Origin of the sequence: Methylomonas methanica (genome assembly GCF_001644035.1) — a bacterium.
In the GTDB taxonomy this organism is placed as follows: Bacteria; Pseudomonadota; Gammaproteobacteria; order Methylococcales; family Methylomonadaceae; genus Methylomonas; species Methylomonas methanica_A.
Genome location: NZ_LUUG01000081.1, coordinates 1 through 53,329 on the forward strand (window position 1 = coordinate 1; position 53,329 = coordinate 53,329).

A 53,329-nucleotide genomic window follows, 5' to 3' on the forward strand; every position below is an offset into this window, starting at 1 on the left:
CCGAGACCCGACATTAAAACCAGCCGTCGCGCCAGCGACACATCACATTAGCCCTTCGACCAGCTCAGGGCGAACGGACCAGTTGTAAGCCGGTCAGCCCCAAAAAAGTTAGGAAGACCGCAGCTGACTATGCTTCACCCCATACCCAAAATAAATCAAAAACCCGATCAACAGCCAAACGAACAACCGAATCCAAGTATCAATCGGCAAACCCGCCATCAAACTCAAACACACCAAAATCCCGGCAATCGGCACATAAGGCACCGCCGGGCATTTGAAATGGCGTTCCATTTCCGGGTGGCTGTTCCGTAAGATCCAGACGCCGCCGCAGACCAGTACGAACGCAAACAAGGTGCCGATACTGACCAATTCGCCGAGTTTTTCGATGGGCATGAAGCCGGCTAGTAGAGACACGGCTACGCCAACCAGGATGGTGGATAAATGCGGGGTTTGATATTTGGGGTGGACTTGCGCGAATAATGGCGGAAGGAGTTGATCTTTCGCCATTGAGAAGAAGATCCGGCTTTGGCCCATCAGTAACACCAACATCACCGAGGTTAAGCCGGCGATGGCGGCGATTTTAATAATCGGCGAGAGCCAGTTCATACCCACATGATCGACCGCTAGCGCAATCGGTGCCGGGACGTTCAGTTCGGTGTAAGGAATGATGCCGGTCAATACCCCGGCCACCAGGATGTACAACAAGGTGCAGACGGCCAGCGAGGCGATGATGCCGATCGGTACGTCACGCTGAGGGTTAACGGCTTCCTGGGCGGCAGTGGAGACCGCGTCGAAGCCGATGTAGGCAAAGAAAATCACCCCAGCGCCGGTCAACACGCCGCCGAAACCAAAGGGTGTGAAATTCGCCCAGTTTTCGGTTTGGATATGTCCTGAGCCGGCGACAATGAACACTACAATTACCGACAGTTTGATCAAGACCATGACGAAATTGAAGATCGCCGACTGGCGGATACCGATCACCAACAAGCCGGTCAGCAATAAAATGATGGTCACGGCGGGTAAATTGATGAAGCCGGCCTCGGGGTTGGCCAAATAAGCCGTGGTGAGATAGGTGGGTAAATGTATCCCCAAATTTTCCAGAAAGCTGGTGAGGTAGCCGGCCCAGCCTATCGCTACCGTACTGCTGGCAAGCGCATATTCCAGGATCAAATCCCAGCCGATGATCCAGGCCATCAGTTCACCCATGGTCGCGTAGGCATAGCTGTAAGCGCTGCCGGACACCGGTATCATCGCCGCCAGTTCGCTGTAACACATCGCGGCCAGACCGCAGGCGATGCCGGCCAGGATAAAGGACACGACGATGGCCGGCCCGGCGTATTTGGCGGCGGCGATACCGGTCAAAACGAAGATGCCGGCGCCGATCACCGCGCCTATGCCCAGGATGGTCAAGTCTTTGGCGGTGAGGGTTTGCTTTAAGCCGTGCTGGACATCGGTCAAGGCTTCGACGGACTTACGTTGCAGTAATTGCTTGGGGATTTGCATGAAGTGGTCTCGATTATTTGGAAGGGGCCGGCTTTACTGAATCGGGTAGGTTTTGGGCGCCGTCAAAGCGGGTGCCGGTAGTCACCGCCTCGGTGAAAATCGCGTCGTGCAATTTGGTTTGCGAGAAATTGGCGTTGGTCAGATTAGCGCCGGTCAGGTTAGCGCCATCCATCTCGGCGGAATAAAGATCGGCGTTTTGCAGATTGGCATTATTCAGTTTGGCGTGTTTCAGCATCGCCCGGCCCAGTTGGGCGTTGCTGAGGTTGGCGCCGGTCAAATTGGCGCCTTTCAAGCTGGCCCTCATCAAACCCATCGATTGGTTTTTCATGTCGGCTGCCCATTGCACATTGCTGAGATTAGCATGGCTTAGATTGGCACCGTCCATGATAGCCACTACCCGGCTGCCGCTCATGTCGGCGTTGCTGAGGTCGGCGTGCATCAGGCTGACGCCGAATATGCTGGTGTTGGATAGATTAGCGGCGCTGAGCTTGATATTAGTCATCACCGTTAAATCCAGCGTCAGGCCTTGCAGATTGCTTTTATTCAGATTGGAACGTCTCAAATCGGCGCCCCACAAATCGGCGTTGCGAAAATCCAGATTGGACAGGTCCAGGTCGGTCAGATCCTTGCGGCGCAGGTCGGCGGGATGCTGCTTGTCCGCTTTGGCCAGCATTTGCTCGACTTGGGCGCGCGTGAGATCGGCGGCATAGGCTATGCTTTGACTCGCCAGAAATAGCGCTACAAATGTGTTGATCAATAAGTTTGTCATTAAAACCTCCGCAATATTGTCATTGTTGATTCGGATAATCCGCTGGTCAGGACCGTATTTTTGTTGATAGTAACAGGCTCACAGACAGACTCAACGAGAAAAATACGGCAGGGATTTGTACTTGGATTTTTCTGGGGATTAAGTGGGACATGGTCGGAGGATGGCTGTGTGTTACCGCGCGGACCCAGTTAAACGTAGCTTGCGCAATTGCTGTTACATTACAATGTGTTTGATAGCCCAGGTATTTTCGACTTTTCAGCGTTGCATTAATTGCCTTATAGAAAAATAACATGACAGAAACTTCGCTAACCGCGCTTGTCGTTGATTTGGATGGCACGCTGACACCCACCGATACCCTGGTCGAATCGGTATTACAGGTCTGCAAACGGCGGCCGCTGGTGGTATTTAAATTGCCGATTTGGTTGTTGAAGGGGCGGGCGGCTTTTAAAGATCGCGTGGCACAAGCATCGTCCCTAGATGTTGAGAGTTTGCCTTATCGAACCGATTTGCTTGAGTATCTGCGCGCGGAAAAACGCCGGGGCAGACAGTTGGTGCTGGCTACTGCGGCGCATACCGATATTGCCGATGCGGTTGCCAAGCATCTTGATTTGTTCGATAAGGTGCTGGGCAGCGATGAAAACCATAACCTAAAAGGCGTCAACAAGCTGGAGGCCATCCGCCAGACCGTGGGGCCTAACTTTGTCTATGCCGGTGACAGCAAAGCCGATTTGCCGATTTGGCAGGCCGCGCAGGCGGCGATACTGGTCAACACCTCAAAGTCCGTCGCGAAGTTGGTGCGGGCAAATACCCCGATAGAACAGGAGTTTACTGCCGGCGTTAATCAATTTCGCTTGTGGTTGCGCGCGTTGCGGGTTCATCAATGGATGAAGAATCTGTTGATATTCGTACCGCTGTTAACAGCCTTTTCGTTTGACGATTTGGATAAGCTGGGTACTGTTGTGCTGGGCTTTTTCGGGTTTTCCTTGGCCGCTTCCGCCACCTATATGGGTAACGATTTGTGGGATCTGGACAGCGACCGCAATCATCCACGCAAGAAATTCAGGCCGTTTGCCAGCGCCGAATTACCCATTTTGAAAGGCTTGGCAGGCGCTTGCGTACTGTTACTGATCGGCCTGGTTTTAGCGCTGAACGTATCGCAGACCTTTTTGGGCATGTTGCTGCTGTATCTATTCGTCACCACCACTTATACATGGCTGTTGAAGTCCTATGTATTGATCGACGTGATGGTGCTGTCGTTGCTGTATACGCTGAGGATTATAGCCGGCTCCGTGGCGGCGGCGGCAGCGACCAGTTCCTGGTTGTTGGCGTTTTCGGTGTTTATCTTTTTCAGTCTGGCTTTAGTCAAACGTTGTTCCGAACTGGTCGCTCTGCAACAAAAAGGCCGGGAAACCACGCATGGCCGCGATTACCGGGCAGTGGATTTGGTGGTGCTGTGGCCTTTAGGCGTCAGTTCCGCGTTGTGCGCCGTGGTGGTGTTTGGTTTGTTTATTACCTCGGCAGATACGCAGGCGCGTTACTTAAATCCGCAACTATTGTGGTTGGTGGCGATAGGCCTGATTTACTGGTTGGCGCGCTTGTGGATAAAAACCGCTCGCGGGGAAATGCACGATGACCCGCTGGTGTTTGCGGTTCGCGACTTCGGTAGCCGGATGACAGTTCTGTTGATGTTATTCGCCACGCTTGCCGCTCATTTTTTACCTTGGGAATAACTCATGCAAATTCTACTGATCGCCATTTTTAGCATCGTACTGTCTGTCGCCGCGCAATTCATGTTGAAACTTGGTATGTCCAGTTTGGATGTAAAACAGGCCATGGCTGGGCCGCTGACGCCGCGTCTGCCCTGGATAGTATTTACCAACAAATTTGTGTTTGCCGGTTTTACCTTGTACGGCGTCGGCGCCGTGGTCTGGTTGAAGGTGTTGGCATCATGGGATGTCAGTAAAGCCTATCCCCTGGTAGGCTTGGGCTTTGCGTTAACCGTGCTGATCGGCATGCTGCTCGGCGAGACTGTCACCGCTTTCCGCGTCTTGGGCATTTTGCTGATTTGCGAGGGCGTTTGGCTGGTGGCCAATTCCTGATCATCTACCGAAATAGCAAACAAGTATGACTTGGCAACTTAGAGCACTGTTACATCAATTATTAATTTTATCGGCGATATCGCTAATGGTGATGGTGCATTTGCACTACAGATCGCCAAGTTTTCCGTTTTCGCCGGATAGTGCCAGCTATATCGAACAAGCCAGAAATTTTCTCGATTCCGGCAGCTTGCTGATTACCCCGTATGGCTTGGCACCGGGCGATCAGGATCAGGTAGAAAACCGTTTGTTTCCCATCGGTTTTGCCGTGGTGCTGGCGGCTGTTTCCAGTTTTGGTATCGATGTGAAAGACGCGGCGATAGGTTTGGCGCATTTTTCCGCTATCACATTGCCGTGGTTATTGTTTTTTAGTTTTCGTCACAGCATCGGCCCCATCCTCGCCCTGTTATTAGCCGGACTGGCTGCGTTATCCCCCGGTGTGCTAAAGCACTCGCTGATGGGGCTTACCGATGTATTCGGTTTATGGTTAGCGGTGGCTGTAATTGGCTTGACGCTTAATTCGAGGTCTATATCCGGCTTTATCTTCGCCGGTTTGCTCGCGGGTGTGGCTTATGCGATCAGAAATGCCCATTTAGCATTGTTGGTCACCATTGTTTTATATTTTTGTTATGGCTGGTTAAGCAGCGCTGCGGGGGAGCGTCGCGCTGTTTTGCTACACGCTGCTGCGGCGATGTTCGGTATGGCCGTGGTGGTAGCGCCGCTGTTACTCAGAAATATAGTGATATTCGGCTCGCCGAATCCGTATTTGATGGGGCCAAGCACGATAGGTTTTGTCGAGAATCTGCGCACTTATATCGAGGCTTTGCTAAAGGATGGAACGGCTTGCAGCGAATGTGCCCGCTATGTGGCTTGGTCGCTGCCCGGTTTACTTGGCTTCGGGGTTTTGCTGATCGCCGCTGCCTACGCGATTTATAAATACCGCTGGTCCAATGTGTCGACTATCGGCAAAAAGGCCTTCGCTATTTCAACGATTTATCTGGCTATGGGATCTTGTCTGGTCGTCGCTGCCCGCACGCGCTATCAATGGGGGGAACTGATTAACCTGCGTCATACCCTGCAATATTCACCCTTTTTATTGGCCGGATTGTTTGTGCTGATGGCGAATCATGGCCGCGCTCGTGTTCGCGGTGGCTGGATGATTGCCAAATTGCTGATTTCTGTCTGTTTAGTCCTTTTTCACGTCAACTATGCCGTATTTTCGGAGAGTTTCCGCAACAGCGATAACGACTTCCCGAAGCTGGAGCAGGCGTTTGCAACCGGAAAAACCTACTTGTGTGACAAGCAGGCCGACACTTATCTGGTATCGAACTGGGCGCATGTGTTTCGTATAGAGTGCGGCGGGCGGGTCCGGCAGACCGAAGCGATTACGGGCTCGGCAGAAGTTAGTGAGATGCGAGCGTTCATGTCTGCCGGCGACGGTTATGTTTCTTTACTGGATGCGATAAACGATATACAACAACAAGCCGCAAGCAGATCAATACGTGTCGGTTTCTTTCCGGGCCGATTCGGTGTCGAGCCTGAAAATCTGCCTTTGTCAGCCATGGATGAGCAGCACATAGTGGGCAAAGGCTGGCATGTGCTTAGAAACGATCAGCAGGGACTGATTCTGGAATATCCAAAAATCGGCAGCCAACAAATGGGTTTGCAATGACTCGTTATCGCAAAAATGCGTTCAAGACTGCACTGGATTTTGACAATAAACAGCTGAACCTGTGTTTGGCGCAGATTACCGCGCAACATGCTTTACTTGCGATTGTTAGAACGGCATTGCCTGCCGATATTGCCCAGCACGCTATACATTGCGTCGCGTCCGGTGCGCAGATGCTGTTGTACTGCGATTCCGCCAGTTGGGCATCGCAAATCCGCTTTTTCAATCGGGCGATTGTAGACAAGCTGCATGAGGCCGGGCATCCCTATATCGTCCGGTTGCAGGTGCGCATCGTGCCGCCGATAGCCGAGCCGGTTCAGCCGAAACGTGTGCCGTGTTTGCCGTCAGTTGAAAATATCGGCTTGATTTGCGATCAAGCGCAACGGGGCGACGAGCTGGACTTACTGGGTGCTGCAATGGCACGCTTGGGGGAGACACTTAACAAGCGCTTGATGGAAGGCAGGTAGTCAGCTTGCTCGGTAAATTTAGGTGAGTCTCCCAAAAAACATACAGTCGCTTTGGTCGCAAATATATGATTTTAATACCAAACTTGAATAAGCCCAGAAGGACATCCTAAGGGATAGACCGGGGGAAATAGTGAGTGAGCCGCACTTGTACATTAGCGTTTTGAGATAAAGACGCCGATGATTTTAATCTCGCCGTTTGCGGGAGTCACCGGCCAACGCCGGTGACTGTGGACTGAAGCTTCAGACTCGTTATGGCTCCAAATATTCTTCGAAAGGCCGTATCGGCGATGAATTGCCTTGCGCGCCAACCGCTTCAATGGTCAGGAATTGATCTTTGCCCAGAACGCCGGCTAGAGGGTTGCCGCCACTTACTGCCTGCTCCGTGCCCACGTGACCATGAGGTATTTTGATTTCGGGGTGGTCGAAGGGGGCTTTTTCGTAGCGGACTCTGTCATCCGTCAGGGTTTTCAGGAAGGCGATGAGGTCAGCCCGGTTTTGTGCGTCCAATTGTAAATTGGGCTGCGGGAATACCCGAGTGACCTGTTTACTGTCGTAGGCAAAATTTCCGCCTCGTGAATAAAACTCTATCGCTTGTTCCAGCGTGGCCATGCTGCCGTTATGCATGTACGGTCCGGTTAACTCGATATTTCGTAGCGACGGTATTTTAAAAGTCGAATCGACGGCCGCAACCATTTTCTTGGTGTTGGGCTTGTTCAACTCCGCTAAAGCGGCGGCGGTCGTGGGCAAAAAGGCATTGCTGGCCGGTAGAAAGCAGTTTTCCGTACTTTGCGGCTGGGGCCGTATGCCGTCGGTAAGCGTAAACAAGCTCGGTAGCGAATAAGGCAGCTTAAGGTTCAGGGCAATGGCTTCCTGAAAATCGCAGGCGCGGACCTTGCTGACATCCTCTTCCAGCACGCCGGCGCTATTCCCCGCCAAATATTGTAAATATTGCCGACTGAACGATAACGGGTTGCCGAAGTCGTCCACGCCACCCACGCCAATGTCGGCCGCTGCCTCGGTTACCCCGGTGGAAGAGAAGCCGGTATCGAAAAAAGCGGTGACTGGCGCGTTTTGGATAAACAATGGAATGCGATTCACCACATTGGTTGATGCGCTGATGTAGAAGGCCGGCTCGCCAAACGCTTCAGGGTGGGTTCTGGCAATGGCCGCGTTGGCGTTGATCGATGCTGAGCTGAAGTTGGGGCCTAGATGGCAGAGTGCGCACTGATTTTTTCTGAATTGTTTTAAGCCGTTCAATTCCGAAGCGCTTAGCTCTATCGGTTGATTGCCGGCGTCGCGGGCGCTGTTGTCGAATGGCGATTCGTCCGAAATCAACGTGCTTTCATAGAGTTGGATGGCCAGGCCAAAAAACATCCCAAAGTTGGCTTCGGTCTGATTGTATGGCGCTAGCCCTTTGGGTACCGGAATTGGCGTGCTACCGCTGAACGACCAGTATTTGGGATTGAATGCCTGCATGATCAGCAGTTTATATGTGGTGTTCATGCCCGGTTTTGAATTGAGGCTGTAAGGTCCCAATACGCTATCTGCAGGGTGTACTTTCTGGTTTTGCAAAGGGCGGCGTAACAGCAGTTTTCTGCCGAGCTCCATCAAGGTCCGGTTGCGGCAGGCCATCTCGGTGGTGTTTTGCGGTGGAGCCACCGCTAATGATGCCAACGAGGAATTGATCAAATGCAGGCGTTGTTTGCTTAGCGTCGTGGCGTTCTGTTTTACCCAGACGCCGGCGTTGGGGTCGCGGTCGCCCCAGGGGCTGCTGCCGTTAAACACATTGTTGGCGCGACCGTCCCAAAAATTGCGATGATTAAACGCCGCATTGATCACGCTGGGCGCGTTGCGCGACGTCACTTTGCGGGTGCCGACGGCGCCGGCATGAAATAGGCTATCGGCGCTGCGGCTGCACGTGTCGTTAGGCGCGGTGAAACGGTCTACTGCTCTGAATTCCCCGCCGAAAGTACCGGACGAACCGACTACATTGTCGGTGTCGAAGAGGAGCGCGGAATGTTCCTGTAGTGGGTCTTCCCGTTGATGTAAAGGAAAGTCGGCGACGCTGAGGGTATGATTCGGTCCCAACGACGCACCCGTCACGGCATTGCTGAATTCTTGGTCGCTTAAAGGGCTGGATTGGCCGCCCGGAGCAAGCTGATTTTTTACCCTGCCGTCGGCGCCGGCGTGAAAGTGGCAGGACGCACAGGCCATGCCGTCGCTACCAACGTTAGTATCCCAGAAGAGCGCCTTGCCCAAGACAATGGCGGCATTCTTGTTGACGACAATAGGGTCCGGGCCGTCCAGTAATCCCGGGACGGGCGGAACGGGCAAATTCTTCAGGCTTATCGGCATGGGCCCTAGTGCCAATTCGACCGCGGCGGCACTGAAACTGAGCAGCGCAGTTCCTGCTAAGACAATCGCTAATAGGCTATGACGAAACAATGTCATGGTGAAACTCCACTGAGAAATGGTTAAGTGGCGAAAAAAATACTGCCCAAACAGCTTGCAACGGGCGAGCGTGAACGAAAAAAGGCCGATAAACCACAACGAGTAATTTATCGGCCATCCTTATTCCTTTGGCGAAGTCTCTCGCCAAATTCCCTATTTACACGAACACCGGCTTAAGGCTTTTACGTTTAAGCGCTTCCTTGTGTGTTGGTTAACGCTTAAGCGTTGCGTTTGCTTCGGCCTATACCCAAAAAGCCGGCCAGCGCGCTACCGAACAACCAAACAGCCGCAGGCACGGGCACCGCTGCAGGTGGGGCGTATGTAGACGCGGCGGCCGACGCGGAGATATTTAAGGAGATACCGGCGCTGGATCCGAGGACATCTGCGCCGCCGACGAACACTGCATACCAGCCGGCCTGCAAGTCGTTCAGTGTCAAGGTAGCGTATCTTTTGGTGTTGGCAAACGCAGGGTTACCGGTGACGCCTGTCGAGCCGGATACGCCGGTTTCATACAGGTCGTCAATACTGACATCGTGCGCGCCGGAGTCGATGACCCCACCGAAAGAGTTAACGTAGTTTTTGCTGGAAGAACTGACGTAGCCCAGCGTTTCGATAATGCCGTCCGCACCTGTTGCCCACATGATACCTGGGTCCCCGGCTTGGCCGACCGAGTTGAACTTATGGATTTGGCCGGTTAGCTCAGCCGGTGTATCGACGCCGACCGTTTCGCCCGAATAAGCCACATTGGTTCTGAAGATTGAAAATGCCGGAAAGTTTGCGGCGGACGAACGTGCGTCTACGGTCACGGATTGGGCTGATGAGCTTAGATAGAAGTTGGTAAATGCGCCTTGCATGCCCCAGCCATCGTTGGACAGAGCCGGATTGCCCGCGAAGCCCAGATTGCTGGAATTGAAACTGGGGTTCGAGATGCTAGTACCCAGCTCGAGAGTGTTATCGGCACCTGACCAAGCCGCCGCAGCAGGTTGAGCCATGGCAAGGGTTAACGCCGCGGAGGATAGGGTGATTTTGAAAATGTTTTGTAAATCGATGTTCATTTTGAGTGTCTCCAATATCCACCACATCGCGGTTTACGATTGTGGTAGATTTAAGTTGCTGTTTAGTTTGGATTCGTCTGATGTTTTTCGGGCCTGGCAGCCAAAAGTGGACGATTCCAAAGTTTTAAATATGCATTGCGAGGGGTGAGTCGATAGCTAATATCGGCTTACCTACTCGCTCTTAATTGCTCGGGTTTAAGCGGTGCGGCGTTTGCCGAATACACCCAATCCCGCTAATGCAGAACCGAACAACCAAACGGCCCCTGGTACCGGTACTGCACTAACGCCTTCTCCGGTTATGGTCAAAGGCAGGTTGGCTCCGGTTACGTAGTCGGTAGCGGTAAGAGTTATTTGATAGTCAAAATGATCCTGACCTGTGGCGCCAGTTACGGGGTTGAGGCCAGTTGCTCCAGTGATAACGTCGCCCTTGTTGAAACCCAGCACGGCTTCTTCAATGGTGAGAGAGTAATCTCCAAAAGCAATAATGTAATTGCCTACGTCCAAAGCAGTCGCCAGATAGGAGTCTCGGCTCAACAAGCTGCCGTCGGCCCATCCGCCGGTATTGCCAGGTATGGTGTACGCTGGACTGTCGTCGCCGCTGACTATTTCTGTATCTAGGGATACAGTGTCCTGAAAAATACGGAATTGGCTATCCGCCAGCGTCAGTTCGCCGTCGCCATTTAGATCGACATAGGCGCCGGGATGTGCTCCCCAGCCCGCTGCGTAGCCTTCATTCGCTAGTACATCAATTACAACATTGGCTGCCGATGACAGTGAGAACGAATAGAAATCGATAGTAGTGCCGGCGCCGTGAACCGGGTCGACGGTCTTATAGATGGTTCCGTTTACGACCTCGGCCTGTGCGCTGCTGAGGCCTAAAAGTGCAATAGCAAGCGTTACAGTCACCTTTTTTAAGGCCGGGGCATTTCTAGTGTTAACAGACATAATTCAATTCCTTTAAATAGAGTAAGACGTAGATTTTTACCGGTAGTCTCTACCGGCGACATTTAAGGTTTCGTATTTCCCTTTACGAGTTGTTGTCTAACGCACATGTGCCCACTGCTGCGATGCCAGGCTCTTACTGTTCGATCCTGTTCGTACGGTAAGGGCCTAGAGCTGGCCGGTTTACCAACGGCTTCCCTCGCAATTTGAACGGTCTTAAAACCGCTAAGTATTTCAATATTCCTGGATTGATCATGTCGAGCTATGTTTGCGGGAGAGCCAGTCCAAAGAGTTTCAAATACCGGGCTAGTTTGCACAGTGTGTTAAACAATGGGTTCAGACTAATCAGGTGATATAACAAACTATTCCTGACCAGTGAGCGAGTGCTATGGATTAGTTGTCGTCGTTTCCATATCTCGACCCGCTAATCCCTTCTCTTGACTGCTCAAAAGAGGTAGCTCGACTATCTGAATCAGATCCGCAGCTTTCCGGCCCCGCCTTGCGACGAGTGTGGCGATTTGTTGGCTGCGCCCAGGGGGGACACAGCATTAATAGCTCAGCAAAATATGCGCCAAAATAACGTTAAGTGTGGGTTGTCAGCTTTTTTGTACGAGTATTTATATATAAAACAAGGGGATAAATGGTTTGCTTTGAGATGGTGGGGCTGCAATAAGCGTGGCTGTTTTCCGGGGCTTCAGCTGGCTTTAATGCTAGGGGGTGAGTTATTTCACGTATTTTGAGCTATATCCCTTAGTTATAACAGGGATAGGATTTGTCATAGGGATGTGCAAATGAATTAGAGCTAGCCCAGAGAGTCGGCCATTTCTCGCACGGCCATGGTTGCTCATTTAGGGCTATATTAGGTGGAAAACTATTTAAAAATAGGCTGGAGGGAACGGGGAGGCTTGGGCCTCCGCCGTTTATTCCGGGTGTTTGGCGGGGTAGGTCTTAGCCTGTAGCTCTAGCCGAAGTTTGTGCTGAATGCATGAAGGATATCGGTGCTTCTTCGGCATTTTCGAAAGTCACCATTTCCCAGGCGTCTTTGTCATTCATTAGGCTTAGCAGCAACTTATTGTTCAGCGCATGGCCGGATTTGAAGCCCTGATATTCGCCGATTAGGCTGTAGCCCAGCAAATACAGGTCGCCGATCGCGTCGAGAATTTTGTGTTTCACGAATTCGTCCGCATAACGCAGGCCGTCTTCGTTCAGCACTTTATCGTCGTCCACCACAATGGCGTTATCCAAACTGCCGCCCAGCGCCAGATTGTTCTCGCGTAAAAATTCAATGTCCTTCATAAAGCCGAAGGTGCGGGCCCGGCTGACTTCCTTCACAAACGTAGTCGAAGAGAAATCCATCACCGCGGTTTTCAAGTGCTCGGAAAACGCCGGGTGTTCGAAATCGATGGTAAAGGTGACTTTAAAGCCATCGAACGGTTCGAATGCGGCCCATTTATCGCCGTCTTCCACGCGGATTGCGCGTTTGATACGGATATATTGTTTGGGTACGTCCTGCTCGACTACGCCCGCCGATTGCAATAAAAACACAAACGGTCCGGCGCTGCCGTCCATGATAGGGACTTCGGCGGCGCTGACATCGACAATCGCGTTGTCTATGCCCAAGCCGGCCAGGGCCGACAATAAATGTTCGACGGTGGAAACCTTGACGCCGTCGCGGACCAAAGTCGTGGACAACTTGGTTTCGCCGACATTTTCAGGGCGCGCGGCTATCATCACCGGAGTTTCCAAATCCACGCGGCGAAAACGGATGCCGGTATCGGGCTCGGAGGGGTGCAGGGTCAGATAGACCTTATCGCCGGTATGCAAACCGACGCCGGTGGCTCTGATGGTGTTTTTTAAAGTACGCTGTTTAATCATGAAATGCCGACAAATAGGTAAAACAAAGTCGGGGAGTCTATCACAGATTATGCGATAGCTCCCCCCGAACTTGGCTCAGCTGCCTCATAGACTTGCCGCAAGCGGCCCTTAGTCTGCTTGGCGTCTCAAGAAGGCCGGTACGTCCAAGTAATCCAGGTCCACATCGTTTCTAGGTTGCGCGCCAAAGCGAGATTCCCGAGCCGATTCTTGTTTTTGCTGGCGGACGATGGTGGGTTTGTCCAGTTGATCGTAATTGATCTCGCCGGCCGCGACTTTTTTCACCAAGCTGATTGGCGAAGCGGCTTGTTTGGCTTTTTCACCCATGCCGGTGGCGACCACGGTGACTTTAATTTCCTGACCCATCGCTGGATTAACCGCCATACCGATTTTCATGTCGGCGTCTTCTGAAGCGAACGCATGCATGATGCTGCCGATTTCGTCGAACTCGTTCAAGCCCAGGTCGCCGTTGGAGGTGACGTTAACCAGGATGCCGCGCGCGCCTTGCAGATTGTTGTCATCCAACAAAGGGCAGGCTATGGCTTTTTCCGCCGCCAAACGCGCGCGGTTTTCGCCGCTGGCCACGCCGGTACCCATGATCGCGCTGCCCATATTGGACATGACAGTTTTTACGTCGGCAAAGTCAACGTTCATCAGGCCAGGGTGAGTGATTAACTCGGTAATGCCTTGCACCGCATCGCGCAACACGTCGTTAGCCGCGCGGAACGCTTCCACCAGCGATTTATTGTTGCCCAAAGTCGGCAGCAATTTTTGGTTTGGAATGATGATCAATGAATCGACCAGTTTTTCCAGTTCGCGCAAACCGGCATCGGCCACGCCTTTTTTCTTGGAGCCTTCAAAATCAAAAGGTTTGGATACGACGGCTACGGTCAATACGCCCAGTTCTTTGGCGACTTCGGCGAACACAGCGATAGCACCGGTTCCGGTACCGCCGCCCATGCCGGCGGTCAGGAATACCATGTCGGCGCCGGCAATTACTTCGCGGATGCGGTCGCGATTTTCTTCCGCTGCGGCTCTGCCTACTTCAGGACGAGTGCCTGCTCCCAGGCCCTTGGTTAGTTCTACACCCAGTTGCACAATGGACTCTACGCTCATTTCCCGAAGGGCTTGGGCATCGGTGTTGGCGCAGATAAATTGCACGCCGTCGATACCATCTTCCACCATGTGATTAACCGCGTTGCCGCCACCGCCACCTACGCCGATGACCTTGATAACCGCGGTGCCGCTACTATCCAATAATTCATATTTCATTTTCACACCCTCCAGACAAAAAATTAAAAATTTCCTTGAAACCAGCTTTTGATTTTTGATAACAGATCCGCGCCATCATCGTTCATGCCTAACGCCCGGCCGTGATGATCCTTGCCGTACAGCAACAAACCCACCGCGGTCGAATAAATCGGGTTTTCCGCTACATCGGTCAATCCGGATACATGTAGCGGTACCCCCATGCGAACCGGCATATGGAATATTTCCTCCGCCAACTCGACCAATCCTCTTACTTGCGAACTGCCGCCGGTAATTACCATGCCGGCCGCAATTAAATCTTCATACCCACTTCTTCTTAACTCTGCTTGTACCAACAACATCAATTCTTCATAACGCGGCTCGACGATTTCCGCCAGATTTTGCGCGGAGATTTTGCGGGGTTCGCGGTCGCCGATGCTGGGCACGGCGATGGTTTGCTGCGGGTCGGCCAATTGCGTCAACGCGCAAGCATATTGGCGTTTGATTTCCTCCGCGTTTTTGGTCGGCGTCCGCAGTGCCACGGCGATGTCGTTGGTGACTTGATCGCCGGCGATGGGAATCACCGCCGTGTGCTTGATCGCGCCTTCCGAGAAAATCGCAATATCGGTGGTGCCGCCGCCAATGTCGATCAGACACACCCCCAAGTCTTTCTCGTCGTCGGTCAAGACTGCTGCGCACGAGGCCAGCTGCTCGAGCACGATGTCGTCCACATCCAGCCCGCATTTGCGGATGCATTTGACGATGTTTTGTTCGGCACTGACGCTGCTGGTGACCATATGCACCTTGGCTTCCAGACGAATACCGGACATGCCGATCGGCTCCTTGATGCCTTCCTGTTGGTCGATCACAAACTCCTGCGGCAAGATGTGCAGGATTTTCTGATCGGCCGGAATCGCCACCGCCCGCGCCGAATCGATCACTCTATCGATGTCGTGCTGGGTGACTTCCTTTTCCTTGATGGCGACAATGCCGTGCGAATTCAGGCTTTTGATATGGCTGCCGGCAATGCCTGCAAACACCGATTTGATCTGGCAGCCGGCCATCAATTCGGCTTCTTCTATCGCGCGCTGAATGGAATGCACGGTCGATTCCAGATTGACCACGATGCCTTTTTTCAGGCCCTTGGACGGTGCGGTGCCGATACCGATCACTTCGATTTCGTCGCCACCGCGGTATTCACCGACGATGGCAGCGACTTTCGACGTGCCTATATCCAGCCCCACTAATAAATTTCGATCTGTCTTTTTGGCCATTGTTTATGCTCGGTAAGCGTTTAAATCAGGTTTTTGTTTTTTTCCACGATTGCTTTCCAATCGATGTTGGTGACTTCCGGTTTCCAGGTCACCGCAAAGCCGTTCGGGTAACGGGTATCCACGCTCGCTATCATGGCCAGCTGTTCCTCACCCAATAAATCCATGGTTCTTAAAAAGCGCTGCATATTTTCCAGCGGCGCCTTTCTGCCCAAATGCATCTCCATGCCGCTGGCTAACTTAATCCGCCAGGCTCGTCGTTCGTTGACGTGAAACTCGGCTAGCTGCATCGATTTATCCTTCAAGACGATGTACACGCCTTTCATGATCTCCAGCAGCTTCTTTTCCTGGCCGTCCGGGCCGGTAATCAGCGGTAAATTTTTAAATTCGTCGATATTGTCCGGCACCAACAAATCGCCTTGCTTGTTCAATAATGCCGATTTGCCCCAGCGCACCACCGGCTTTTGCTCGGTAATCTTTATATGCACCGCATCCGGCCACACCCGCTTCACATCGACCTTGTCCACCAAGGGCAGCGCTTTAATCGCCTGATGAATCGCATCCATGTCGGCCTGGTAATAGCCTTGTTTCATTTGCGGCGCCAACACTTCTTTCAGTCTGTCCTTGCTGGTGTATTGGAACGCGCCTTCAATCTTTACGTAGCGGATCGGCTTGCTGCTCAGTGCGCTGGCGCCGAATTGCTGCCAAGCCCACCAAGCGCCACCGATCAACAGCGCGGAAATCAAGATGAATCTAAACCGGCTCACCTAGACCCGCCATGCTGGTTTCCAAAATGCGCCAGACCAATTCTTCGAAACTGATCCCCACTGCTTTGGCTGCCATAGGCACCAGACTGTGGTCGGTCATACCCGGAACGGTATTCACTTCGATCAATTGCGATTGGCCGTTAGCGTCGATAAATACATCCACCCGCGCCCAGCCTTTCACGCCCAACGCCTGGCAGGCTTGTACCGCCAAGGCTTGCAATTGTTGTTCACGCTCCGCGCTCAAGCCGCAAGGGCAATGGTATTTCGTGGTATTCGCCCGATACTTGGCGTCGAAATCGTAAAAGGTGTTCGGTGTTTCCAATCTGATCGCCGGCAGCGCTTCGCCGTCCAGCACACCGACGGTGTATTCCTGGCCTTGCACCCATTGTTCAGCGTAAACGTCGCATAGGTATTGCTTGGCCAATTGCAGCGCGGCGAGCAGTTCGTCGCGGTTGGTGGCTTTGCTCATACCGATGCTGGAGCCTTCCTGCGCCGGTTTGACGATCACCGGAAAACCCAGTTTGGCGATACAGGCGTCAATATCGGTTTCGCTTTTCAGCACGAACCACAGTGGCGTGCTCAAGCCCAAACCCTGCCAGCACAGCTTGGTGCGCAATTTGTCCATGCTCAATGCCGAGGCCATCACGCCGGAACCGGTATACGGCAAACCCATTACTTGCAATACCGCTTGTAACACGCCGTCTTCACCGCCGCGGCCGTGGATTACGTTGAATACTCTGTCAACTTTTACATCGGCTAAAGCCTGAATCGGGCTGCCGGTCACGTCTATCGCGACCGCATCGACGCCTTGCGCTTTCAAGGCTTGATACACCGCATTGCCGCTGTTCAAGGATATTTCGCGCTCGGCAGCGGAGCCGCCCAGCAGGACGGCGACTTTGCCGAAATCGGCGGCGTTTTTTATACGTAATGGCTTCATGCTTTTTCACCTACCCGGCAGACCTCAGTGTGCAGACTGATGCCGAATTGCGTTTGTACTTGAGTTTGAATATGTTCGATCAAGGCTTCTATATCTTCCGAGCTGGCGTTGCCGCGATTCTCGATAAAATTGGCGTGCTTTTCCGACACCACTGCACCGCCTATTGCAAAGCCCTTCAGGCCGCAGGCTTCGATCAAGCGTGCCGCGTAATCGCCGGGCGGATTCTTGAATACCGAACCGCAAGTCGGCTTGTTGGTCGGTTGCGAGGCGTTGCGTTTTTCCAGCAAGGCTTTGATATGTTGCTGGCTGGCTTCGCTATTGCCTTTGCTTAATTTCAGTTGAGCCGACAAGAACCATTCGTCGGCCAAACCTTTGACCGAGCGGTAGGCCACTTCGAATTCGTGGTGGTCCCGCTGGGTCACGTCACCGCGTGGGTTGATCATTTCCACTTTCTCGACGATGCTCCAGGTTTCGCCGCCAAAGGCGCCGGCATTCATTTTCAACGCACCGCCCATCGTGCCGGGGATGCCGGCTAAAAATTCCGCGCCGGTCAGGCCTAAATCCGCGCAAAATCGGGCGACGTGGGCGCAAGGTACGCCGGCTTCCACATAAACCCGCTCGGAATCGGCCAGATACATTTCTTTCAGGCGGCCGCGAGTGTTGATCACCGTGCCGCGAATGCCGCCGTCGCGTACCAGCAAATTGCTGCCCAAGCCCATCCAGTACAACGGTTCGCCGGCCGGCAGGCTGGCGATAAATTCGATCAGGTCCGCTTTGTTTTCCGGAATATACAAATGCTGCGCCGGACCGCCGACCCGCCAGCTGGTGTATTTCGCCAGCGGCTCGTTGTTTAATAAAGTGCCTCTCGCCACCATCACTTTAGGGCCTCGGCCAATTGTTGCGGCAATTCGGCGGCGATCTGGCCGACGTTGCCTGCGCCCATGGTCAATACCACGTCGTCTTTTTCGACGATGCCTGCCAAGATAGTCGCCAGGTCTTCGCGGTTTTGCACGAATACCGGATCAACCTGGCCGCGCACTCGAATCGAGCGGCTCAAGGCTTTGCCGTCCGCACCGGTAATCGGCGCTTCGCCGGCCGAATACACATCCAGCAAAATCAGCACATCGACGCTGGACAGCACTTCGACGAAGTCTTCGAACAGGTCGCGGGTGCGGGTATAACGATGCGGTTGAAACACTACGACTTTACGGCGGCTCGGCCAGGCTTGGCGCAAGGCTTCCAAGGTAGCCGCGAGTTCGCGGGGATGGTGGCCGTAGTCGTCGACCAGTGTCAGCTTTCCACCGTTAAAATCCACGTCGCCGTTGATCTGAAAACGTCTGCCCACGCCTTTGAATTCGGCCAGACTTTTGACTATGGCGGCATCGTCCACGCCCAATGCAGTGGCGATGGTGGTGGCGGCCAAGGCGTTTAGCATGTTGTGCCAGCCGGGTAGATTAAGCGTGACTTTTAGCGGCGGTTGTCCGCCCCAACGCAGCACGGTGAAATGGGTGCGCAAACCGTCCTGTTTGATGTCGATGGCGCGCACGTCGGCGTCTTCGTTGACACCGTAGGTTTTCACCGGTTTGGAAATGTTCGGCAATATCGCGCAGACGCCTGGATCGTCGCTGCATAAAACAGCCAGCCCATAAAAAGGTAATTGGTGCAAAAACTTGATGAAGGTGTCTTTCAAGCGGCTGTAGCTGCCGCCGTAGGTTTCCATATGGTCTTGATCGATGTTGGTGACAATGGCCATCATCGGTTGCAGGTACAAGAAAGACGCATCGCTTTCGTCCGCTTCGGCGACCAGGTATTTTCCCAAGCCCAATTTGGCATTAGCGCCGGCGCTGTTCAAACGGCCGCCAATCACAAACGTTGGATCCAGGCCGCCTTCGGCCAGCATCATCGTGGTCAGGCTGGTGGTGGTGGTCTTGCCGTGGGTGCCGGCGACGGCGATGCCGAATCTGAAGCGCATCAGTTCGGCCAGCATCTCCGCGCGCGGAATTACCGGGATGCGATTTTCGTAGGCGGTGACGATTTCCGGGTTGGTTCTATCGACAGCTGTGGAGGTAACGACCACATCGACATCGGCGACATTGTCCGCATGATGGCCGAAATAGACTTTGACGCCCATGGCTTGCAAACGGTCGGTAACCGCCGAGCCTCTAATATCCGAGCCGGAGACGGTATAGCCCAAGTTTGACAACACCTCGGCGATACCGCTCATGCCGGTGCCGCCGACACCGACGAAGTGGATTTTGTCGATGTCGCCCAGCGCCTGGTTTTCGATGTTGGGGCGGTTCATACGGCAGCCTCCGCAACGCAAATATCGGCCACAGTCTGAGTGGCGGCGAGTCTGGCCTTGGCTTTGGCGGCCCGGCTCATGGATGTTAATGATGTCATGGCTTGTTCTATGGTATTACGCAGATTTTCCGCGTTGAGTTCGGGTTGCGGCAGCAACAACGCCGCGCCGGCTTCGGTTAGATATTTGGCGTTGGCGGATTGGTGATCGTCGATGGCATTCAGCAATGGCACGAAAATCGCCGGCAAGCCGCAGGCCGCCACTTCGCTGACGGTCATCGCGCCGGCCCGGCAGATAATCAAATCGGCCCACTGGTAGGCGCCAGCCATATCTTCAATAAAGGCCAAGGCGTCGGCGTTCAGGCCCAACTTACGGTAGCGCTCGGCCACTTCAGCTTGCATGGCGCTGCCGGTCTGGTGTTTTACGTCCAGATTGTTCAATCCGGCCAATGCCTCCGGCACGGTGTCATTCAAGACTTTGGCGCCCTGGCTGCCGCCCAGGATCAAAATCTTTAAATTGCGGCCGGCTTGCGGATGCCATTCCGATTTTTCCGGCAGTCCGATGAACGCATCTCTTAACGGGTTGCCGGTACAAATTGCGTTTACCGACTTGGCGAAGCTATCCGGAAACGCTTCCAGCACTTTGCGGGCGGCGAGCGTTACCAGTAATCGGTTGGTGGTGCCGGGTACCCGGTTTTGTTCGTGAATTACCAGCGGTATACCTAGCCATTTCGCCATCAGGCCGCCCGGTCCGGCCACAAAGCCGCCCATGCCCAATACCACGTTGGGTTGGCGCTGCTTCAATATCCGTCGTGCTTGCAGGCAGGCTTGAAGCAATTTAAAACCCGCGCCGAGTTTGGACAGCAATCCCTTGCCACGCATACCAGCTACCGCCAGCCAGTCGATATCGATATTATTGGCAGGCACCACCCGGCTTTCCAGGCCTTTCTCGGTACCCAGCCAGCTGACTCGCCAGCCGCGTTCGCGCATTTCTTGCGCAACCGCCAGCGCTGGAAATACATGTCCGCCGGTGCCGCCCGCCATGATCACGATGCGGCCGCTCATCCGTGTTTCCCCTTTACATTGCTTTTGTTGTGTTCGGTCACTTCGTAGTGAATCCGAAACAGCACGGCCATTGCGCCGCACATCACGATCATACTGCCGCCGCCGTAGCTCATCAGTGGCAGGGTCAAGCCTTTGGTGGGTAGCATGCCCATATTGACGCCCATGTTCACGAAGGATTGGAAACCAAACCAGATACCCAGACCGTAAGCCGCTAGCGCGGAAAATTTCAGGCCGGCTTGCTCGGCTTGTTCGCCAATGGCAAAGGCGCGGACTACCAGGGCGGCGAATAGGCCGATGATCAGCAATACGCCGAGCAGGCCCAATTCTTCACCCAGTACCGAGAACAAAAAGTCGGTATGGGCTTCCGGTAGATAAAACAGTTTTTGCAGGCCGTTGCCCAGGCCAACGCCGAAAAACTCGCCGCGACCGAATGAAATCAAGGCCTGGGTTAGCTGAAAGCCGGTATCCCTGGCGTCGGCCCATGGGTCCATGAAGCTGGTCACCCGCGCCAATCGATATGGCGACTCGATAACCAATATCACCGCCAAGCCAGCGACCAGGCCCAATAAAATAATGAATTGAGAAATTCTGGCGCCGCCCAAAAACATCATCCCCATGGCGATAATCAGAATCACCACGGCCGAGCCGAAGTCCGGCTCGAGCAATAACAGTACGCAAGCCACCGAAAACAGCATTAACGGTTTAACCAAACCGAACGCGGACCGGCGCACATGGTCCGAATGGCGGGTGACGTAACCGGCCATGTAAATCACCGAAATGAATTTCACGACTTCCGATACCTGGATCCGCAGTCCCAGAATCGACAGCCAGCGGATACTACCGTTAACCTTGATACCAACACCGGGAATCAACACCACCAAAAGCAAGGCTAGGCCGGCGATAAATAGGGTTTGCCCCATTCGTTCCCAGCTTTGCATCGGTATGTTCAAAATGATGGCGGAAAAACCCAAGCCAAAAGCGATGTGAATCAGCTGTTTGAATGGGTAGTGCGAAATGTCGTCGGCCATTTTTACGCCCAAATGCAAAGAGGACGAGGTGACCAGCATGAAGCCGATGCCCAGCAAGCTGAAGCACGCCAACATCAGCACCGGGTCGATGTGCAAACGATTTTGCGCGCGTGGCTTGACTGTTGGCTTCAACATAAGGGCAGACTCATCACGGCTTCGGCGAATTTATTGCCGCGATCAACATAGCTGCGATACTGATCCAGACTGGCGCAGGCCGGCGACAGCAGCACGCTGTCGCCTTCGCTGGCCAAGCTGGCGGCTATGGTGACCGCTTCTTTCATATTGCCTGCGAAATGGACAGGTACACAGTTATTCAAAGCCTGTGCGATCAATGGAGCATCTTTGCCTATCAGTACCACCGCTTTGGTTTTCTCGGTGACGGCGGGTACCAGTTCGCTCATATCGGCGCCTTTGGTTTCGCCGCCGGCAATTAAAATCACTTTATGCTCGTAGCCGTTTAGCGCGGCGATACAGGCACCGATGTTGGTAGCTTTGGAATCGTTAACCCAATTAATGCCGCCTTTTTCCGCGACTTTTTGCATACGGTGCGGCAGGCCTTTGAATTTTCTGAGCGCATCGCACATTTTGGTGATGCTCAGGCCCGCGGCGGTGCCAAGAGCCAGGGCGGCCAGTGCATTGGCGATATTGTGGGTACCTTCCAGGCGCAGTTTGCCGGCTGCCATCAGAGCTTGTTCGCCTTGCATCAAGGTATCGGTTTCGCCGCGACGCAGATAAAAGTCGGCTGGAGTTTGGGTGGAAAAAGTCAATGTTTTTCGCGCGGGATCGCGCATGGCCATGACCATCGCGTCATCGGCGTTCAGAATCATTACGCCGTCGCCCCGGAACACGCGCTGTTTTTCCGCCGCATAGCCAGCCATGCCGTCGTGGCGATCAAGGTGGTCCGGGCTGACGTTTAATACCGTTGCAACACTGGCGTTCAACGCCGTGGTGCGTTCCAGCTGGAAGCTGGACAGTTCCAGAACGTAGAGTTCGGCGTCCTGTTGCAGCAAATCCAGCGCGGGTGTGCCTAGATTGCCGCCGATAGCGGTTTTTACGCCGGCGGCGTTAGCCATTTCGCCCAGCATGGTTGTGACGGTGCTTTTACCATTGGAGCCGGTGATGGCGATAATCGGTTTGTCGGTGGCGCAAGCGAACAGATCGATGTCGCTCAGCACGGTGACGCCTGCTTGCACGGCTTTTTGGATGGCGGCTTCGTGCAAGGACACGCCAGGGCTGACCAGTAAATGAGTGGCGACATCCAGCGCGGATTGGTCGAAACCGCCGGAAAACACCGGCACGTCCGGCATTTGTTCACGTAAATTATCAATCAGCGGCGGGTTTTTCCGGCTGTCGATCACCGCGAATTTAATCGGCGTCTTTTGTAAAAATTGCGCAGCCGAATAGCCGGTAGCGCCCAATCCTACGATCAATAGGCGAGCGCTATCCGGATTTAGTTTGAAATGGGTTTGCAGATTGCTGAGTAGGGCGGTGGTGTTCATGCTTATCTCAGTTTCAGGGTGGCCAGACCGATCAACACCAGGATGACCGAGATAATCCAGAACCGAACGATGATCCGCGGTTCCGGCCAGCCTTTTAATTCGTAATGATGGTGAATTGGCGCCATCAGAAACACGCGCTTTTTGCGGGTTTTGAACGAGGCTACCTGGATGATCACCGAAATGGTTTCCATCACAAAGATGCCGCCCATGATCACCAATACGATTTCCTGTCTAACCAGCACCGCGACGATGCCCAGCGCCGCGCCCAAGGCCAGCGCGCCGACGTCGCCCATGAACACCATGGCCGGATAGGTGTTAAACCACAAAAAGCCCAACCCGGAACCCACCAGGGCAGCGCAAAACACCACGAGTTCGCCGGCTTTAGGTATATGCGGGATAGCCAGATATTGCGAGAAATTAACGTGACCGGATAAATACGCAAAAATCGCCAAGGCGGCGGCGATCATCACGGTCGGCATGATGGCCAAGCCATCCAGACCGTCGGTCAGGTTGACCGCATTGCTGGAGCCGACGATGACGAAATAGGTCAGCACCACGTAGCCCCAACCTATGTCTAGTGTCACGTTCTTGAAAAACGGCACGATGAACTGAGTTTCCGCGGCAACCTGAGCAGTGTTGTACAAATATAAGGCGGCACCCAGCGCTACCAGCGATTGCCAGAAATATTTGGCGCGGGCTGACAGGCCGTCGCTATTACCGAGCAGGACTTTTTTATAGTCGTCGATAAAGCCGATCACACCGTGGGCCAACGTGACCAACAACACTACCCATATATAACGATTGCTCAGATCGGCGCAGAGCAGGGTACTGATCGCCACGGCGAACAGAATCATTGCGCCGCCCATGGTTGGCGTGCCGGATTTGGAGAAATGGCTTTGCGGACCGTCGTCGCGCACACTTTGGCCGATCTTTTTGCGGGTCAATTTTTCGATCATGGCCGGGCCGACCAGCAAGGAAATACTGAGTGCGGTTAATACGCCCAAAATGGCGCGAAAGGTCAGGTAATGCAGCACCCGGAAGCCGCTGTCGATATTGCTTAAAAAATCCGCGAGTAAAAGTAACATTAGGCTGCTCTGAAATTGTTGACCATCGCCGCCACCACGTTTTCCATTTTCTGGGCGCGCGAGCCTTTAACCAATACGGTTTCCTTACCTGTGACGGCTTGTGTCAGGGTGTCTATCAATTGTTCCTGATTGTCGAAAAACTGGCCGCCGTCGCCAAAGGCTTCAACGGCATGCTTCGCCAGTGCGCCGGTGGCGAACAAACGCTTCACCGATTTTGCCTTGATTAATTTGCCCATTTCCCTGTGTATCGCCGGGCTGTCCGGGCCTAGCTCGCCGAAGGCGCCCAAGACCAGCCAGGCTTCGCCGCCACAATTGGTCAGCACGTCCAGCGCGGCTTTCAGCGAGCTGGGGTTGGCGTTATAGGTGTCGTCGATGATGATGTTGCCCTTGCGGCCGAGTAAGGGTTGCATGCGGCCGGTGACGGGCTTGAGCTGTTCCAGGCCATGTTTAATGTCTTGAAGACTTATGCCGAATTGCATCGCAACTGTTGCCGCGGCCAACGCATTTTTCACATTATGGGCGCCGGCCAGATGCAGGCGGATTGGTAAAGAGTCAGTCGCCGTTTTTAATTCGAAACGGGTGGCAAAGCCTTGGGAATCCAGGGCTGTGTCGATATTTAACGCAGTAACGTCTGCTAAGGGATTCAAGCCGAACGTTACGTTACGGCGGCTGCCGGCCAGCTTTAGCAAGAAATCGTAAAAGGCGTCATCGCGATTTAATACCGCCACGCCGTTTTCACCGAGGCATTCGACGATTTCGCCCTTGGTTTTGGCGACGCCTTCAATGCTGCCGAAGCCTTCGATGTGAGCGGCGCCGATATTGGTGATGACGCTGACATCAGCTTGCGCATAGCGGCTGGTATAAGCAATTTCGCCGGGGTGGTTGGCGCCCATTTCAATTACCGCGTAGCGATGAGAGTCGTCCAGTTTCAGCAGTGTCAGCGGCACGCCGATGTCGTTGTTCAGATTGCCTTGAGTCGATAGCGTGTGGCCTTGGGTGGCGAAAATCGCCGCAATCATTTCCTTGACGGTGGTTTTGCCGTTGCTGCCGGTAACGCCGGCCACTTTGATCGACAACGTTTTGCGCCAGTATCCAGCCAGCTCCGCCAATGCCAAATGCGTATCGGCCACAATGATTTGCGGTAAAGCCGACTGTGCGGCGTGCTCGAGCAGCAGCGCTGCGGCACCAGCTTGCTCGGCTTTGTCGATAAAGCTGTGGCCGTCGAAATTCTTGCCGTTTATCGCGATGTATAGCGCGCCGGGTTGTAAGGTGCGGGTGTCGATACCGGTGGCGCGGATTTCTTTGTCGTCGCCGATCAGCTTGCCGTTGACGGCTTGGGCGATCTCGCTAAGTTGCAGTTTCATGGCTTGCTCCACGCCGCCAGTGCTTGCTTGACGACAGCGCTATCGCTGAACGGCTGCTTCACGCCGCCGATTTCTTGGTAGTCCTCGTGGCCCTTGCCGGCTATCACTACGCAATCGTCTGGGTCTGCTTGTCGTATCACTGTGTTTATGGCCGTGGTTCTATCGTTAATTACCGTTATTTTTTGGCTTTGGCAGCCGCTCAATATCTCTTTAATAATCGCTAATGGCGCTTCGCTGCGCGGATTGTCGTCCGTGACGATGACTTGATCAGCCCAGGTTTCGGCAATCCGGCCCATCAGCGGACGCTTGCCCTTATCGCGGTCGCCGCCGCAACCGAACACGACTCTTAGCCGGTTCGCGCCCTTTACTGCTTTCAGCACTTTTTCCAGTGCGTCCGGGCTGTGGGCATAATCCACAAATATCGTGGGTTTGCCGTTGCCGCCGAATTTTTCCATGCGGCCGGCAATGGCGTTTAATTTGGCCAGTTGTGCGACGGCGGCATCGAATTCGCTGCCGGTCGCCAATAGCACGCAAAGCACGGCCAGCACGTTGTCCAGGTTAAAGCCACCAACCAGCGATGTCTTTGCCCGACATCTTTGTTCGCCCCAGACGACGTCGAACTCGATGCCGGCGGCGCTGTGTTTTACCCGTTCGGCGCTTACGGCTTCCTTAGCAGTACTGTGCAGACCGGTCGCGCTGTAAGTCCAGCTTTGCACTGCGTCCGGTAGGCTTTGCAATACCTCGGCGCTACTAGCATCGTCCAGATTAACCACTGCAAATTGCAGGCCTGGCGTTTTAAATAAGGCCAGTTTGGCTTGTAGGTATTCCGCCATGCTGCCGTGATAGTCCAAATGGTCGCGGCTCAAATTGGTGAATACCGCGCCTTTGAAGTTAACCCCGTTAACTCGGCCCTGGTGTAAGCCGTGCGAGGACACTTCCATGGCCGCGTTGCGCTTATCCTGCTTTACAAATTCATTCAGCATCTGTTGTACGGCCAACGCATCCGGTGTCGTGTTGGCCGTCGGTTGCAAGTTGCCGACATCGCCCCAACCCAGAGTGCCGATCACGCCGCAAGCCGGCAAAGCCTGCGCGATTAATTGGCTACAGGTGGTCTTGCCGTTGGTGCCGGTCACACCGATCACATTCAATATTTGCGAGGGATTGCCGTAAAATCTTGCGGCAATCTCGCCCAGCTTTTGGGACAAATCGGTTATCGGCAAACTTGGTACTTTCAACTTATCAACATTGGCGCCGATTGGATCGTAAAGCACCGCTATCGCGCCGTTGGCAAACGCCTGTTCCGCATGAGCAATGCCATGCTGGACTGCGCCGTTTAACGCAATAAACGCCTCTCCAAACTGGACTTTTCGACTGTCCAAACACAAGCCGCTAATCTCCAAATCCGGCGGATTTACCAGCAGTCCGTTTAGCAATTCCGCCAACTTCATTGCTTACTCAACAATAAATGCATGTTGTCCATGCCGTCCGGTTCGACGCCGTAAACTCTTAATGCACCAGCCATTACTTTGGAAAAGGCTGGTGCCGCCACTAGGCCGCCGTAATATTGGCCGGTGGTGGGTTCGTCCACCACAATCGCGATAATGAAGCGCGGATTGCTGGCCGGCGCCATGCCCACAAACACCGATAAATATTTGTCTTCGCTATAACCGCCGGCCCCGGCTTTTTTCACGGTACCGGTTTTACCCGCTACCCGGTAACCCTCGACTCTGGCCTGGTATGCCGTGCCTTCCTTGCTGATAACGTGTTCCAGCATTTCCCGGACCTTTCTAGCTGTCTCGGGTTTGAAAATTCGTTGCGCGTCGGGATCTTCATCGCGCTTTAGTAAGGCGACGGAATGAATGATGCCGTCGTCCGCCAAAGCGGTATACGCTCTGGCCAATTGTAAAATCGAGGTGGAAACCCCGTACCCGAACGATAAAATCGCTTGGTCGAATTCGTGCCAGCCCTGGTAATCCAGCAAGGAGCCGCTGGCTTCCCCCGGAAAACCGACGCCGGCGGAGGTGCCGAAACCCAGTCTGCTGTAAACACCCCAGAAATACTCCGGCGGCATTGTCATCGCGATTTGCGTGACCGCGATATTGCTGGATTTTTGCAGCACATGGGTTAAATCCATGGTGCCGTAGTTATGCACGTCTTTAACCACGTTGCGACCCAAGTGATAGACGCCATGGGTTTCTATCATCACGTTGGGCTTTATATAGCCGCCATCCAATGCCGCCGCCACCACGAAGGGTTTGACCGTCGAGCCAGGCTCAAAACTGTCCACCATGGCCCGGTTGCGATACCGGTTACTGCTCAATTCTTTGCGATTATTGGGATTGAAAGCCGGTTGGCTGACAGTCGCCAAGACATCGCCGTTTTTGGCATCCAGGACCACCAGAGATGCCGAGTGCGCTTTGTTCTGGATCATCGCATTCTGCAATTCCCGGTAAGCCAGGTATTGCAGGCGCTCGTCGATAGTCAACACCAGGTCGCGGCCTGGGATGGCTTCTTCAATATTTTCCACGTCCTTGATGATCTGGCCTCTGCCGTCCTTGATTACCCGCTTTTTGCCGGGTTGGCCTCGTAGAATGTGTTCATAGCCGTGCTCTATGCCTTCCTGGCCGATGTCGTCGATATTGGTAAAACCCAATAAATGGCCCGATACCGCTCCGGCCGGGTAGTAACGCTTAAACTCCCGTTCGAAGTACACGCCGGTAATTTCCAGAGCTTTGACCTTTTCGGCTATATCCGGGTTGATCTGTCTGCGCAAATACACGAAACGCTTGTTGGCGTCTTTTTCCTTTTTTAACAGCGAGCGAAGTTCCTTTTCCGGAAAACCGAGGATTTTCGCCATCGGCGTCAATTTGTCCTGTTCCGCATCTCGCAGTTGGCGCGGATTGACCCAAATCGATTGCACCGGGGTGCTGATCGCCAATGGTTCGCCGTTCCTGTCCTTAATCTGCCCGCGATAAGCCGATACCGACACCACGCCGACGTGCTGCATATCGCCTTTGTCTTGTAGAAACTCCTTATCGAGAATTTGCAGGTAAACCGCGCGTCCAACCAAGGCCAACATGGCCAGCAACATTACCGACAGCAGCAATCTGCGCCGGATTACAAAATCTGTATTGTGGTGCGGTATCGTGCCCGCGCCGGTGGCAATTCGCATTTACGGCTTTATATAAATAATTTTGTCTTGGGCCGGCAAAGTCAGCATCAGCCGTGTTCTTGCTTCGATTTCAACCCGGTTTTCTTCGGTCAGCGTCGTCAATTCCAGTTGCAGCCGACCCCATTCCACTTCGTAATCGTCGAGCTCCTTTTCTTTTTTCTGAATGTCGATAAACAGCAGGCGCGATTGGTATTTGCTGTAAATCACGGCAATTCCGGAGATCATCAGCATTGCAACCAGTAATGTCAGCAGGATATTTTTTGCAATCGCCATCAACGTTTCTCCCCAACTCGCATTACCGCGCTACGCGCGCGTGGGTTTTGTTGCAATTCCTGGTGTTGCGCCCGTATCGACTTGCCTAGTTTGCGTAACTGGCCTTGTTCGATGTCCTGCTCTTTAATCGGTAACTTGCCTGGATTGGTTTTCGGGCCGGCTTGGTCGCGAATGAAGCGTTTGACGATGCGGTCTTCCAATGAATGGAAGGCGATCACGACTAAACGTCCGCCCGGTGCCAATACGTCCACGGCTTGTTTCAATCCTGTTTTAATCTGTTCGAGTTCTTGATTAATCTCTATCCTGATCGCCTGGAAGCTGCGAGTTGCAGGATGTTTGTGCTTGTCGCGAAACGGCACGCTGTTTTCGATCAGTTTTGCCAGCTGTAAGGTCGTTTGCAGCGGTTGCTGCTGGCGTTGGGTCACAACAGCGTTGGCAATTCTTCTGGCGAAGCGTTCTTCGCCATATTCAAACAGCACGCGGACCAATTCTTTTTCCTCGACTCGCGCTAAATATTCTGCGGCCGAAAGGCCGTGATTGCTATCCATGCGCATGTCCAAAGGACCGTCGCGCAAAAAACTGAAACCGCGTTCGGCGTTGTCTAGCTGCGGGGACGATACGCCTAAATCCATTAGAACCCCGTTCACTTTGCTGGTATAGCCACGCTGTTCAATAATGGCGCTGAGGTCGGCAAAGCTGGCATGATGCAAGCTAAAACGGCTGTCTTCCGATAGATGTTTGGCTTGGTCGCTAGCGATGGCGTCCATATCCCGGTCAAGAGCCAATAATCTGCCGGAGCTACTCAGTAACTTCAGAATGCCGCTGCTGTGTCCACCACGCCCGAAGGTGCAGTCCAGATAAATGCCGTCCGGTTTTATGTTGAGCTGCTGTAAGGCCTCTTCGTACAAAACCGTTTGGTGGGCGGACATCTCCGTCAAAACGACAGCGAGCCAAGTTCTTCAAGGCCCTCTGTATCGTTACCGTCCATCCATTCCTGTTCTTTGGCCTTCCAGGCTGCTTCGTTCCATATTTCAAATTTGTTGAGCTGACCAACTAGCATGATGTGTTTTTCCATGCCGGCAAACTCTCTGAGAGTTTCCGGCAGCAGCAGGCGACCTTGGCTGTCCATTTCGCATTCTGAGGCGTTGCCGATCACAAAGCGCCGCAGTTTGCCGGCCATTTTGTTTAACGTCGGCAACTTACTGATGGTTTGTTCGAGCTTTTCCCATTCCGGTAACGGGTATAACCATAGGCAGCCCGGTTCGCCGACACATTTGTCGTCAACCGCAACAGTCACAACCATTTGGCGGTCGCAGGATTCCTGTAACTCCTCCCGATAGCGGGTAGGAATTGCAATGCGCCCTTTCGCATCCAAACTGATTGAACTTATGCCTCGAAACAAGATGAACCTCAAAAATTCCAAAAAAATCCATTTCTAACCACTTTACATCACTTTTGCACCACTATAGTTTTCAAAGGGTGCTTAGTCAAGGGGGATTTAGATTAAATTCTTTCTTTTTCTACAAGGACTTACGCAGGATTGAGGTGTCTTAGGCGGTAGGTGTGAGGGTTTTGAGTAAAAATGATTTGTATCAAAAAGTTAATGATGGTTTTTGATGTGGATTGCAATTATTAAGTGCTAATTCTCACTTTTTGAAGGCGGTTTGCTGTAATGAGTTGCTCGGATGGCTTGCGGTAAAGCTGGTTTTGCTTGGCAAAAGATTGGTGATCTGCGGGTTATGGATCGTAGTTATAGAGCTACTTGGATTAATGTCTTTGAATAGTATGGCAAAGCTTACAGGCTTTCCGGCTTTTGATCGCGCGTCAGCAGGTTTTGGACGGCTTGTTTGGGTGGGAGGTGTTCGAACAGGACCTTGTAGACTTGTTCGGTAATTGGCATTTCGACGCCGTATTTTTGCGATAGGCGGTGCGCTTCTCGAGCGGCCGAAACGCCTTCTACTTCCTGATTGATTTCGCTTAAAGCGTATTTTTGGTCCTTGCCTTGGCCTAATGCCAAGCCAAAGCGGCGGTTTCTGGATTGGTTGTCGGTGCAAGTCAAAATCAGGTCGCCGAGTCCGGCTAACCCCATGAATGTGTCGGCTTGGCCGCCAAGTTTAATGCCGAGTCGCATGATTTCGGTTAGGCCGCGAGTGATCAGTGCAGCCCGGGTATTGGCGCCAAAGCCAAGGCCGTCGGCTATGCCGGCAGCTATTGCCAGAACATTTTTGCAGGCCCCGCCTACCTGAACGCCAATAATATCGTTGCTGGTGTAGATCCTAAATCGTTGGTTGTGCAATCTTTCGCTGAGTTGGGCGGCGAAGCTTTCCGAGGTTGAGGCGATGGTGAGTGCGGTCGGTAGGTCGGCGGCTACTTCTTGGGCAAACGTAGGGCCGGAGAGTGCGGCGCTTTCGATATTCGCGCCCAGTACTTGTGCCGCTACTTCGCTTAACAAGGCACCGTCTTGGCAATCGAAACCCTTAGTGGCCCAGGCAATTCGCGAGCTTGCGCTGAGCATTGGTTTGATTTGCGCCAATGAGTCCCTAAAGGCATGGCTGGGGACTGAAATAAGCAATACAGAGCTGAAAGCCACGGCTTCCGTAAGATTGTCGGTGAATTGCAGATTTTCTGGAAAATGGACGCCCGGTAAATAGCGTTTATTTTCGCCGGTTTGCTTTAGTGCGGCTATGTGTGTTGGATTATGGCCCCATAAAAGGGTATCGCAGCCATTTCTGGCTGCCTGCACCGCTAAAGCGGTTCCCCATGAGCCGGCGCCAAGAATACTGATTGATGGTGGCATCCAGCTTAATTTAGCGTTTTTGCTTCAGGTTCCTGTTCAGCTTGTGCTTGTTGCAGGTGCTGCATGTACAAGGCGTCGAAATTGACCGGGGCCAAGATTAACTGTGGAAAGCCGCCTTTATTGACAAGGTCGGAAATCACTTCTCTCGCATAGGGGAACAAGACATTGGGGCAAAAACTGCCTAGCATTGGCCCCATTTCTTGTTCGCTGAAACCGGCTATCGAAAAAATCCCGGATTGATTTACTTCAACTAAATAGGCTGTACTATCGGCTATTTTTACGGTGACAGTTAATGTCAGGGATACTTCGTACATCGAGTTTTCGATGGGTTGAACGTGTGTGCCGAGATTAAGATCCAGCGCCGGCTCCCATTTTTGGGTGAATATCTTTGGAGCGTTGGGGGTTTCAAAAGAGATGTCTTTGGTATAGATCTTTTGAATTGCGAATTGCTTTTCGCTGGATGCGTTGATTTCGGCCATGATGATTATTTGTTGGGGTTGGTTGATTAATCTTTAGTTTTTACTGCTGACTTTGATGGGGAGTTTGTTGTCTTCCCAGGATTGCATGCCGCCAGTCATATTAAATACATTCTCAAATCCGGCCTTGGTCAGCGTTTTGCAAGCGGCTACCGAGCGGGCTCCGGTCTGGCAGGTAACGATCATAGGATGATTTTTATGCTTTTCCAAAGAGCCAATTTGTTCTTCTACTTTGCTCAATGGAATATTGATCGCATTTTCGATGTGGCTTTTGACGAATTCGTTGGTTTCGCGGACGTCAAGCACAACGACATCGTCGCTATTCATTTTGGTCACGGCTATCAATGGAGAAATGCTTTCGTACTTATTGAATGAGTTCGCGAGCAAATCCTGGATTAACAAGAAAATAACGCATACCAGCGAGAATGCTAGCAAATAGTGATTGGTGGCAAATTCTATATATTGGTCCATCGCGTTGGTTTATTTTAGTGGTTATGGAATGCTGTTTACGTGCCGCAAAAAACGCTGCGCATCATTTGAATAAGGTGTATTACACGCTCATCGTCGATAAAGTAGTAAACCCGATTGGCTTCTTTTTTGTAATCGAGAATGCCTTTTGTCTCGCAGTATTGCCAGATGCTGGGAAATATTGCTTTGGCTTGTACCTACTTGCTCAACGATGTCTTGTACGCTGATCGAGTTATTACCGAGCACGCACAGGATTTTTAGGCGCAACGGATGAGACATTGCTTTCAAACAGCGCGCCGCCCGATTAATATCGTTGTCGTCATAGAGGATGGTATCGTTTTTGTCTTCCATTTAATAACGATGATCGTGGCAAAAGTTAAGAACAGTGAGCGAACAATGGCACTTTTCGAACTATGACGACATCCTTGTGCTGGTATAATGCCGCTACGGTGCAAGTGAGTTTAATTGCTTGCGCTAACGCAATAAAAGGTGAGCAAATCTAACAGAGTGGGCTTTATTGTTCAATACCCTCGGCTAGAGGCTTATAAAAAATAGCTCGGGGCTGCGCGGGTGGGCTCGCTTTTTGATGAGGCCAAATTTTATCTTCCTTAACGCCTACAAATTTAATGTTTGGAGTCTGTAACAAATGGCCCGCCTATCAAAACCGTTACTGTTGCTACCCGTGGAAATGACTGGACGGTCATTGTTGGTTGCCTAGTCGATGCGTGTCGGCAGCTACTTTTTGCTCACTTGGATTGCAATTGTCTGGGCTTTGCCCGCTAAGGGCGATGCCGTAAAAGCCCGCAGTTTGCTAGAGGTGCAATCGCAAATTCAGCAAGTTGGCGATGATGTGAAAAGCCTGGGCGCTGAAAGGTCTCGATTGTTAGAGCAGTTGCAAAAACTGGAGCGGCAATATGGGGAGCTTGCGAATAGTCTGCGAGCCATCAAGGCTGAAATCAGGCAGCAAGAACAGGCATTGCAGGAAGTTCGTAATAAAAGCGTTGCCACCCAAAAAGACATGCGTAGTCAGGAGAGGGAGCTTGAGGGGCTGATCAAGTCGGTTTATGCGATGGGCGGCGATAAGGAAGGCTTGAAGGTTATTCTCAACCAACACAATCCGGCGGTATCAAGCCGAATGTTGGTTTACTACGATTACATCAGTAAGGCCCGATTACAAAAGCTTCAGGCCATGGCCGAGGATTTCAAGGTTTTGCGGCAGTTGGAAGCGCAAAAAGACACGGAAACTCAGCTGTTGCAAGTGTCTCTCGAAAAGAAACAACAAGAAACCGAGGCGATGCAGGCGCTGAAAAAACAGCGAGAAACATTGCTTGCCGACATTCGGCAAGACTATGCATCGAAAAGTGTTCAGCTGGCTGGGTTGATGCATGACGAGAAAAAATTGCAGGCCTTGGTAGCATCATTACAGAAAACTGATGATAATGAAGCTCATGAGTCTGCGGTTGAGCCGGAGCGCGTGCTTGAGAAACGCGAAAAGCCTGCCGAACAACCCGAACCGCCTAAAAAATCCGAAGCCAACCCGGTTCGCGAACCGGTGGGCCTATCTTTTGCCGAGTTGCAAGGAAAGCTGCCTTGGCCGGTGCAAGGTGCGATAACTGATCGTTTCGGAAGTCGCCGCTACGAGACGACCTGGGACGGTGTGGTGATTAGCGCACGCGAAGGTGCCGATATTCATGCGGTTAACGCCGGTAGAGTCGTTTACGCCGATTGGTTGCGGGGTTATGGTTTGATGATCATTGTCGATCATGGTAAAGGTTATATGAGTTTGTATGCATTCAATCAAAGTTTGCATAAAAGCGTGGGAGAGCATGTTAGAGCCGGCGAGACACTGGCTTCGGTTGGACGTAGCGGTGGGCGTGCGGATGCGGCGTTGTACTTCGGCATCAGGAAAAAAGGTCGGCCCATTGATCCCGAACAATGGTGCCGTAAGTCGGCCAAGGGTTAATCATTTACAGGAACAGGTTGTTGGAGTTTTAAAACACATGCTAAAAAACAGAAATATTTTGATTTTATTGGTCGGTTTTATTTTGGGTGCGACGCTGAGTTTGTGTAGCAGCGTCCTGGCGGAAAAGGAAACGCCTGTTTCGACAAAGGTGGATGATTTACAGGCCTTGCCTTTTGATGAGTTGCGGACGTTTACCGAGATATTCGGGCGTATCAAACAGGATTATGTCGAGCCCGTATCCGACAAAAAGCTGTTGGAAGATGCGATTCGCGGCATGTTGTCCGGACTGGATCCGCATTCGGCTTATCTGGCTAGCGAAGAATACAAAGAGTTGCAAGAAGGCACGACTGGCCAGTTCGGTGGTTTGGGAATTGAAGTGGGCATGGAAAACGGCTTCGTAAAAGTCGTATCGCCGATTGACGATACGCCCGCACAACGCGCCGGCATCAAAGCGGGCGATTTGATCGTGCGTCTTGATGACAAGCCGGTCAAGGGTATGACGTTGGCCGATGCGGTAAAAATTATGCGTGGTGAGCCCGGTAGTGACATTGTGCTGACCGTCGTTCGCGAAGGCGAAGAGGCGCCGCTGAAATTTACTTTGACCCGTGACATCATCAAAGTCAAAAGCGTTAAAAACAAACTGCTGGAAAAAAATTACGGTTACCTGAGAATCAGTAGCTTCCAATCCGGTACTGGTCAAGGCTTGCTGGATGCGGTTGACGAACTGAAAAAAGAAAACGAAGGTCCGTTGAAAGGCATTGTGTTGGATTTGCGTAACAATCCTGGCGGTGTATTGAATGCTGCTGTCGATGTGAGTGATGCGTTCATTGAATCCGGCTTAATCGTCTACACCGAAGGCAGAATCAAAAACTCAGAAATGCGTTTTAGTGCAACGCCAGACGATATTATTAACGGCGCGCCGATTGTGGTATTGATTAATGGCGGTTCGGCCTCGGCATCGGAAATTGTTGCCGGTGCGTTGCAAGATCACAAACGAGCCATCATCATGGGTGAGAAGTCTTTCGGTAAGGGCTCGGTGCAAACCATTCTGCCAACCAGTAACGGTGCAGCGGTCAAGCTGACTACGGCTCGCTACTTTACGCCTTCCGGTCGCTCCATTCAGGCTCAGGGTATCGAGCCCGATGTGACTTTAGCGAGAGTGAAACTGGAGTCATTGGATAAAGCCAAGATCGAGTCGATTAAAGAAGCTGATCTGACTCATCACTTGACTAACGGTAACGCCAAGCCAGAGAAAAAATCCGAAGAAGAGGATAAGGACGATGCGAAAGATCAGTCTGAAAAGGACGGAGATACCAACGAATCTTCAGAGGCGGAAATTCGCGATTATCCTTTGCATGAAGCGTTGAATCTGCTGAAAGGTATCAGCATCATGAGAAAGTAACCTAAAAGTATTAGGCAAAGAAAAACCCGCTTGACGATATCCGTCAAGCGGGTTTTTTATTGTTTGGCGTTTGAAATTTTCGGGTGTTTCGCTATGTTCTGGCTTAGTTTGTCGATGCCTGATAGCGTACCGAGAAATTGTTCATGGCTGCGAGAGCTTCTTGGATATGGTTTGGGTCGGTAAACTCAAACGCATTGACGCCCACTCGCGCCAAATAAAATACTTGGTCAGGCAGATAATCACCAACAGCTCTAATTTCCCCTTGATAAGCGTCGCGGCTTCGTAACAAGCGGGCTTGCGAAAAAAGCCTGCCGTCGCCGAATATCGGAAAATTAAGCTCGATTACGGCAATTTTGCTCAGATCGTCAGCAAGCTGTTCAATTTGGTCGCTGGGGTTGAGGCGCACGCCAGCTTGGCTGGAACGTTTGAGCAATTGTTCTTTATCGGCGAGCCAGCGGGCTAATGTTACGGTGATGTCGCCGATTTCCGGCAGCGGGCTGTCGTCGGTAATAAAAGTCCAGGTATTTTCTACCAACTGTCGATCTTTAATGATTTGCATAAACTCTTTCTTTAAATGGTTCCAGGCCAACGCGTTTGACGGTTTCTAAGAAGGTTTCGTCTTCAAGGCGTTGTTTGACATAGACGTCTAAAATAGTAGTGATGGTGGCGGTAATTTGGTCCTTGGGAACCGACGGGCCTAAGCGTTCGCCTATTGCTGCTTCGTTTTCCGATGAGCCGCCCAAGGTGATTTGATACCATTCCTCGCCATGCTTATCGACTCCGAGAATGCCGATATGGCCGACACTTTGATGGGCGCAGCCGTTCATGCAGCCGGACATATTGATTTTAATGTCGCCGATGTCGTGGATGTAATCCAGGTCATCCAGTGCTTCGTTTATTTCTTTCGCTACGCCGATCGATCCGGCATTGGCGAGCGAGCAAAAATCCAGGCCGGGGCAGCAAATCATGTCGGTGACGGTGCCAATATTGGGCGTAGCCAATTTGATTGCGTCTAGCTGTTGCCACACCGTAAACAGATCTGCTTGTTTCACATCGGCCAACACCAAATTTTGCCGATGTGTGCTTCTGATTTCGCCAAAGCTGTATTGGTCAGCCAGATCGGCCACTGCTTCCAGTTGCTTATCGGTCATATCGCCGGGTGGCGAATCAGGTGCTTTTAACGACAAATAAACGCCGCGATAGCCGGCGATTTTATGCTCGACAGTATTGTATTTAACCCATTTTGCAAAGCCAGCGTCAGCAGATAAATGTGTGTCGAAGGAGCTGTCATTGCATGCGGACGAATCGTAAGCCGGTGGGGCAAACTGCGCTTTCATCTCTTCTATGCGCTCATTGGTCAGCAGCATTTCATCCTTAATGCGCAGCCATTCCTTTTCGACCATGGCGGTAAATTTCTCCAGGCCGGTTTCCTTCACCAAGATTTTGATGCGCGCTTTATATTTGTTGTCGCGTCTGCCGAACAAGTTGTAGACCCGCAAAATCGCTTCCAAATACGACAGCAGATGTTGTTTTTCCAGGAAGGGTCTAACAGTTTGACCAATGATGGGCGTTCTGCCCAAGCCGCCGCCGGCCAGGATTCTAAAACCGATTTCGCCCGCTTCGTTTTTTACCAGATACACACCAATGTCGTGGAACTGCACGGCTGCGCGGTCATGCGTGGCGCCGCTAACGGCGATCTTGAATTTGCGAGGTAAAAAGGCAAATTCCGGATGCAGTGTCGTCCATTGGCGAATAATCTCGCAATAGGGGCGCGGATCTTCAATTTCGTCTTTGCAAATGCCGGCTAGGTGGTCGGACGAGGTGTTTCTCAGGCAGTTGCCGCTGGTTTGTATCGCATGCATTTGCACCGTTGCCAGTTCGGCAAGCAAATCGGGTACCCGGCTAAGCTCCGGCCAGTTATATTGCACGTTTTGCCGAGTTGTGAAATGACAATAGCCATGATCGTAGTCACGGGCTACCGATGCCAGCTTACGTAATTGCTTGGAGGAGAGTAGCCCGTAAGGCACTGCGACACGGAGCATGGGTGCATGGGTTTGCACATACAAGCCGTTCATCAGACGTAAGGCTCTGAATTGGTCCGGGCCGAGTTCGCCGCTTAAAAAACGTTGGGTTTGACCGCGGAACTCATTAACGCGCTCTTCGATAAGTATTTGATCTTGCTTGTTATATTGATACATTTAAAGGCGATGCTTGGTTTACATACTATTTTGCTAGGTATCTGAATAATATACTGGCCGGGATTAAATGACAAAGAATATTGTATGGTGATAACATGCCCGGTTAGTTTTTTCCGCTTTCAATAATGACTAAAACATAGAGGATAAAGGGGGCTATCTTGTTGCGCTTACTGTTAATTTTGGCCGGCTTGCTGTTTTTGCCGGAAATCGCCATGGCTGAAGAGTTTCACAACCTCGGCTTAACCGGAACCGAGCGGGGGATATACACCGTTCTGATTTTCTTGGTGGCCTATGGATTTGTGATGGCCGAAGAATTTACGCATTTGCGTAAATCCAAACCGGTTATTTTTGCTGCGGCCGTTATCTGGGGGCATGTGGCAATATTGGCTCAGGAAGCCGGTGTTTCCGGTGAAGAGCTGCATAAGGCTTTTGAGCATGACTTAAAAGAATATGCCGAATTGATGTTGTTTTTGCTGGTGGCAATGACCTATATCAATTCCATGGCGGAGCGTAATGTGTTCGAAGCGTTGCGTTCTTGGTTGATTAGAAAGCAGTTTGGCTATAAACAGCTATTTTGGATCACCGGTATCATTACATTTTTTCTGTCGGCGGTTGCCGATAACCTGACTTCCGCATTGTTGGTCGGCGCGGTGGTGATGGCGGTTGGTGCGGACAACGAGAAATTCGTGTCGGTCGGTTTTGTTAACTTGGTGATCGCGGCCAATGCGGGTGGGGCATTTTGCCCGTTCGGAGATATTACCACCCTGATGGTTTGGCAAGCGGGTTATGCTGAATTCTTCGATTTTTTCAAGCTGTTTATACCTTCGGTTGTGAACTTCGTGGTGCCTGCTTTTTTCATGGCGCAAGCGGTTCCAGACGGTCAGCCCTTGGCAACCAACGAAGTGGCCGTGCAGTTGAAACCCGGTGGCTGGGTGGTTTGCGGTTTGTTTGGCGTGACTATCGGTTTGGCTGTTAGCTTCAAGCAATTGCTGCATTTGCCGCCATTCATGGGCATGATGTTCGGTATGTCAATATTGATGCTGTTCACCTACTACTTAAAAGTCCGCTTCCCTTCAGAGGAGGGTGGTCCACACATCGACGTATTTGATCGTGTTAAAGAAGCAGAGTGGGATACGTTGTTGTTCTTCTTTGGCGTGGTCTTCGCGGTGGGTGGCTTGGGTTATATCGGTTATCTGGAGTTGTTATCCGGCGCAATGTATGACGGTTTGGGTCAAACCACCGCCAACATCCTGGTCGGTATTATTTCAGCGGTGGTCGATAACATTCCGGTGATGTTCGCGGTACTGAACATGAATCTGGATATGGATCTGTATCAATGGTTGCTGGTTACCTTGACTGCCGGTGTGGGTGGTTCATTGTTCTCTGTAGGTTCTGCTGCGGGTGTGGCTTTAATGGGGCAATCCAATCACAAATACACTTTCTTCAGTCACTTGAAATGGACGCCGGTTATCGCTGCGGGTTATGCGGCGAGTATCGTTACCCATTACTTAATCAACGGTTAATTCGCCGATTTTGATAAAACTGCAATAAAATCAGGGAAAGCGCGTGACAAAGACTGTCAAAGTTGGCGTAGCGCTTTCTCTATTCACACTCAGCGCATTGCGCTGAGTGTGTTTTTCTCACCTTTTCCGCCGGTATTTCTCTCTCTTGTGTAAACGACCTTGTCGGTCTGGCTGATGAGCAGGTTTCTCTATCCATCGTCGGCTATTTCAGTTTGGTGGGCGTAGCTTACTCGTTTGAAGTATTATTGCTGCATGACCACACCAACGCATGGCAACCCTTCTTTGGCTGACAAGCCGTCGCTGGAAACCCAGTCTGTAACCGCGACCAACCCCGCCGCGCGCCGCAAACGTTCCGCGCTGGAGGTGATGCGTGAGCTTAAGCAGCCCAAGGTCGCTGTTATGCTGGCGCTGGGCTTTGCCTCGGGCCTGCCCTTCCTGCTGACAGCCAACACTTTCGGTTACTGGCTGCGGGACGATGGCACTAGCCTGGCCGCCATTGGGTTCATCTCCTGGGTTGGCTTTGCCTACGCTTTCAAAGTCTACTGGTCGCCGCTGGTGGACCATATCGATGTGCCGCTGCTGGGCCGTTTGGGGCGGCGTCGTGGTTGGATGCTACTGTGCCAGATTCTGGTTACGATCGGGTTGCTGGGTATGGCTACTGTCGGGACGGCGGGCGGGCTGGCGGCCATTGGTGCTTTCGCCTTGTTGACGGCCTTCGCATCAGCCACTCAGGACATCGCCATCGACGCTTGGCGCATCGAATCCGCTTCCGACACCGACGAAGTAGGTTTGATGACTTCGGCGGCGCAGGTCGGATACCGTGTCGCCCTGATCATTACCGACGCCTTGATCATCGCGGCGGCGGCCCGTATCGGGTGGAGCATGTCCTACGCTGCCATGGCGGTGTTGATGGCGCTTTGCATCATAGCAACCTTGTTCGCCTCTGAACCAGCCCGCGCCGAGGTGGTGCGGTACCATAAGTCTCCGTTATGGACCTTGCGCGGCCTCGCCGACGCGGTCATCGGTCCGTTCATCGACTTCTTCGCCAACCACAAGGTGACCGGACTGCTTATGCTGCTGATGGTGGCGCTCTATCGCCTGCCCGACTTCGTGATGGGGCCAATGTACAACCCGTACTATCACGACCTGGGGCTATCCAAGGATACGGTTGCCTGGGTGCGCGGCTCATTCGGGCTGGTTGCCACTTTTTTCGGTATTGCCGCTGCAGGTCTCAGTGCGGTTCGACTCGGTCTATTGCAAACACTGATCGCGGGGCTTGTGTTCGAGGGGTGTGGCACGGCGGCATTCGCCTTGCTTAGCGTCAGCGCTGACACGACAATTTTCGCAGCAGTCATGACCCTCGACGCTTTTGCCCAGTCTTTCGCTGGTGTGGCCCTGGTAATCTATATGTCGAGACTGACCAGCCTGGGCTACACTGCCACTCAGTACGCGATGCTGTCGTCAATCTACGCCTTGCTTGGCAAATTTCTGAAAGGATTCTCCGGGATTGCGGTTGAAACGCTCACGCCGATCTACGGGCTGCTCGGCGCCTATGCTACCGCGTTTGTGGCCACTGGCCTGACTGCGGTTCCGCCCCTGCTGTTATTGCTGCTGCTTTGGCGTGTGCAGAATATTAAGCGATAGCTCTAATCTTTACCTATTCTGAGCTCATTGGTCTAGCGGCAGTGATTTTATTGGTGTTGTTGATGAGGATGACCGATCATAGTGATACTGTCGAATGCTAAGTGAATAGCCAAAGTTGTTGCAGATCGCCTTACGAGATCGTATCATAAGCAGTTCTCTATCAAGTATGTAGCCCGGAACGGGTATGTGAGCGCTATGAAACCAGAAATACATCCAGAATATAAACAAATTACCGTAACTTGCGGGTGCGGCAATACTTTTCAAACCGGTTCTGTGCTGGCTTCTGATTTACACATTGAGGTGTGTTCTTCTTGCCATCCGTTTTATACCGGTAAACAACGCGTCGTTGATACGTCGGGTCGTGTTGATAAATTCCGTAAAAAATTCGGGAAATAAAGATTTTTCGAGAAGTTTTGTTCGGCCGTCGATCAATTGGCGGCCAGATTCTTCCTAGTTATACAACGCCTTTCAAAATAACGCTTCTTCCGCAAAAATCTCATCCTCTGCGGGTTCTTCAGATTTTGGTGTCGATTTTGCCGTCGGTACCGTTTCTTCGCTGAAATATTCCCAAATACCTCCTCTCGCTTCCTGATCCAGCAACAGCCCGTCCGCCGGATTGATGTAGGCTTGGATTATCCCGCTTGGCTGCGTTAATGGCTTTTCCGGGAAGTTTTGCTGTACGGCCTTCATGAATTTAATCCACATCGGTAAGGCCGCTTTGCCGCCAGTCTCGCCGTGACCAAGCGGTAACGAATTATCGAAGCCTATCCATGCAGAGGCCACTATATCCGTAGCAAAACCGTTAAACCAAGCGTCTCTTTGTTCATTCGTGGTGCCTGTTTTGCCGGCCAAATCGTTACGGCCCAATTGTTTGGCCTGGGTTGCCGTGCCGCGTTGTACAACATCTCGCAGCAAGCTGTTTGCCAGGAAATTGATTTTTGCTGAAATAGCGCGTGGCGCGCGGTTCGGCGGAGGCGGATCTTGGTCGAGGCAATCGGCGCATGCCAGTGGCGGGTTTGCCTGAAACAACAAGTTGCCTTTGTGATCTTCAATGCGCTCGATGAGATAGGGTTTTACCAAATATCCGCCGTTGGCAAATACCGCATAGGCGGATGCCATGCGCAAGGGAGAGGCATAGCCGCTACCCAAGGCCAGGGACAGCGTGCCGGGTAATTGTTCTTTATCGAAACCGAAGCGCATGGCCGTGTCTATTGCCTGGGATACGCCGATTTCCTGCAGCAAGCGCACTGAGACCAGATTGATCGATTCGCGTAGCGCAACTCTTAACGACGTCGGGCCCAGAAAACGGCGGCTATAGTTTTCCGGGCGCCAATCGTTTTCTTGCGAGGGATCCTCGATCACGATGGGTGCGTCATTAATGATGCTGGCTGCGGTGAAGCCCTTTTCCAATGCAGCTGTATAAATAACAGGTTTGAATCCCGAGCCAGGTTGGCGTTTGGATTGCGTAGCCCTGTTGTATTTGCTGTGATAAAAATCAAAGCCGCCGCATAACGCCAAAATCGCGCCATTGTTGGGATTAAGCGCTACAAAAGCAGCTTCCGCATTCGGAATTTGCGTGAGTGCCCATTCATCTTTTGCTAGTTGTCTAACCCAGATGATGTCGTTCGGTTTAAGAAAAGCCTTGCCGGTGCCGATATTTTTTTCAGGGTAAGGTTTTGCCCATTCAATATTTTTCCAGGTGATGTTGATCTGCGAGTTGTCATACAGTTTTGCGGTCACACCGGAATCGGCTACTGCTGTTATTAGGGCTTGCCGGGTATCTCCAACAACACTGTCGGTAAGTTGAATGCCATTTTTTTGCACATTCTTGTGGGGAAAGCCGCGATAGCCGTGGCGCTCGTCATATTCGTGCAGTGTTTTTTGCAAAGCGTCTTCTGCTGCTAACTGAAATTGGCTAGGGACGGTGGTGAAAATTTTCAAACCCAAGGTATAGGCTGTCTCGCCGTATTTGGACATGACTTCTTGCCTAACCATTTCCGCTATGTATGGCGCCTGTAGCTCGACATTTATCGGCTGAATCTCCGCGTTATCGACTGCTTGCACGGCAATTTCGTAGTCGTGTTGGCTTATGTAGTTTAAATCCAGCATTCGGCGCAATACGTAATTCCGCCGTTCTATGGCGCGCTGAGGATTGGCTATCGGATTGTAAATGGATGGCGCTTTCGGCAGGCCGGCAATCATCGCTTGCTGGTGAAGGGTGAGCTCGGAAATATCTTTACCGTAATAGGTTTGCGCGGCTGCTGCTACGCCATAGGCACGTTGGCCCATGTAAATTTTGTTTAAATAAAGATCCATAATCTGATCTTTGGAATATTGCCGCTCAATTTTCAGTGCAAGAATGATTTCCTTGAGCTTGCGCAAGTAGGTTCTTTCATTGCTAAGCAGGAAATTACGGGCGACTTGCATCGTGATGGTACTGCCGCCTTGCCGCTTCTTGCCGGTAAGGGCTAACTGGCTCACCGCGCGCAACAGGCCTTTGAAATCGACGCCGTTATGTTTATAAAAACGATCATCTTCCGCCGCGATGAAAGCCTTGATCAATTGCGGTGGCACTTGCGCGATGTCGGTCGGGATTCTGCGCTTCTCGCCAAACTGAGCTATCAGCAGGTTATCTTGGCTGTAGATATTCAATGGCATTTGATATTGAACGTGTTGTAACTGGTCTATATCCGGCAGTTCCTTGTCGAGTTCGAGCAGGAAAAAATAAACAGCAATTAGAAATGTGCCGATAAAAGCCAACGAGCAGAAGGTCAGCCACTTAAAAAGTGTCTTGATCAGGGATTTGGGTTTGGGGGCTTTCTTAATGGGCACTGAAATTCAAACGCACTGCTAAAATACAAATTGCCGGTCAAAATAAACCCTTTTGATATCAGGAACAACCTAAAGTTACTTGTAAAGTGGTTTATCTAAGAGGATGAAAATAAAAAAATCTACTATACTTCAGGCCCATGTGGGTTCTGCAAGCCTCGTCTGAGCATGCTTGAGCCAAATTCAATCATATTCGATCTAAAAAGGGTTCATTCATGAGCTGGTTGAGCAGGAATCCGTCGGCTGTGCTGGGTGTGGATATTAGTACAGCTGCGGTTAAATTGTTGGAATTGAGCCGGGTCGGTGCTCGTTACCGGGTAGAAAGTTACTCGGTGGCCCCGTTACCTCAGGATGCCATAGTCGATAAGAACATCACCAATATAGAGCAAATCGGCGCGGTAATAAAAGCGGCGGTAAAGCAATCCGGTACTCGGGCAAAGCAGGCGAGCGTCGCGGTTGCGGGTTCATCGGTGATGACCAAGATTATTTCGATGCCTGCCTCTTTGTCCGATAGGGACATGGAGGAGCAGATCATGGTCGAGGCCGATCAGTACATTCCTTATTCGCTGGACGAAGTCAATCTCGATTTCGAAGTTCAGGGCATCACCAAAAATAATCCGGATATGGTCGATGTGTTGCTGGCGGCTTCTCGGCGGGAAAATATCGAGGACAGGGTTGCCGCGCTGGCCTATGCTGGCTTGAAAGCCGTTGTCGTCGATGTGGAAGCTTTTGCGATGGAAAATGCGTTTTCCTTGTTGGCGGATCAGTTGCCGGAAGGTGCCGGCAATATGACTGTCGCCATTGCCGACATTGGGGCAACCATGACATCGCTGAACATTCTGCATGAAGGTAAAACTGTTTATACCCGGGAGCAGGGCTTTGGCGGAAAACAGCTAACCGAAGAGATTCAGCGTCGCTACGGCCTGTCTTATGAAGAAGCCGGTTTGGCCAAGAAGCACGGCGGCTTGCCGGACAATTACGTAACCGATGTGCTGGAACCCTTCAAAAAAGCCATGTTGCAGCAAATCGCCAGATCGTTGCAATTCTTCGTTTCCTCTAGCGCCAATCGCGGCGTCGATGCGTTGGTACTGGCCGGTGGTTGCGCATCAATCGCGGGTTTGGACAAATTGGTGGAACGTGATCTGGGCATCCCGTCTTACATTGCCAATCCGTTCATCAACATGGCGCTTTCTAATCGGGTCAAACCGCAAAGTCTGAGTAACGATACTCCAGCGATGATGATAGCGTGCGGTTTAGCGTTAAGGAGTTTCGATTAATGGCAAGAATTAATTTACTCCCCTGGCGAGAAGAGCTGCGTAAAAAAAAGCAGCAGGATTTTGTGGCGGGTATCGGTGCCGGTATTTTGGTGACAGCACTGATTTTGGTCGTAGTCTTTATGTATATCGAAGGGATCAAAGAATATCAGACCCGCAGAAACACGCTTTTGCAAAACGAAATAGCCATCTTGGATAAGCGAATTCAAGAAATCAAGGAAATTGAAGACAAGAAAAATAGGTTGCTGACCAAAATTGAAGTAATCCAAAAGTTGCAGGAAAGCCGGCCGGAGGTAGTGCATTTATTCGATGAATTGGCCAAAACCACGCCTGATGGTATTTACCTGACGAAATTTGCCCAAGCCGGGTCGGTTTTGACTTTGGACGGGAAGGCGGAATCGAATGCGCGAGTGTCTGCATACATGCGGGCTATCGATAACTCGCCTTGGATGAATACCTCTGTGCTTACTGTAATCAAAGGTGAAGGCAAGAAAGACGGCCAGATGAACGACTTCACGATGACTGCCAAGCAAGGTAAGAAGACCGATAAGCCACAACCAGGAGTCGTCAAATGAATTTGTCTGAAATAAATTGGGACATCAATTCGGCGGGTAGCTGGCCGACGCCGCTAAAAATCATTGTCATACTTATTTTTTCGGTTTTAACAGCGGCGGCTGGCGTTTACTTTGTTACGGTGCCGCAGCTGGATGAATTAGATGTGCTTGAAAAACAAGAGGAGAGTTTGAAAAGTGCGTTTGAAGTTAAGCAGAAAAAGGCTGTCAACCTCCAGGATTACCGCGACCAGCTGGATCAAATCGAAGCGTCGCTAGGCGAGATGCTGAAGCAAATGCCCACCAAAGCTGAAGTGGCTAGCTTGTTGGTTGATATTTCCCAAACCGGTTTGGCAAGTGGCCTGGAGTTTAAATTGTTTCAACCCAGCACCGAAATTAACAGAGAGTTTTATTCTGAATTGCCAATTGGCATCCATGTTGTCGGGAAGTATGAAGAATTGGGATTGTTTGTCAGTGGTTTGGCTTCGCTACCTAGGATTGTGACGGTGCACGATGTGGTGATGACGCCGATGGGTAAAGAAGGCAAAGATGGTATGAGCATGACTGCAACCATAAAAACCTATAACGAGGGTGAAGCAGCGCAAGCTGCTGGCGGACCGGCGGCCAAGAAAAGGAGAGGGCAATGAGGTGCGCTGGTGTGAAAGTGTTTTCGATCCTGTCTGCATTGACTGTGCTTTTGGTCGGTATGACGGGTTGCGGCAGCGACGATGTCAGCGATCTGACCAAGTACATTCAAGACGTAAAAGCTCGTCCCAAGGCAGCTATCGAACCCTTGCCTGAAATTAAAGTGGTTGAGTCGTTTATATTCAAACCCGATGGTTTACGGGACCCGTTTAGGTCAATTGAAAGAAAGGATGACGACAGCAATATCGATGTCTCCGGTATAAACGGTATAAAGCCTGATATAGAACGCCGGAAGGAAGAGTTGGAAGCGTATCCGCTGGACAGTCTGCGCATGGTTGGAACTTTGCGCAATGACAAAGGCTATTGGGGTTTGGTAAGAGCTAGGGATGGGACTATCCACCGAGTCCAGGTGGGGCACCATATGGGCCAAAATTACGGCAAGATACTGCGTATTCTTGACGACAAAATAGAGCTAATGGAAATCGTACCTGATAAGCCGGGCACTTGGCGCGAACAACAGTCTTCACTAGCATTGGCCGATGAAAAAGGGTTATAGAAATGAGTACTAAACAAAATAAAAACGGATGGAAAGCGGCCGGCTTCGGTTTCTGGTGTTCAGTGTTGCTGGGTTGTTTTATGCACGTTGCCCTGGTGCGCGCCGATGACGGAGCAATAAACAACTTAGAGTTTTCCACCTTGGCCGGAAACCAAGTGCAAGTGCAATTGGAAATGGATGGGCCGATAGTGACGCCAAAAATTTTTCAGACCGATAACCCTTCGAGAATTGCTTTGGACTTTGCCGGCGTAAAAAGTAATTTGGCAAAAAAGAGCTTTCCTATCAATCAAGGTGCCGCAGGTACTGTGTATGTGGTGGAGGCGTCGGGGCGTACGCGGGTTATTATTAACTTGATAGAAAAAGTACCTTACGAAACCAAAATCGAGGGCAATAAGTTTTATGTGGTGTTGAAGTCTAGCGGAACCGTCGCGGCGGTAAACCGAGCAGTACAGCAAGCACCCGCGGCCAAGGACTCGGTGATTAGTAAGTTTTTACCGGAACAAAACATAAAAAGTATTGATTTTCGACGCGGCCCCAACGGTGAGGGACGCTTGTTGCTGGGTTTATCAGCGGCGAATACGGTCGTGGATGCGAAGCAAAATGCCGGTAAAGTGGTATTAAGCTTTCTAAATACCAGGTTGCCGGAATCTTTAGTCAAAAGTTTCGACGTGTCGGACTTTGCGACACCTGTGCAAAAAATCGAAGCCTCTCCAAGAGGCGATAGCGTCAACATCGTCATAACACCTAACAACGGTAATTACGATTACTCGTCCTATCAGTCCGATAACTTGTTGACTGTTGAGTTTCGGCCTCTGACACCGGCGGAAAAGGAAGCGCAGCAAAAAGAAAAATTCCCGTATATCGGCAACAAATTGTCATTGAATTTTCAAGACATTGAAGTGCGCTCGGTCCTGCAAATTCTAGCCGACTTTACCGAGCTCAATATCATTGCCGCCGATTCGGTGGCGGGCAACGTTACGCTCAGATTGAACGATGTACCTTGGGACCAGGCTTTGGAATTGATTTTAAAATCCAAAGGTTTGGCAAAAAGACAGAATGGTAATGTGGTGATGGTGGCCCCGGTTGCCGAGATCATGAAAATAGAGCAGGAAGAACTGGATTCGAAAAAAATATTCGAAGAGTTGGAGCCGTTAAAAACCGAAAATATTCAGATCAATTACGCGAAAGCGGGGGAAATTTGCGGTGTATTGATGGGGGTAGGTAATAACTCGCAAGGCGGCCAATCAGGAGCGGGGGCGAGCAGTGGCGGCGGTGGTTGCGGAGGTGGCGGTGGCTCCGTTGCATCGCAACAGGCCGGAGTCGGGCAGAATAGTCAAGGTGGTGGGTCAGCAAGTATGCGGTTGCTATCGCCACGCGGTACGGCGATTGTCGATGCCAGGACTAATACCCTGATTGTCAAGGATACGGCAAAGGCCATGGAAGATGTACGCAGAATGATCAAGCTATTGGACGTGCCTGTACGCCAAGTATTGATCGAATCGCGGATCGTAATAGCGGATACCTCGTTTGCGCAGAATTTAGGTACCAAGTTTGGTGTGGCGCATAAAACTGACATAAATAGCGGAACGCAATACGGAATGACGGCCAGTGGCGCCGAAACCAGCGAAAATTCGCAAATTCTGTCGGATTTGGGATCCGCATTGGCGGCCTCCAGCGGCGGAGCCTTAGCCTTAACCCTGGCGCGCGGCGCGGATTATCTTTTGAATCTTGAGATCAGTGCACTGCAGGATGATGGTAAAGGCGAGTTGGTATCCAATCCGCGGGTAATGACTAGCGACATGGTGCAAGCCTCTATCAAACAAGGTGTGCAGATTCCTTATCAGACCCAAAGTCAGTCGACTGGCCCGGTAACGGAATTGGTCGATGCGGTGCTGGAGTTGAATGTTACGCCGCAGATTACCCCGAGCGGTAGCGTAATCATGTTGCTCGACATTAAAAAAGATTCGCCGGGAACACCGTTGGCAACAGGTGGTAATGCCACGGTACCAATCGATACCCGGCAGTTGAAAACCAAAGTTCAAGTTGAAGATGGCGAAACCGTGGTGTTGGGTGGTATTTACGAGTCAACCGTTCAGGAATCGTTTAATACCGTGCCATGGGTGTCGGATTTGCCGGTGATTGGCTGGATGTTCAAGAAAAGTGTAAAAAACGATACCAAAAAAGAGTTATTGGTGTTTATCACGCCTAAAGTGGTGAAAGAGTCTATGACGGCAAAGTGAGTCGTCGTTTCACCGATTGGCAAAAAGGGGCTTCATGCCCCTTTTTTTGTGGCTTACCGCGATGGGGCGGCTACCTTGCGTTCGTTCTTTTAAGGCGTCGGCTATGCTATATTCGGCGTTCACTACCCAATCGTTACGAATATGACGACAAACAATATTTTAACTCTAGTTCTTTGGGCGCTGTTGTTGCAGGCCTGCGGCCAAACCGGCCCTTTATATATGCCGGATAGCCCGCCGCCAATTTACGTACCCAAACAAGATAAATAAGCCATGGATTTTTTTAATTATCGGCAACACGAGCTGTTTGCCGAAAGCATTCCTGTTGACGAAATTGCCGAAAACTACGGCACCCCCTGTTACGTCTACTCCCGAGCGACCTTGGAGAGGCATTGGCAAGCCTTCGATCAAGGCTTTGCCGGTCACCCACACCTTATTTGTTATGCTGTAAAAGCAAATTCAAATATTGCTATTCTCAACCTGTTGGCGCGACTTGGGTCTGGGTTCGACATCGTGTCGCTTGGTGAGCTGCAGCGCGTGTTAACTGCGGGCGGCAGTCCGGACAAAATTGTGTTTTCCGGGGTCGGTAAACGCGAAGATGAAATCCTGGCGGCGCTGAAAATAGGTATACGCTGTTTTAACGTGGAAGTCAGCGGCGAACTTGATCGTATCAACCGATTGGCCGGTGAGTTGGGCGTTGTCGCTCCCGTGTCCTTTCGGGTCAACCCGGATGTTGATGCCAAGACGCATCCTTATATTTCCACCGGTTTGAAAGAGAATAAATTCGGGATCGATATCAAGCAAGCCATTCATGAATACCGGCGTGCTGCACAGATGCCTAATATCGAAATAGTCGGTATCGATTGTCATATTGGCTCCCAATTGACGGAAACGGTACCGTTTCTGGATGCGTTGGATAGGGTGTTGGCATTGGTCGATGAACTGCAAGAGGAAGGTATTGAATTGCACCACCTCGATTTAGGCGGTGGCCTGGGTATTTGTTATCGCGATGAGCATCCCCCGCAACCTTCTGAGTATATTTCAGCTTTGCTGCAACGTTTGGCGGGGCGGAGTTTTGAAATTCTATTGGAGCCGGGGCGTGCAATCGTTGGCAATGCCGGAATATTGCTAACCAGAGTGGAATACCTTAAGCCAACAGACAATAAAAACTTTGCCATTGTTGACGCGGCAATGAATGATCTAGTCAGGCCGGCTTTATACGGGGCATGGCAGGAAATTATTCCAGCTAATGGGGATAGTGATCAGGCCGAGTTGGATTGGGATATTGTCGGTCCAGTTTGCGAAACGGGTGACTTTCTAGGTAAAGCTCGGTCATTAAAGCTGAAACAAGGCGATTTATTGGCGGTTCGCTCAGCGGGCGCCTACGGATTTACGATGAGTTCAAACTATAACTCGAGGCCGCGCGCGGCGGAAGTAATGGTGGATGGCGATAAAACGTATATTATTCGAGCCCGAGAAACTCTGGAGCAGTTGTGGGTTGGCGAGCAGGTTTTGCCTGAGTGGTTATGATGATTAATTTCACCAAAATGCAGGGGTTGGGCAATGATTTTGTCGTGATCGACGCTATAAACCAGCAAATACAATTGACTACCGAACAGATTCGATTTTTGGCGGATCGCCATTTTGGCGTGGGCTGCGATCAATTGTTATTGGTGGAAAAGCCGATTAGCGCCAATGCGGAATTTAAATACCGAATCTTTAATGCTGACGGTAGCGAGGTTGCGCAGTGCGGGAACGGTGCGCGTTGCTTTGCGCGCTTTGTGCGCGACAAAGGCTTAAGCAATAAAGACGAAATTATTGTTGATACTGACGCGAGACAACTGACTCTTCGATTCGGTGCGGGAGGTTTGATCACCGTTGAAATGGGCGTCCCCGCACTTGAGCCAAAGCAAATACCGCTGAAGGTTTCCGAGCGGTCCAAGTTATATACAGTGAAGTTGGCGGAAATTGAAGTCGAATTCGCAGCGGTATCTATGGGCAATCCTCATGCGGTTATCCGGGTCGATGATGTGGCAAATGCACCTGTTTCATCTGTCGGGGCACAACTAGAGCGTCATGAGATGTTTCCAGAGCGAGCTAATATTGGTTTTATGCAAATTGTTAATCGCCGGCAAATCAAATTGCGAGTTTACGAGCGCGGTGCGGCCGAAACTCTGGCTTGTGGTAGCGGGGCGTGCGCTGCTGTTGTCGCGGGTATCGAGCAAGGTTTGTTGGATCAGAATGTTCAGGTTCAATTGCCTGGCGGCGAATTAATTATTAGTTGGACTGGTAGCGGTCATCCTGTGCTGATGATGGGAGCGGCTGCCACGGTATTCGAGGGACAAATAAAATTATGAGCAGTGAACCAAAAGACTTATTGACCGAAGCCCATGTTACGGCTTATTTGCAAGACCATCCTGAGTTTTTCCAGAATCACCTGGATTTGCTGGAGAAGATGCATATACCTCACCCCAGCGGAAATGCGATATCGCTAATCTCCAAACAATTGGAAATTTTTCGGGCGAAGCACCAGGAGCAAGAAAATCAACTAACCGCATTGATTGATATTGCTCGGGAAAACGACGCATCCTTCAATCGCATGCATGAGTTGACGCTAGCTATGCTAGAAGCAAATTCTTTGGAGGATGCGGTCGCTAATTTAAGTGAGGTGTTGGCTGAATGTTTTTTCACTGATTTCGTGGCCATTAAAATCATTAAAGAGCAACCGCTGTCGCCGATCAGTAATTTATTTGTCGGGGCGGATGATGCTAATTTGAAGCATTTTTCCAATGAATTAACGACAAACCAGCCGAAATGCGGTCGGCCTACTTTGGCGCAAGCTAGGTTTTTGTTCGGGGATGTGGCTGCGGAAGTCCGTTCGGCCGCAATCATACCCATGGTGTTTACGCAGCTTGATGGGTTGTTGGCAATCGGCAGCCGCGATGAATCCCGCTTTCACTATAGTATGGGCAGTATATTTCTTACCCAAATGAGCGAAATTATCGGGACGCGTCTTATTTCATTACTACAGCAAATGGATTGAATATCATGCATGCCGAAGCGGATGACGCCTTACAGCTGTATTTTTGTTATCTAGTTTCGGAAAAGCGTGTTGCCGACCATACGTCAACGAATTACCAGCGGGACTTAAAACGTTTTCAAAGTTTTTGCAATGTGCAAGAGCTTAGGCTTTGGCAGCAAGTTCAAGATCGCGATGTGCGGAACTATATTGCCGGGCGCCATAAAAACGGTATAGGAAGTAAGACGATTCAGCGCGAACTTGCTGCGCTACGTAGTTTTTATCGATTTTTGCTCAAAACTAACCAAGTGGCGCATAACCCTGCTCAGCATGTGCAGGCGCCTAAAGTGTCAAAAAGGCTTCCTCATGTGTTGGATGTCGATCAGATGATGGGGATGTTAAATGCAACGCCAGATTCGGTTTTGGAAACCCGCGACTTGGCGATGTTCGAATTGTTTTATTCCTCAGGTTTGCGACTTAGCGAGTTGGTAATGCTTGATTTGTTGGACATCGATTTTAGCGAAGGCTTTTTGAGAGTGCGCTTTGGTAAAGGCGGCAAGCAAAGACAATTGCCTATTGGTAAGAAGGCTCTTGACGCGCTTAAGGTTTGGTTGGCAAATAGGCCTGGTTCAGGGCAAGCAGTATTCGTTTCTCTACAGGGCCGTCGCTTGTCACAAAGAAGTGTGCAACTTAGATTGGATCGCTGGGGTAAAAAAAACGGGATAGCCGAGCACCTTCACCCGCATATGCTAAGACATTCGTTCGCAAGCCACTTGCTGGAAGCCAGTAAGGATATTAGGGCAGTGCAAGAGTTATTAGGGCATAGCAATATTTCGACGACGCAGATATACACGCATTTGGATTTTCAGCATTTAGCGGCTGTATATGATCAAGCACATCCACGCTCGCGGAAGGT

47 protein-coding genes, 1 pseudogene and 1 riboswitch are annotated in these 53,329 nt (G+C 51.5%); of the genes and pseudogenes, 19 read left to right on the forward strand and 29 right to left on the reverse strand.

Translation table 11 applies throughout. The features are described 5' to 3' along the window. Positions 1-108: 108 nt before the first annotated feature. Both A1332_RS13875 and A1332_RS13880 read right to left on the reverse strand, forming a co-directional pair. Positions 109-1,503: an amino acid permease gene (locus A1332_RS13875; protein ID WP_064009085.1), complete on the reverse strand. Its 1,395-nt coding sequence runs from the start codon at positions 1,501-1,503 to the stop codon at positions 109-111. Between the two features lie 13 nt (positions 1,504-1,516). Then, positions 1,517-2,272: a pentapeptide repeat-containing protein gene (locus A1332_RS13880; protein WP_064009086.1), complete on the reverse strand. Its 756-nt coding sequence runs from the start codon at positions 2,270-2,272 to the stop codon at positions 1,517-1,519. Between the two features lie 290 nt (positions 2,273-2,562). Between A1332_RS13880 and A1332_RS13885 the strand changes: the two genes are divergently transcribed. The 4 genes from A1332_RS13885 to A1332_RS13900 are packed head-to-tail and all read left to right on the forward strand — an operon-like array spanning position 2,563 to position 6,504. After that, positions 2,563-4,002, forward strand: a complete 1,440-nt coding sequence (locus A1332_RS13885; protein ID WP_064009087.1) for a UbiA family prenyltransferase — start codon at positions 2,563-2,565, stop codon at positions 4,000-4,002. 3 nt (positions 4,003-4,005) lie between these two features. Further along, a complete protein-coding gene (locus A1332_RS13890) occupies positions 4,006-4,371 on the forward strand; it encodes a hypothetical protein (protein WP_064009088.1) in 366 nt (121 codons plus the stop codon). Between the two features lie 25 nt (positions 4,372-4,396). Continuing rightward, positions 4,397-6,040, forward strand: coding sequence for a hypothetical protein (locus A1332_RS13895; protein ID WP_064009089.1), 1,644 nt, complete (start codon positions 4,397-4,399; stop codon positions 6,038-6,040). After that, positions 6,037-6,504 (forward strand): DciA family protein, encoded by a 468-nt coding sequence (locus A1332_RS13900; RefSeq protein WP_064009090.1) that lies wholly within the window; start codon positions 6,037-6,039, stop codon positions 6,502-6,504. Before A1332_RS13895 ends, A1332_RS13900 begins: the two co-directional genes overlap by 4 nt. 249 nt (positions 6,505-6,753) lie before the next feature. On the opposite strand, the gene A1332_RS13905 is transcribed toward A1332_RS13900, so the two are convergent. The 24 genes and pseudogenes from A1332_RS13905 to A1332_RS24835 form a co-directional block, all read right to left on the reverse strand. Beyond that, complete coding sequence (locus tag A1332_RS13905) at positions 6,754-8,955, reverse strand: cytochrome-c peroxidase (protein ID WP_064009091.1); 2,202 nt, start codon at positions 8,953-8,955, stop codon at positions 6,754-6,756. A 218-nt stretch (positions 8,956-9,173) separates the two neighbouring features. Then, positions 9,174-10,010 (reverse strand): hypothetical protein, encoded by an 837-nt coding sequence (locus A1332_RS26030; RefSeq protein ID WP_064009092.1) that lies wholly within the window; start codon positions 10,008-10,010, stop codon positions 9,174-9,176. A 195-nt stretch (positions 10,011-10,205) separates the two neighbouring features. Then, complete coding sequence (locus tag A1332_RS13915; protein WP_064009093.1) at positions 10,206-10,955, reverse strand: VPLPA-CTERM sorting domain-containing protein; 750 nt, start codon at positions 10,953-10,955, stop codon at positions 10,206-10,208. 447 nt (positions 10,956-11,402) lie between these two features. After that, a riboswitch (cyclic di-GMP riboswitch) is annotated at positions 11,403-11,477 on the reverse strand. Between the two features lie 423 nt (positions 11,478-11,900). Further along, complete coding sequence (gene lpxC, locus A1332_RS13920; protein ID WP_026602972.1) at positions 11,901-12,827, reverse strand: UDP-3-O-acyl-N-acetylglucosamine deacetylase; 927 nt, start codon at positions 12,825-12,827, stop codon at positions 11,901-11,903. A gap of 108 nt (positions 12,828-12,935) precedes the next feature. After that, entirely contained in the window at positions 12,936-14,096 is a 1,161-nt protein-coding gene (gene ftsZ, locus A1332_RS13925; RefSeq protein ID WP_020483770.1) for a cell division protein FtsZ, read from the reverse strand. 23 nt (positions 14,097-14,119) lie between these two features. Next, a complete protein-coding gene (gene ftsA, locus A1332_RS13930; protein ID WP_020483769.1) occupies positions 14,120-15,346 on the reverse strand; it encodes a cell division protein FtsA in 1,227 nt (408 codons plus the stop codon). Positions 15,347-15,366: 20 nt separating this feature from the next. Then, positions 15,367-16,110, reverse strand: a complete 744-nt coding sequence (locus tag A1332_RS13935; protein WP_064009094.1) for a cell division protein FtsQ/DivIB — start codon at positions 16,108-16,110, stop codon at positions 15,367-15,369. Beyond that, the gene (locus tag A1332_RS13940; protein WP_064009095.1) at positions 16,097-17,047 is read right to left on the reverse strand and encodes a D-alanine--D-alanine ligase; all 951 of its coding nucleotides are present in this window, start codon (positions 17,045-17,047) and stop codon (positions 16,097-16,099) included. The genes A1332_RS13935 and A1332_RS13940 overlap by 14 nt, the downstream gene beginning before the upstream one ends. After that, the gene (murB, locus tag A1332_RS13945; RefSeq protein ID WP_064009096.1) at positions 17,044-17,922 is read right to left on the reverse strand and encodes a UDP-N-acetylmuramate dehydrogenase; all 879 of its coding nucleotides are present in this window, start codon (positions 17,920-17,922) and stop codon (positions 17,044-17,046) included. The genes A1332_RS13940 and murB overlap by 4 nt, the downstream gene beginning before the upstream one ends. Then, on the reverse strand, positions 17,922-19,349 hold the full coding sequence (murC, locus tag A1332_RS13950; RefSeq protein ID WP_064009097.1) for a UDP-N-acetylmuramate--L-alanine ligase: 1,428 nt from the start codon (positions 19,347-19,349) through the stop codon (positions 17,922-17,924). Before murC ends, murB begins: the two co-directional genes overlap by 1 nt. Next, positions 19,346-20,410, reverse strand: coding sequence for an undecaprenyldiphospho-muramoylpentapeptide beta-N-acetylglucosaminyltransferase (murG, locus tag A1332_RS13955; RefSeq protein WP_064009098.1), 1,065 nt, complete (start codon positions 20,408-20,410; stop codon positions 19,346-19,348). The genes murC and murG overlap by 4 nt, the downstream gene beginning before the upstream one ends. Continuing rightward, the gene (gene ftsW / locus A1332_RS13960) at positions 20,407-21,573 is read right to left on the reverse strand and encodes a putative lipid II flippase FtsW (RefSeq protein WP_064009099.1); all 1,167 of its coding nucleotides are present in this window, start codon (positions 21,571-21,573) and stop codon (positions 20,407-20,409) included. Before ftsW ends, murG begins: the two co-directional genes overlap by 4 nt. Further along, a complete protein-coding gene (gene murD / locus A1332_RS13965) occupies positions 21,567-22,937 on the reverse strand; it encodes a UDP-N-acetylmuramoyl-L-alanine--D-glutamate ligase (RefSeq protein WP_064009100.1) in 1,371 nt (456 codons plus the stop codon). The genes ftsW and murD overlap by 7 nt, the downstream gene beginning before the upstream one ends. 2 nt (positions 22,938-22,939) lie before the next feature. Next, positions 22,940-24,022: a phospho-N-acetylmuramoyl-pentapeptide-transferase gene (mraY, locus tag A1332_RS13970; protein WP_064009101.1), complete on the reverse strand. Its 1,083-nt coding sequence runs from the start codon at positions 24,020-24,022 to the stop codon at positions 22,940-22,942. Beyond that, entirely contained in the window at positions 24,022-25,386 is a 1,365-nt protein-coding gene (locus A1332_RS13975; protein ID WP_064009102.1) for a UDP-N-acetylmuramoyl-tripeptide--D-alanyl-D-alanine ligase, read from the reverse strand. Before A1332_RS13975 ends, mraY begins: the two co-directional genes overlap by 1 nt. Beyond that, positions 25,383-26,834, reverse strand: a complete 1,452-nt coding sequence (locus A1332_RS13980; protein ID WP_064009103.1) for a UDP-N-acetylmuramoyl-L-alanyl-D-glutamate--2,6-diaminopimelate ligase — start codon at positions 26,832-26,834, stop codon at positions 25,383-25,385. The genes A1332_RS13975 and A1332_RS13980 overlap by 4 nt, the downstream gene beginning before the upstream one ends. Continuing rightward, positions 26,831-28,558 (reverse strand): peptidoglycan D,D-transpeptidase FtsI family protein, encoded by a 1,728-nt coding sequence (locus A1332_RS13985; RefSeq protein WP_064009104.1) that lies wholly within the window; start codon positions 28,556-28,558, stop codon positions 26,831-26,833. Before A1332_RS13985 ends, A1332_RS13980 begins: the two co-directional genes overlap by 4 nt. Next, positions 28,559-28,831 (reverse strand): cell division protein FtsL, encoded by a 273-nt coding sequence (ftsL, locus tag A1332_RS13990; protein WP_064009105.1) that lies wholly within the window; start codon positions 28,829-28,831, stop codon positions 28,559-28,561. It lies immediately after the preceding gene. Beyond that, positions 28,831-29,760, reverse strand: a complete 930-nt coding sequence (gene rsmH / locus A1332_RS13995; protein ID WP_064009106.1) for a 16S rRNA (cytosine(1402)-N(4))-methyltransferase RsmH — start codon at positions 29,758-29,760, stop codon at positions 28,831-28,833. The genes ftsL and rsmH overlap by 1 nt, the downstream gene beginning before the upstream one ends. A 5-nt stretch (positions 29,761-29,765) precedes the next feature. Continuing rightward, the gene (mraZ, locus tag A1332_RS14000) at positions 29,766-30,233 is read right to left on the reverse strand and encodes a division/cell wall cluster transcriptional repressor MraZ (protein ID WP_026147052.1); all 468 of its coding nucleotides are present in this window, start codon (positions 30,231-30,233) and stop codon (positions 29,766-29,768) included. 393 nt (positions 30,234-30,626) lie between these two features. Next, positions 30,627-31,628: an NAD(P)H-dependent glycerol-3-phosphate dehydrogenase gene (gene gpsA / locus A1332_RS14005; RefSeq protein WP_064009107.1), complete on the reverse strand. Its 1,002-nt coding sequence runs from the start codon at positions 31,626-31,628 to the stop codon at positions 30,627-30,629. 5 nt (positions 31,629-31,633) lie between these two features. Beyond that, positions 31,634-32,107, reverse strand: a complete 474-nt coding sequence (gene secB, locus A1332_RS14010) for a protein-export chaperone SecB (protein WP_064009108.1) — start codon at positions 32,105-32,107, stop codon at positions 31,634-31,636. 33 nt (positions 32,108-32,140) lie between these two features. Next, positions 32,141-32,431 (reverse strand): rhodanese-like domain-containing protein, encoded by a 291-nt coding sequence (locus A1332_RS14015; RefSeq protein WP_331709877.1) that lies wholly within the window; start codon positions 32,429-32,431, stop codon positions 32,141-32,143. Between the two features lie 179 nt (positions 32,432-32,610). Further along, positions 32,611-32,923: pseudogene (locus tag A1332_RS24835) on the reverse strand (ArsR/SmtB family transcription factor). 391 nt (positions 32,924-33,314) lie between these two features. On the opposite strand from A1332_RS24835, the gene A1332_RS14020 reads away from it, so the two are divergent. Both A1332_RS14020 and A1332_RS14025 read left to right on the forward strand, forming a co-directional pair. Then, the gene (locus tag A1332_RS14020; protein ID WP_231890300.1) at positions 33,315-34,535 is read left to right on the forward strand and encodes a murein hydrolase activator EnvC family protein; all 1,221 of its coding nucleotides are present in this window, start codon (positions 33,315-33,317) and stop codon (positions 34,533-34,535) included. Positions 34,536-34,572: 37 nt separating this feature from the next. After that, a complete protein-coding gene (locus tag A1332_RS14025) occupies positions 34,573-35,937 on the forward strand; it encodes a S41 family peptidase (protein ID WP_064009111.1) in 1,365 nt (454 codons plus the stop codon). Positions 35,938-36,040: 103 nt separating this feature from the next. Here the strand turns inward: A1332_RS14025 and A1332_RS14030 are convergent, their stop codons facing one another. Together A1332_RS14030 and A1332_RS14035 are read right to left on the reverse strand one after the other, a co-directional pair. Further along, entirely contained in the window at positions 36,041-36,496 is a 456-nt protein-coding gene (locus A1332_RS14030) for a DUF934 domain-containing protein (protein WP_064009112.1), read from the reverse strand. Further along, complete coding sequence (locus A1332_RS14035; protein ID WP_064009113.1) at positions 36,483-38,135, reverse strand: nitrite/sulfite reductase; 1,653 nt, start codon at positions 38,133-38,135, stop codon at positions 36,483-36,485. Before A1332_RS14035 ends, A1332_RS14030 begins: the two co-directional genes overlap by 14 nt. Positions 38,136-38,347: 212 nt before the next feature. Here A1332_RS14035 and nhaD point away from each other — a divergent pair, with 212 nt between their 5' ends. The 3 genes from nhaD (at position 38,348) to rpmE (ending at position 41,698) form a co-directional block, all read left to right on the forward strand. Then, the gene (nhaD, locus tag A1332_RS14040; RefSeq protein WP_231886565.1) at positions 38,348-39,658 is read left to right on the forward strand and encodes a sodium:proton antiporter NhaD; all 1,311 of its coding nucleotides are present in this window, start codon (positions 38,348-38,350) and stop codon (positions 39,656-39,658) included. 252 nt (positions 39,659-39,910) lie between these two features. Next, a complete protein-coding gene (locus tag A1332_RS14045; protein WP_082879695.1) occupies positions 39,911-41,302 on the forward strand; it encodes an AmpG family muropeptide MFS transporter in 1,392 nt (463 codons plus the stop codon). Positions 41,303-41,497: 195 nt separating this feature from the next. Further along, the gene (rpmE, locus tag A1332_RS24840; protein ID WP_081607938.1) at positions 41,498-41,698 is read left to right on the forward strand and encodes a 50S ribosomal protein L31; all 201 of its coding nucleotides are present in this window, start codon (positions 41,498-41,500) and stop codon (positions 41,696-41,698) included. A 72-nt stretch (positions 41,699-41,770) separates the two neighbouring features. On the opposite strand, the gene A1332_RS14050 is transcribed toward rpmE, so the two are convergent. After that, entirely contained in the window at positions 41,771-44,134 is a 2,364-nt protein-coding gene (locus tag A1332_RS14050; protein WP_064009115.1) for a penicillin-binding protein 1A, read from the reverse strand. Between the two features lie 212 nt (positions 44,135-44,346). Between A1332_RS14050 and A1332_RS14055 the strand changes: the two genes are divergently transcribed. The 10 genes from A1332_RS14055 to xerC all read left to right on the forward strand — a co-directional run. Further along, the gene (locus tag A1332_RS14055; protein WP_020483743.1) at positions 44,347-45,408 is read left to right on the forward strand and encodes a pilus assembly protein PilM; all 1,062 of its coding nucleotides are present in this window, start codon (positions 44,347-44,349) and stop codon (positions 45,406-45,408) included. Then, the gene (locus A1332_RS14060; protein WP_064009116.1) at positions 45,408-45,980 is read left to right on the forward strand and encodes a PilN domain-containing protein; all 573 of its coding nucleotides are present in this window, start codon (positions 45,408-45,410) and stop codon (positions 45,978-45,980) included. The genes A1332_RS14055 and A1332_RS14060 overlap by 1 nt, the downstream gene beginning before the upstream one ends. Further along, positions 45,977-46,603, forward strand: a complete 627-nt coding sequence (locus A1332_RS14065; RefSeq protein WP_064009117.1) for a type 4a pilus biogenesis protein PilO — start codon at positions 45,977-45,979, stop codon at positions 46,601-46,603. Before A1332_RS14060 ends, A1332_RS14065 begins: the two co-directional genes overlap by 4 nt. After that, positions 46,600-47,157 (forward strand): pilus assembly protein PilP, encoded by a 558-nt coding sequence (locus A1332_RS14070; protein ID WP_064009118.1) that lies wholly within the window; start codon positions 46,600-46,602, stop codon positions 47,155-47,157. The genes A1332_RS14065 and A1332_RS14070 overlap by 4 nt, the downstream gene beginning before the upstream one ends. Before the next feature lie 2 nt (positions 47,158-47,159). Then, a complete protein-coding gene (gene pilQ, locus A1332_RS14075; protein ID WP_064009119.1) occupies positions 47,160-49,397 on the forward strand; it encodes a type IV pilus secretin PilQ in 2,238 nt (745 codons plus the stop codon). Between the two features lie 141 nt (positions 49,398-49,538). Next, positions 49,539-49,664, forward strand: coding sequence for an LPS translocon maturation chaperone LptM (gene lptM, locus A1332_RS24845; protein ID WP_081607937.1), 126 nt, complete (start codon positions 49,539-49,541; stop codon positions 49,662-49,664). Positions 49,665-49,667: 3 nt separating this feature from the next. Further along, positions 49,668-50,924 (forward strand): diaminopimelate decarboxylase, encoded by a 1,257-nt coding sequence (lysA, locus tag A1332_RS14080; protein ID WP_064009120.1) that lies wholly within the window; start codon positions 49,668-49,670, stop codon positions 50,922-50,924. Further along, complete coding sequence (dapF, locus tag A1332_RS14085) at positions 50,924-51,751, forward strand: diaminopimelate epimerase (RefSeq protein ID WP_064009123.1); 828 nt, start codon at positions 50,924-50,926, stop codon at positions 51,749-51,751. Before lysA ends, dapF begins: the two co-directional genes overlap by 1 nt. Then, positions 51,748-52,437, forward strand: coding sequence for a DUF484 family protein (locus A1332_RS14090; RefSeq protein ID WP_064009121.1), 690 nt, complete (start codon positions 51,748-51,750; stop codon positions 52,435-52,437). The genes dapF and A1332_RS14090 overlap by 4 nt, the downstream gene beginning before the upstream one ends. A 5-nt stretch (positions 52,438-52,442) precedes the next feature. After that, positions 52,443-53,329: tyrosine recombinase XerC (xerC, locus tag A1332_RS14095; RefSeq protein ID WP_064009124.1), on the forward strand; the 887-nt coding region annotated here is incomplete at its 3' end.

Excerpts from the sequence above, each read along its gene's own strand:
- A1332_RS13875 (WP_064009085.1), bottom strand. The coding sequence starts at position 1,503 with ATGCAAATCCCCAAGCAATTACTGCAACGTAAGTCCGTCGAAGCCTTG.
- A1332_RS13880 (WP_064009086.1), bottom strand. The coding sequence starts at position 2,272 with ATGACAAACTTATTGATCAACACATTTGTAGCGCTATTTCTGGCGAGT.
- A1332_RS13885 (WP_064009087.1), top strand. The coding sequence starts at position 2,563 with ATGACAGAAACTTCGCTAACCGCGCTTGTCGTTGATTTGGATGGCACG.
- A1332_RS13890 (WP_064009088.1), top strand. The coding sequence starts at position 4,006 with ATGCAAATTCTACTGATCGCCATTTTTAGCATCGTACTGTCTGTCGCC.
- A1332_RS13895 (WP_064009089.1), top strand. The coding sequence starts at position 4,397 with ATGACTTGGCAACTTAGAGCACTGTTACATCAATTATTAATTTTATCG.
- A1332_RS13900 (WP_064009090.1), top strand. The coding sequence starts at position 6,037 with ATGACTCGTTATCGCAAAAATGCGTTCAAGACTGCACTGGATTTTGAC.
- A1332_RS13905 (WP_064009091.1), bottom strand. The coding sequence starts at position 8,955 with ATGACATTGTTTCGTCATAGCCTATTAGCGATTGTCTTAGCAGGAACT.
- A1332_RS26030 (WP_064009092.1), bottom strand. The coding sequence starts at position 10,010 with ATGAACATCGATTTACAAAACATTTTCAAAATCACCCTATCCTCCGCG.
- A1332_RS13915 (WP_064009093.1), bottom strand. The coding sequence starts at position 10,955 with ATGTCTGTTAACACTAGAAATGCCCCGGCCTTAAAAAAGGTGACTGTA.
- lpxC (WP_026602972.1), bottom strand. The coding sequence starts at position 12,827 with ATGATTAAACAGCGTACTTTAAAAAACACCATCAGAGCCACCGGCGTC.
- ftsZ (WP_020483770.1), bottom strand. The coding sequence starts at position 14,096 with ATGAAATATGAATTATTGGATAGTAGCGGCACCGCGGTTATCAAGGTC.
- ftsA (WP_020483769.1), bottom strand. The coding sequence starts at position 15,346 with ATGGCCAAAAAGACAGATCGAAATTTATTAGTGGGGCTGGATATAGGC.
- A1332_RS13940 (WP_064009095.1), bottom strand. The coding sequence starts at position 17,047 with ATGAAGCCATTACGTATAAAAAACGCCGCCGATTTCGGCAAAGTCGCC.
- murB (WP_064009096.1), bottom strand. The coding sequence starts at position 17,922 with ATGGTGGCGAGAGGCACTTTATTAAACAACGAGCCGCTGGCGAAATAC.
- murC (WP_064009097.1), bottom strand. The coding sequence starts at position 19,349 with ATGAACCGCCCCAACATCGAAAACCAGGCGCTGGGCGACATCGACAAA.
- murG (WP_064009098.1), bottom strand. The coding sequence starts at position 20,410 with ATGAGCGGCCGCATCGTGATCATGGCGGGCGGCACCGGCGGACATGTA.
- ftsW (WP_064009099.1), bottom strand. The coding sequence starts at position 21,573 with ATGTTGAAGCCAACAGTCAAGCCACGCGCGCAAAATCGTTTGCACATC.
- murD (WP_064009100.1), bottom strand. The coding sequence starts at position 22,937 with ATGAACACCACCGCCCTACTCAGCAATCTGCAAACCCATTTCAAACTA.
- mraY (WP_064009101.1), bottom strand. The coding sequence starts at position 24,022 with ATGTTACTTTTACTCGCGGATTTTTTAAGCAATATCGACAGCGGCTTC.
- A1332_RS13975 (WP_064009102.1), bottom strand. The coding sequence starts at position 25,386 with ATGAAACTGCAACTTAGCGAGATCGCCCAAGCCGTCAACGGCAAGCTG.
- A1332_RS13980 (WP_064009103.1), bottom strand. The coding sequence starts at position 26,834 with ATGAAGTTGGCGGAATTGCTAAACGGACTGCTGGTAAATCCGCCGGAT.
- A1332_RS13985 (WP_064009104.1), bottom strand. The coding sequence starts at position 28,558 with ATGCGAATTGCCACCGGCGCGGGCACGATACCGCACCACAATACAGAT.
- ftsL (WP_064009105.1), bottom strand. The coding sequence starts at position 28,831 with ATGGCGATTGCAAAAAATATCCTGCTGACATTACTGGTTGCAATGCTG.
- rsmH (WP_064009106.1), bottom strand. The coding sequence starts at position 29,760 with ATGTCCGCCCACCAAACGGTTTTGTACGAAGAGGCCTTACAGCAGCTC.
- gpsA (WP_064009107.1), bottom strand. The coding sequence starts at position 31,628 with ATGCCACCATCAATCAGTATTCTTGGCGCCGGCTCATGGGGAACCGCT.
- secB (WP_064009108.1), bottom strand. The coding sequence starts at position 32,107 with ATGGCCGAAATCAACGCATCCAGCGAAAAGCAATTCGCAATTCAAAAG.
- A1332_RS14015 (WP_331709877.1), bottom strand. The coding sequence starts at position 32,431 with ATGAATAGCGACGATGTCGTTGTGCTTGACGTCCGCGAAACCAACGAA.
- A1332_RS14025 (WP_064009111.1), top strand. The coding sequence starts at position 34,573 with ATGCTAAAAAACAGAAATATTTTGATTTTATTGGTCGGTTTTATTTTG.
- A1332_RS14030 (WP_064009112.1), bottom strand. The coding sequence starts at position 36,496 with ATGCAAATCATTAAAGATCGACAGTTGGTAGAAAATACCTGGACTTTT.
- A1332_RS14035 (WP_064009113.1), bottom strand. The coding sequence starts at position 38,135 with ATGTATCAATATAACAAGCAAGATCAAATACTTATCGAAGAGCGCGTT.
- nhaD (WP_231886565.1), top strand. The coding sequence starts at position 38,348 with ATGGCTGAAGAGTTTCACAACCTCGGCTTAACCGGAACCGAGCGGGGG.
- A1332_RS14045 (WP_082879695.1), top strand. The coding sequence starts at position 39,911 with ATGACCACACCAACGCATGGCAACCCTTCTTTGGCTGACAAGCCGTCG.
- rpmE (WP_081607938.1), top strand. The coding sequence starts at position 41,498 with ATGAAACCAGAAATACATCCAGAATATAAACAAATTACCGTAACTTGC.
- A1332_RS14055 (WP_020483743.1), top strand. The coding sequence starts at position 44,347 with ATGAGCTGGTTGAGCAGGAATCCGTCGGCTGTGCTGGGTGTGGATATT.
- A1332_RS14060 (WP_064009116.1), top strand. The coding sequence starts at position 45,408 with ATGGCAAGAATTAATTTACTCCCCTGGCGAGAAGAGCTGCGTAAAAAA.
- A1332_RS14065 (WP_064009117.1), top strand. The coding sequence starts at position 45,977 with ATGAATTTGTCTGAAATAAATTGGGACATCAATTCGGCGGGTAGCTGG.
- A1332_RS14070 (WP_064009118.1), top strand. The coding sequence starts at position 46,600 with ATGAGGTGCGCTGGTGTGAAAGTGTTTTCGATCCTGTCTGCATTGACT.
- pilQ (WP_064009119.1), top strand. The coding sequence starts at position 47,160 with ATGAGTACTAAACAAAATAAAAACGGATGGAAAGCGGCCGGCTTCGGT.
- lptM (WP_081607937.1), top strand. The coding sequence starts at position 49,539 with ATGACGACAAACAATATTTTAACTCTAGTTCTTTGGGCGCTGTTGTTG.
- lysA (WP_064009120.1), top strand. The coding sequence starts at position 49,668 with ATGGATTTTTTTAATTATCGGCAACACGAGCTGTTTGCCGAAAGCATT.
- dapF (WP_064009123.1), top strand. The coding sequence starts at position 50,924 with ATGATTAATTTCACCAAAATGCAGGGGTTGGGCAATGATTTTGTCGTG.
- A1332_RS14090 (WP_064009121.1), top strand. The coding sequence starts at position 51,748 with ATGAGCAGTGAACCAAAAGACTTATTGACCGAAGCCCATGTTACGGCT.